This window comes from Clostridium sp. AM42-4, from assembly GCF_003480105.1.
Lineage (GTDB): Bacteria > Bacillota > Clostridia > Lachnospirales > Lachnospiraceae > Brotaphodocola.
Map to the genome: position 1 here is coordinate 1 of NZ_QUIK01000001.1, position 57,671 is coordinate 57,671.

Sequence of the window (57,671 nt, forward strand, 5' to 3'; positions counted from 1 at the left end):
CACGGCCCTATTAAAGTTAATCAAATTGCTATATTTTGCGGCTTCACCACTGCCACCTGCTGCAGCATCTCCTCATTGAGCTCTATGGAATTGCCCGGATATTCTACTACGCAGTCACACAGCGCCGTGAAATCCTCCAGGGTTCCCAGAACGTCATAGCCGAAGGATTCACCACGGTAGTGCATGGGAATGGTGACTCTCGGCTGGATCTGGTCAATAAGAGCCTTGGCCTGGGCAGCATCGATGGTATAAAAGCCGCCGACCGGGATCATGACTGCATCGAGTCCTTTTAGCTGTTCGGTCTGCTCTGGTTCAAGCTCGCATCCAAGATCTCCCAGATGCGCCACGCGGTAGCTTCCGTCATCGAAGATACGGATGCAGTTTGTGCCCCGCTTCGTGCCCTGTGCCTCGTCATGCCAGGTGTGGATCTCTGTGACCGTAAATGGCGATGGAGCGCTGTCCTGTTTCAAGGTTACAGTCTCTCTCCCATTGTGGTCACTGTGCTCGTGGCTGCAGAATACGGCATCTGCCCTTTCCCGCACCGGTGCAAGCCCCGGCACATAGTTATCCTCGTACGGGTCCAGAATGAGCGTGTAACCGTTTGATTCCAGCTTAAAGCAAGAATGTCCAATCCATGTTAATTTCATAGTGCTTTCCCTCCTGTTTATTTTATTTTATCTCAGATACTCCGCCAGCTCGTACACGCGCTCCTGAGTCAGCTCTGCCTCTTTCAGATTCTCCGCAGATATCCGGCCGGTTCCTCCTGCCCATTCCTTGCCAACAGCTTCGACCTGTTTTTGCTTCTCAGCAACCCATCTGCGCTCCTCCTGCGTAACATGCCGGACCTCAAGCCTTAGGCTTCTGCCGTTTTTTTCTTAAACATTCCCGTCAGCTTCTCCACATACGGTTTTGTCCACGGGATGTTTCCAAGCAATACCCATGCAATACAGATGACCAACAGAATGGTCTGCCAGTGGCCGAAGGTTGTCATGAGCGGGTGATCCGATGAAGATGCCAGGGAAACTGCCTGACGGAAGTTGGAATCCATCATCTGTCCCAGCACCATGGCAAGGATCAGCGGAGCGACCGGATAGTCGAACCGGCGCATCAAAAAGCCGATCAGTCCAAAGGCAAACATCAGCGCCACGTCGAACAGGCGGTTATTGCAGGCGAAGGATCCGATCACGCAGAGGCTGGTTACCACCGGGATCATAACATTTTTCGGAATCGTGATGACACGGCTGATATGCGGTGCCACTAAAAGTCCCAGAAGAAGCAATGCGAAGCAGGCAATGATGCCGGCCACCAGGATCGCGTGGAATGCCTCCGGATTTTTCCGGATGAACATCGGGCCTGGCTGCAGTCCGTGTACATAGAACACGGATAGGATAATGGCCGTTACAGCATCGCCCGGAACTGCCAGGGTCAGCATCGGGATGAGTGCACCGCCGATGCAGGCATTGTTTGAGGACTCGCTGGCCATAATACCCTCTACTGCGCCCTCTCCAAACGGAACTTCCGGATTTTTCACGATCCGCTTTGCCTCATTGTACGCAATAAACGATGCCACCGGACCGCCTGCGCCAGGCAGGGCACCTACCAGCATGCCGATCGTAGAGGTATACAGGGAAAGCTTCCAGTGCTTCAGCACCTCTTTTAAACTAACTTTTGTTTTTTCCATGGACAGGACATTCTGTTCCTGCCCCAGATTGTATACAACACTTAAAACCTCCGCAAAGCCAAAGAAACCGACCAGCGCCGGTACCGTGCTGATACCGCCTGCCAGGTTCTGGATTCCAAAGGTCAGCCGCTTGGTTCCCATCAGCGGGTCCAGACCGATCATGCTGATGATCAGGCCAAGCATAACGCTGACCAGGCCCTTTGCATAATTTTTGGTGCTGACCGAACCGACGGTCACCAGACCAAAAAGTGCCAGCAGGAAGTAATCCATCTTGGTGAATTTGATGGCAATGGCCGATACCGGCTCAGCTAAAAGTCCCAGTGCGATAAAACCGAAAACACTTCCCAGGAAGGAATAAATAGTCGCAGTGAACAATGCCTTATAGGACTGTCCTTTTTTCGACATCGGGTAACCGTCCAGTGTTGTTACGACAGAGGACGGTGCACCCGGAATGTTGATCAGGATTGCGGATACTGCTCCGGAGAACACACCGACTACGTAAACACCCATGATCATTGCCAGGGCATCGGAATGATCCCAGGTGTAGGTGATGGATACTAAAAGTGCGGTTGCCATAGATACGGAAAGACCCGGAATGGCACCGACAAACAGGCCCGCCACAGATCCCAAAAGGACCATAAGGAGGAACCGCAGATCTACGATGGATAACATTTCTAACATCTGTTTTCTCTCCTTTCTTTACTATGGCAGCATCACATGCAGGCATGTGCGGAATGCAATACTTAAAAACAGGGAGGTTCCAAGCGGGACCAGGACCAGAACCGGCACCTTGCGCACACCCATAAATGCCATCATGGCGATCAGGAATACGACCGTTGCCACCTCAAAAATGGAGATGGTGATGCTTAGGGACAGGATACCGATGGTCACACGCGGAATGGAAACCTCTGCAAGGACCAGATAATACAGGCAGCAAAGAACCAGCACAACCAGAATGCTAAGCAGCTTGCCGCGGGACTTTGTGCTGCCCGCCATTTTTGCGGCAGCAGCATTCTGATCTCCCGTGTTTTGTGCCGCACCGCCCTGTGTTCCTGCTCTCTGGCTCTCACTGTTTTGTGCCGCACCATTCTGCACTGCAGCACTTCCAGCCGCTGCCCGCTTCATGACAAGGACTCCCTGGCCCATGATCCAGACAGAAAGTCCGACCAGCGCCGCGCCAACTAAGGCCGGGAACAGGTATGGAGACTGGCTCCATGCTTTGTTAAAGGATTTTGCATAGGACATAAGAGAATACGAGAGCAGCAAAATGCCGCTCCCGCAAAATAAGATTCCCTCTGCAATTAAAGAAGGTACTTTGTTTTTCATGGATTACTCCTCAATTCTTGCAATGCCGAACTCTTCCGGGCTCTTCTCTGCAACGCCGTTGTCATACTGCATCCAGCAGATTACAGATTTCCAGTTGTCGTAAAATTCTTTAATAGAAGCATCGTCGGTGTATTTCTCAAATACCGGATCTGCCGCATTCTGCTTTACAAAATCAGTCCACTCCGGATCTGCGAATACCTTCTTGGCAGCTGCCTTTAATACGTCAACAACCTCCTGCGGAGTATCATTGTTTACAACGAAGCTTAACAGGGTGTACGGGATATTTAAGTATTTCTCGGACTCCGGAACCACCTCAGTGAATGCCGGGATATCCGGGTATGCTTCCATTCTCTCGTTGGAGAATACTGCTAACGGTTTTACGTCGCCGCTTTCGATGTAACCGCCCAGAGTAGAGATGTTCGGGTTGGTGAAGTCTACCTGTCCGCCGATCACGCCAAGTAATGCATCGTTACCGGAATCGAAGCTGGTCATTGCTACGTCGTAGCCAAGCTCTTTTAATACAAGACCCTGATTGTGGCCGCTTCCGCCAGGGCCGGAATGGGACATGGTCACTTTTCCAGGATTTGCCTTGATATCATCGAGCAGGTCTTCCAGAGTGTTGTACTTGGAATCCTTGCCAACGACCAGAACCTTCGGGTCACCGACTAACGGGGAGATAACAGTGAAATCCTCGTAATCCAGGTCGCAGATGTTCATGGTGCGGTAGGTACCCATAGTCTCTGCGCAGACTAACAGGGTGTAGCCGTCAGACGGCTGCTCTTTTACGGACTGGCAGCCGATGGAACCGGATGCGCCGCCCTGGTTGGTCACGGTGATGGACTGTCCTAAATATTTTTCAAGAAGGGCTGCAAGCTTTCTGCCCCACACATCGGTGGTTCCGCCTGCTCCGTAAGGAATGATCATGTTGATCGGTTTGGTCGGGTAATCTGCAGTTGCCACCAGATCGCTGTCTGCTGCTGTCTCGCTGCTCTCTGCTGCAGTGGTCTCTGCGGTAGTCTCTGCTGCTTTTGTTGTCTCGGATGTGGATACGGAAACGCTGCATGCTGTCATGGACAGGCACATTGCGGCAGCCGTAGCCAGTGCAATGATTTTTCTCATAGTTACTACACTCCTCTTTTTCTACGTTCTTCCCCAGAGCACGGTGCGCTTCGCCATAAGCGCTGCGGATCCGGCAGCACCGGATTCCGAAAGCCCAATGGCCATTTTACGCCATGCAGTGCTAATCCAGATTATAACACAGGAAAAGACAGGATTCAATACAAAGCTTTTGCGAGTTAAAGTTTTAAATCATAACAGTTAGTTATGGCAGTTATTCCAGTTCAGGAAATCCCAGCCAGCGAACCAGTGCCAGTGTCCGCGAAATAATCCGGGATTGTGTTCTTTCTATAAAAATGTTATGATTCTGGTATTGACTCTGAATAAAGTGAGGAATCGCAACATGATAACAAAACCTGTTTTTCTGTGCGGATATACCAGCAGTGGAAAAACAACCGTAGGAAAAGAACTTGCAAAGCAGCTTGGTGTTCCTTTCTTCGATACGGACACACTGCTTGAGGAGCAGACCGGGCAGACCCCCCAGCAGCTCTTTGCCGAAAAGGGCGAGGCCTGTTTCCGTGATCTGGAGCATGAAATCGCCCGGCAGGCTTCCTGCTATCCACCCTGTGTCATCTCCACAGGCGGCGGCATGCTGGCCTCGGAACGCAATGGAAAGCTTCTCTCCGAAGCCGGCACCATCATTTATTTAAACCGCCCCTTCGAAGACTGCTACCGCAGCCTCATGCAGACTCCTGAGCGGCCGCTCATCAAGAACAATACCAAAGAAGAACTGCGGGAACGCTACGAAAAGCGTGCCGTGTCCTACCAGACCTACGCAGACTTTACGGTTAAAAATGACCGCACACCGCAGCAGACAGCAAAACGGATCCTGGCGCTGCTGGGCACGCATGCGTGAACAGTAACCAATTCTGGGATTACGTCAGCAGCATGCAGATTTTATGCTTGCATTTTTGTCACAGGCATACTATAATACGCTTTAACGCGCCAACGTGTGAATTCATTTGTGTCGCTGAACTTAAACGTGCACAGATCATTGCTTATCCACACGCATCAGACACAACCGCATTTTTACAGCACATTATTTACAAAACGAGGAGAAAATTATGGCATTCGAATTTATAAACAAGCTGCCGACCCCGGCAGAGATCAAAGAACAGTTCCCGCTTCCGGCGGAATTCGTAGCACGCAAGGCAGAGCGCGATGAGGAAGTCAAAAAAGTCATCAGCGGCGAGAGCGACAAATTTCTGGTCATCATCGGACCGTGCTCTGCAGACAACGAGGATGCAGTGCTGGATTACACCAGCCGCCTGATCAATGTCCAGGAAAAGACCAAGGACCGCCTGCTGATCGTACCGCGTGTTTACACCAACAAGCCGCGTACCACCGGTGATGGCTACAAGGGCATGCTCCACCAGCCGGACCCGGAAAAACGCCCGAGCATGGCAGAGGGACTTCATGCGATCCGTCATCTGCATATGCGTGTCTTAAAGGAGACCGGATTCTCCACCGCAGATGAGATGCTTTACCCGGATAACGTCAGCTACTTAGACGATATCATGTCCTACATCGCAGTCGGTGCCCGTTCCGTAGAAAACCAGCAGCACCGCCTGGTATCCAGCGGCTGCCACGTTCCGGTTGGCATGAAAAACCCGACCAGCGGTGACTTATCCGTTATGATGAACTCCGTCCAGGCCGGCCAGCACAGCCACGAATTCATTATGCGTGACTGGGAGGTAAAGACCGACGGCAACCCGTACACCCACACCATCCTGCGCGGTGCAGTCAGCAAGCACGGCCAGTGCCTGCCGAACTACCATTACGAGGATCTGATGCTGCTCCACGAGCTGTATGCAAAACGCGATCTGGTCAATCCGGCCTGCATCGTAGATGCAAACCACTCCAACTCCAACAAGCAGTACATGGAGCAGATCCGTATCGTCAAGGAGATCCTGCACAGCCGCAGACATTCCGCTGACTTAAACAAGCTGGTTAAGGGTGTCATGATTGAAAGCTACATCGAGCCAGGCAACCAGAAGATCGGCGAGCACTGCTACGGAAAATCTATCACTGACCCATGTCTTGGCTGGGAGGATTCCGAGCATCTGCTGTACGAGATCGCAGAGCAGGTATAAAAAAACGGGAGAAGCTGCATCCGCAACAGCTTCTCCCGTTTTTTATTGCTTTATTTTTATTACTTCATTTTGTCACTTCTTATTACTGCTCCAATTCCTTCCAGTTCACGATATGCCCCGGCACTTCTCCTTTTGCGACCTTCTCGATATCATCCCAGATCATACCATAACCGCGGCGGAAGCTGCTTCCTGTAATGCCTCCGATATGCGGGCTGAATACGATCCGGTCCAGAATCTCCCTCGGCCAGGAAAGCATCGGGTGATCCTTCTGCACTGGCTCATGATCTAAGGTATCCAGACCAGCCATGGCAATGGTTCCGTTTTCCAGAGCTTCCAGCAATGCCTCATCGTCCACCAGCTCGCCACGGGATGTATTAATGAAATAACTGCCCTTCCGGCATTTTCCGAAGAACTCCCGGTTGCACATACCAGTCGTTTCCTGCGTAACCGGAAGATGCAGGCTCAGCATATCACAGGTCTTAAGCAGCTCGTCCATAGGAAGATAGCGGACCTGATACTCCTTCTCTTCTTCTGCCGTTAAGCGGTGGCGTTTTGTATAATAAACCTCAACACCAAAACCCTGAAGCATTCTGGCAGTTGCCTTGCCGATCGCGCCAAAGCCGATCAGGCCAGCCTTACAGTCTGCCAGCTCCATCAGGCTTCCGGCTCCCATATAAGCCATCTTTACATCCATCTGGTTTCCATCGCGCACGGCAGCATCCCCGGATACTACATTTTTGACCACGCCAAGCATCAGAAGAAGCGTCTGCTCTGCCACTGCCTTGGCATTCATCCCTGCACAGTTGCAGACATAAATCCCCCGTTTTCCTGCGGCAGCCAGGTCGATCCGGTTAAAGGCAACACCTTCCGAATGGATCAGCTTTAAGTCTGGCAGCTTTTCGATCAGCTTTTCCGAAATCTCCGTGATCGCGTCTACAATGATCATCTCTGCATCCGGTGCCAGCCCTGCATAGGCTTCATCTGTCAGGCCAAGCGGTGCATTGACAACCTCTGCGCTCTCTGTAAACGGCGTTTTCTTTGTGTAATTCTCCACATTGTTCACATTGCCGATATGTAATATCTTCATGGCGTTCTTGTTCCTCCCCGTATTATCATTTTTGCAGATTCATTTCCGAAATCCGTTTATTAATTGAAACTGGAGTATAGCTTCCCGGCCTCAAGCGTCTTTCCTTTTGCTGCCGCCATCTGGCTCACGGTCACCATCTGGAAGCCACGTTTGTGAAGCTCCGGCACAATACGCAAAACTGCATCTCCGGTCGAAGCGTAAAGCTCATGCATCAGGATGATATCTCCGTCTTTGACATGGTTCAACACGGCAGCTACCGTCTTGTCCGCATTTCTGGTCTTCCAGTCGAGTGTATCCACATTCCACTGGATCATCGGCATTCCGGCATTTGCCATTACGGTTGCGTTATGGTTTCCACCCGGGAGACGAAGCAGGGTCGGGCGGACACCACAGGCTGCCTGGATCGCATCATTTCCCTGGTTGACCTGCGCCTGGATCTGTGCTGCACCAAGTTTCTGCAGGTATTTGTGGTTCATGGTATGGTTTGCCACCTCGTGGCCCTCTGCTACCATGCGCTGCACCTCTGTCTTGTAGGAGCCAACACGGTCACCCACCATAAAGAAGGTTGCCTTTCCGCCATACTGCGCCAGACAATCCATAATGCGGTTTCCAACAGACGGCTGCGGTCCGTCATCGAAAGTCAGGGCCACCATCGGTCTGGACGGGTCTACGGTTCCTGCCTGCTGCGCTGCAGCCTGTCCCGCGTCCGCCGCCTGGGCTGCGTCCTGCGCCGCCTTCTCCTCCGGCAGTACCGGTGTCACCGGGTCACTCTTAATGCCGCCAGGTCCCTCCGGGATGCCGGTCACCTCACCTGCAGAAACCGGCGCAGAAGATGCACCATTGTCTGCTGTTGCCGGCGCTGCGGTCTGGTTTTGTCCGGATACGATGGTCGGGGACTGCTGTAAGTTGGCGCTGTCTGACTGCTGAGCTGTCTCTGCTGCAGTCGGTGCCTGGCTCGCTGCGTTTGCCTGTGTCGGTGCCTGATTTGATGCTGCCGTTTGGTTATCGTTGCCAGCCGGTGCCTCTCCCGCAACAACGCCGGATGACTGAACTGCCTCCTGTGCTGCCTCCTCCGGAGTCTGCACACTCTGATTTACGCCTGCAGTAACCACCGGCGCTGCATATGCAGGCTGCGCTGCAAGTAAAAAGCTGAGGGCCGCCCCCAGTGTGATCCATTTTTTGAGTTTCATTTTCCCATTCCTCCCCTATCTTCTTGTATCATAATTATTCAGCTGCATCACTGCTGTCTTATCTGAGTTCTATCTTAATCGAAATTCACTACTGAGGCAACCATTTCACCTGCTTTGTAATGAATTATTAAGACTTTGCAAAAAACAGGGCATTCCGCAATATCACGGAATGCCCCTGGCAAAAATGGGATTTCACTATTAGATTATTTCTGCGGATGCAAAGCACCTTCACTCTTTGCTACCACAACTGCTGCCGCTGCGTCACCGACAATATTCGGAATAACACGGGCCATATTCAGAATACGGTCGATTCCGGCTAACAGACCGATCGTCTCTAACGGAAGGTTTACCGCATTCAGAACGATTGTCATCATGACGAGACCGGATCCCGGGATTCCTGCTGTACCGACAGATGCCAGGACTGCAGTCACCATAACCATGATCTGCTGGGTTACAGTGAGTTCGATGCCGAATACCTGGGATGCGAAAATAACTGCAACTGCCTCGTAAATTGCCGTACCATTCATGTTCATGACTGCGCCGAAGGGAATGACGAAGTCTGCGATCTTATCATCGACACCAAGTGCCTTGGTACATTTTAAGTTCAGAGGAATGGTTGCTACACTGGAGCAGGTTGCGAATACGAACAGAATTGCTTCTTTCATGGTGCCAAAGAATTTCACCGGGCTGATGCCGCCGTAAAGCCCAACCATCAGACCTCCCTGCACGATGATCGTAAACAGCGCACAGGTCAGATAACATGCTCCGATGGTCTTAATATAAGGAAGAAGGACATCCATGCCGTACTTTCCGACGATGTTTGCCATCAGACCAAATACCCCATACGGAGTAAATTCCAGAACAATGTTGGTAATTTCTTTCCATGCTTCGGTCCATGCGCGGAAGAAATCCAGTACCGGAGCCCCCTTGTCTCCCAGTTTGATGAGAGAGAATCCCAGCAGAAGAGCAAAGAAAATGATCTGCAGCAGGTTCTGCTCACTTAAGGAATTGAATGGGTTGGTCGGAATGATGTTCATCAGCGTGTCTGCTATGCTCGGGATTTCCTTTGCATCATAAGCTGCCTGCGTTTCCATGACAAATCCCGCACCGATCTGCATCACGTTGCAAAGTACCAGGCCAATGGCTACCGCTACAGCAGTACCGCCAAGGAAGATTGCCAGCGTCTTTCCGCCAATCTTACCAAGTGTCTTGAAATCTTTCACATCGGCTGCTGCACAGATTAGAAGTCCCAGAACCAGCGGCGCAACTACCATAGTCAGAAGTCTTGTCAGGATGGTTCCCAGAAATGCAAGTTTCGTTGCGGATTCGCCCAAAATGACACCTGCTGCGATTCCCAATGCAAAACCAATCATGATTTTTGTAAAAAGACTTAATTTGTTCCACATCTTAATCGGATTCATCGCATTTTCTCCGCCTTCCTAGACAAACCGGCATACATGGTCTACTGCGATATCAGAAAAACCATATGCCTCTGCTTTTGTCATTTTTCCATTGCAAACCTGATTGATCTCTTCTAACAGCATTTTTCCGCTCTCCTGAATCGTAGCGGTTCCATCCATAATGCCGCTTAAGTCGACATCCATATTGTCTTCCATCATCTGATAGGTCCGTTTGTTTGCGGTCACCTTCAATACCGGAGCAATCGCATTTCCGGTTGGGGTTCCGCGTCCGGTCGTGAAGACAACGCAGGCACATCCTGCTGCTACCATGGATGTTACGGAAGAAATATCATAACCTGCCGTATCCATAACGATAGCGCCGTGCTTCGTTGGGCGTTCTGCCTGCTCAAGCACTTCTACGATCGGTCTGGTACCGCCCTTGCGGATACAGCCCAGGCTCTTCTCATCCAGAGTAGAAAGACCGCCAGCCTTATTGCCTGGTGTCGGCTGTCCGGCACGGCAATCCTGACCTGCTGCCTTCAAATGTTTTTCATAATCTTCGCATACTTTGATGATCTGGTTATGGATTTCCGGAGTTGCCGCACGCTTTGCCAGCAGATGCTCACCGCCAATCCACTCAATCGACTCACTCATGATGGTGGAAGCACCAAGATCTACCAGAAGGTCGCTCAGTTCTCCTACTGCAGGGTTGGAAGCGATTCCGGAGGTTGCATCAGAACCGCCGCACTCGATTCCCATAAGCAGTTCGGAAATGTCACACTCCTCTTTCTGGACAAGCGCTGCCTGTGCAGCCATATCTCTTGCAGCACGCACTGCTTTTTCAATGGTCTTTAAGGTGCCGCCCTCTTCCTGGATACCAAACGATACCACCGGTTTGTCGGTCATGGCCTGAATTTTTTCTCTCAATTCTTTATGCGGAACAGTCTCACAGCCCAGTCCGATGATCACAACTCCGTATACGTTCGGGTTGCAGGCAAAACCGGTCAGAACTTTCTGCGACATTGCCGTGTTTGCAGCAACATCGGAGCAGCCCGTGTTAAACACAATGTTAACGGCTCCTCTTACCTGACTAGCCACAATGCGGCTGGATTCACTTCCGCAGGCACAAGCCGGTAAAATTAATACATGATTTCGAATTCCTACACGTCCATCTGAACGACGATAACCCATAAATTTCATAACTTTCCTCCTAATTTTTATGCCTCCGGCACATACTCACTTTCATAATCACGCGGAACACTGTAAATATTTTTGTGATCTACCAGGCAGCCTTTTCCGATCGGAGACATTGCTTTTCCGATCAGCTCTCCATATTTATAAATTTCTGCCTCCTTCGCAACTTCCTCCAGTGCGATCTTATGTCCGAATGGGATATTTTCTTTCGCATCCACATTCAGGAACGCATCTCCATTTCGGTAGCAAACCGTTTCGCCAGCCGCAACATCCCGCACGCAGGTCACTACGTTGTCTTTGGGATCCAGCATAATTGCATCAATCTTCATCTCGACTCCTATTCTCCGAATTATCCGGTTTTGACACAATATGATGTTGGGTTCAAAAATTGTCTTGTGCACAAGCTTCCAACGGATTTCCAATCTTTTTGCCCCTGATACCATCATCGTTTTGTGTCAGGTTTTTATTTTTTCTGTTGTCCTTATTATAAGTTCGCGCTATAATTAAATCAAATTTATCGTTTTTATTTTATTATAAATCAATTTTATACGAGGTATCTTATGCAGCAGGAAATGAAATATATCTATACCGTATATCAGAAAGGCAGCTTCTCCAAAGCCGCTGAATCCCTTTACATGACCCAGCCCGCCCTCAGTATTTCCATCCAGAAAGTAGAAACTGAGATCGGCATGCCTTTATTTAACCGCGACAAAAAGCCTCTGGAATTAACAGAGGCTGGAAAACTTTATATTGAAAAAATCCGTCAGATCATGCACCTGGAAAACGAATTGGCCCAACAGCTTGGAGACCTGACGTCTCTTAAAACCGGCAATCTGCGTGTCGGAGGATCCCATTATTTTAATTCTTATATTCTGCCTCCGGTCATTGCAGATTTCAAAAAAAAATGGCCCGGCATCGATCTGCAGCTGACCGAAGCCGGGTCCAATGAACTTTTGGATATGCTGAAAGAAGATCTGATCGACCTGACCTTTAACTGTACACCAGATCCTCATGATAAATTACGCCGGGTTCCAGGTTTCAAAGACACGATTCTCCTGGCTGTCTCTACCCGTTTTCCAGTCAACGACCACTTAAGAAAGGCTGCGCTTACCACCAGCGATATTCTTTCCCACCGTTATCTGGAAGAAAATTGTCCGGCTGTCACGATGGAAGCATTTGCTGATACCCCATTTATTTTACTCTCTCCCGGAAACAACCTGTACAGCCGCTCCCAGATTCTTTTTCAGGAAGCAGGCGTTATACCTCCGGTTGCCATGCAGGTTTCCCAGCTGGTCACCGCTTACCACCTGGCGCAGTCCGGAATCGGAGCTACCCTCATCAGCGACTGGATGGTTATTGGAAAACACCCGGAAATGGTGTACTACAAAATTGATTCTCCGCTTGCATCCCGTGTCTTTGATATTGTAACTCCGGGAAAAAACTATCTTTCCAATGCGCAGAAGGCTTTTATTGCGCTGTTCCAGGAATATTACAAAAATTCACTATTGTAAGATCACTTTTTTCCCGCGATAATACGTATTTCCTTCTTCATCTTTCGTAAACTGGCACAAAAACTGGTCATAGGAGATCCAGCTTTCCTCTGGATAATTGGCATGGACCATATTTGACACCACACCAGCCACCAGCATCGGAATGCCCTGCTCATTTGGGAAAGAATACCAGGTGATGGGGCAATCCGACCAACTTTCCACTCTGGAAACATCCAGATGCCTGCTCTTAATCTTTTCCATGAATGCAATGCGCATACTTGGTGCCGGTGAAAACGGCAATTCCGGATCTTCCTGATGCGAAGCACATAAAAAATCCTGGTCTCCGTAAATCCACATTGTCGGAACGGTCCGGCTGCCCGGCTGATAATTCGTTTTCGTGATATCGTTTGAACGCAAAGCAGACCATGGCGCCACTGCAGTAAAAATATCTCCGGCTGCATAGCCAAGCACATCGCTCATCATCCCGCCGCTGGACTGTCCCATGGCATAGACACGACTCTGGTCGATGCCATAGCGGGTCTGGATATCTGCATAAATCTCCCGGATAAATTTCACATCGTCGATCGACTTTCCCTGATATTCCCCGCACCAAAGCAGCACATTTCTTAATCCATGCTCTTTTTGCTGGTAAATTCCAGCCTGTGGGATTACGGCAATAAACTGTCGTTCTTCTGCAAGAGCGGAAATTCCACTCAGGTCAAAGAAGGTTTCTGCGGTACCTCCGCGTCCATGAAATACAAAAACAAGCGGCCATGTTTTATCCGGTGTGCAGCTGGACGGCACATATTCATACCAGGTACGCATGATGCCGTCCACCTTCTTTTCCCATTTCACTGCCCCGCAGGCAATCGGGTCTTTGAAATAACGCAGACACTTTCTGCCCTGTCCTCTGTGACGACGTGCCAGGCCAATATACTCCCATGCCTGTTCTATGTGCTTCACGGAAAAATCTTCTGTTCCAACTGCAACCCGGACCTGCGCAATATACTCTTCATTCACCTCACTGCGGACCCTGACCGGAGTCGGAGCCCAGATTTCATCTGCCCCACCTCCGGACAATGCGATTCCGGTCACGTGATTTTGCTCTTTCCAGTATGCGATCGCAGAACAATTCTCCCGGCTGTTTCGTTCTGATATCCGCATCCAGACCGGAAGCTGCGCCCTCGTTCCCATGATTTTCAGTTCTACTTCGCCCTGGCTTTCCTCCCCATGCAATATCTGTGCATCCTGAGTAAGATTTCCATTCAGCTCGCCGAACGTCATCAGTCCGCTCCACTCACTGGCCATACGTTTTGCTGCCTGATGCGCTGCAAACGAAGCATCCCCGATTCCACAAAGATAAATATTATCCTGCATAGTAATGTAAAAGTCTCTCGCCTGGATCGTCACATAAATCGCATTCAGATAATCTGCATCACTTCCGTCCGGATTCCAATGATCCTCCGGATAAGCCACATGCAGAAACAGCTGTTTTTCCTCTGCAAAATCTTTTAAACCAGAAGTTTCCAGATATGCTTCCGGATGCACCCCGGAAGGAATTGCGGTTACCAGACATGGCTGACAGTATTCCAGATTTTCCGGAATATACGTGAGAAATCTGCGCGGTGTGCCATGAACCAGCGTATGCTCTTCAAATAAACCATGGACCAGCGTCCGATTTGGATGCATCAGATCTACCTCAAGATCTGCCATGCAGGAAGGAAATGTTTTTGCTTCCATATTTCTTTGCCTCCATATTATATTTTGTAATCGCTGTTCTGCTTAGAACGGATATACCGTCATGATCCAGAAAATATTTACCAACGATAAAAGAATCGCCGGAAACACGGACTGCTTCAACTGAGACTTCACATCGTATCCACCGATATCCATAATCATCGGAACACACGCAGTTGCCATTGGCGTCATAAATGCGGTACAGCAGGCTGATGCAATCAGAAGCACCGGTCCAACACAGCTTACCCCCATACCCTTACATGCAAGAATCGCGATTGGCTGGAACGTTGCCATAACCGTACGGTTCTGCATGATCTGGGTGAGGAAAAACGGAACCAGATAAAATACAGCACCTACGAGATACGGATTCCCCAGATTTCCTGCAACCGAAGCAATGGCTCCACCAATCAGATCTCCACCACCAGTATTCGCCAGGGCAGATCCCATGCAAAGGCTTCCTGCAATCAAAAAACCGAGATCCCACGGAACAGACGCAAATGCTTCTTTACTGGAAAGAACGCCAGTCAAAACCATGATCACAGCACCTGCAAGTACAATTTCCCAGGAAGCCAACGGTGCCAGACCCACCGCCTGTAAACCTGCATTCAACTGCGTGTTGAAGATCAATGCCAGACTTACCAAAAAGAATACCAGATATCCACATTTTTCTTTAGCAGGAGATAACGCTTCTGCTTTCTTATTCTTTGCAGCCAGATCTGCTCCACTTTCCATCTGAATCACAGGTTGTTCCGGTGAAAAACGATAGCCAAGGAATACACAATAAATAACCAGTACCACAAGGCTCATCCAGCGTCCTTTAAAAAGATCTGTGACAGCCAGCTGATACTCTGCGTAGTCATTTGCTGTAATATATCCATTTAATTCTGCAAACATCGCAAGTGATCCGCCTACCGGAATAATTCCACAAGCTGCGATGCAGGTAAGACCAACACAGAACGTAACTTTGCTTGGACTAATATGTAATTCCTCACAACTCGCTGCCACAATCGGAGCCATAATACAAAACGCTGCTGCCGCACTTCCGGTTAAAGTCGCCGCAAGGACGGATGCAAAGATAAAGCCAAACATAACTTTTGTAATGCTTCCCTTAGACAGTACGTTTACACTTCGTCCGATCATCTTAACAAACTGTGTCTTGTTAAATCCAGCGGATACTACAAACATACTGAGCACCATAATGACATTGCTGTTTCCAATATTGCCCAATGCATCCTTCGCTGAAATGCAGCCTGTCAGCAGAAACAAAAGCATACTGCACGCCGCAACTGTGCCAAGTGTCATTTTCCCCCAGACATAACCCAGGATTGTCAAAAGACAAATGACAAGGCAGATTCCTAATAATTGATTCATGACTCTTCTCCTGTTCCCCATAAATTTATCTATGGTGTTTTTACTTTTAGCTACATTATAGGAATCTGCCTGTTTAAAATCAAATTTATAGATTTTATTTTATTATAAATTCATTTTATGCACATGAAAATTTTACATATTATTACGATTACAATTCTCCCCTCAGATACGCGATCACCCCAGCCGCACTACGCTCCTTCACCGCCATGGTATACTCTGCCTCATGGATATGTTCCAGATAATGTGCATCAGAGTTACAGATCGTGCGGCACTGTGTAAGATATGGATTGCTCTTTTGCAGCTTGGAAAGCTTTTCCATGTCGTGCAGCTCGACGGTTCTAAACTGGCTCTCCGGCGGCACAAAGCCCAGGTTTGAGAGCAGGCTGTTGGCATTTTTATCGATATGGGCCGGGATCATGACGCCACCGTACTGCCCAGCCACAATATCCCAGAGTTCATCAAAGGAAAGCGTTGTACTGTTGATGAGCAAATTCGGCTCTGTACCGATGCAGATGTCTTCCTCATTCATGATCTGCTGCTTTCCAAAGATGTCTTCCCGGTTTGGAAATTTTATCAGTTTTTCATAGACAAACCGGTCAAACTCCAGCGCGGCAGAAAGCTCCGGGAAAAGGCAGACTGCATGAACTTCCTCTGCCGTGGTCAGTTCCATGCCAGGAATGACAAGAATTCCATACTGCGCAGCCAGCTTCATGACCGCCGGACAGTTTTTGCAGGAATTGTGGTCTGTCACTGCGATCACATCCAGCCCTTTGATCGCTGTCATTCCCACAATATTGCCCGGCGTCATGTCATCGTCCCCACAGGGAGAAAGGCAGGAGTGGATGTGCAGGTCATAACTCAGGGTTGCGCAATCCGAACATCGTTCCGACAGTTTTTCCTGCGCCTGCACCGCATGCGCATCCCGGTTCATGACTTCTGCTCCCCACCCTGCATCTGCTGCCAGATCCAGAGTGCCGCGTCAAACACCGGAAGCTCCGTAGCCAGCACCGTAATGTCCTGCTGCGCTGCTTTCTTTTTTGCTGTCTCATCCAGCGCAGCATCTTCCGCCAGCACAATACAGGCCGCATCTGCCAGCGTGGCCACGGCCAGTGTATTCATATTTCCCATAACCGTGACCCAGACACATCCGGCCGGAGCCTTTCCCATGGCTACACTAAGAAGATCGCAGCAAAACGGGGTCGTAATTTTCCGCTCCAGATCATCGCCTGCATGGATTACCTGAAATTTTTTACTGTCAAGAAGCTGTTTTACGTTCATAATTCCTCCTTATCACCTGTCTTTTTGCAGGCCTTTTCTGCACATTCTGTCACTCAGACTGTGTTTTCTCCTGTGTTTTCGTCCGCATTTTCGCTTTTTTCACGTTTTTGTTCCTCCAAAAGCTTCTGCATCCGCTCCTTCATCACATACACACAGTCCTCTTCCTTCGCTTCGCCTCTTGCAATATCCTCTGCAAGTGCCCGGCAGGATGGCGCCCCGCAGGCACCGCAGTCGAGTCCCGGAAGCTGTTTGCTCAAAGCCTCAATCCGGCTTAAACGGGCAAAGCTCTCCATCATGCTTTCGCCCAGGTTGTAGACCGGCTCATATTCAACATTTTCTGTCCATGGGAGCAAGCCTTCTGCTTTCTCCTCAGTCTCTGCATCCATATGACTTCTTGCAACCGGCATATACTTGCGCAGATGTTTTAGCTTTACTTCGGCAACATAAGGGTTTTCTACCGTCAGCACTCCTCCCACGCAGCCGCCGCTGCAGGCATCCAGCTCCACAAATTTTAAATCGGTAAATTTCTGGTCTTCCATATCCTCCAGCACCCGGATGACATTTTCTATTCCATCTGCCGCCAGATAACTCTCCGTAAACAGACCTCCGGCCTCTCCGCCGCTGTGTCCCCAGCTGATACCGATCTTGCCGGAAATGCTGATATTTTCCGGATCTTCCTCCACCTGCTTCATATATTTTAAAAGCTGCGGATATACATCCTTGATCGCAAACACACAGTCGATCTCGCTCTTTTTTGTCCCGATCGGAGATCTCGCATAAGTCACCTTGGACGCACACGGGGAAAGAAAACAGATTCCGATTTTTTCCCTTGGAAGTCCTGTTTTTTCCATAGCCCGCTTCACTGCAAGTCCCGCTGCCACTTCCACCGGCGGATTTAACGGCAAAAGATGCGGGATCAGATTCGGAAAACGCACCCGGATCAGCCGTACCACGCTCGAACAGGCCGTACTGATCAGAGGCAGCTGTTCTTCGTGTTCGGTTATGTAAGAGCGGGTTGCTTCGCTGACCAGCTCCGCCGCGGCACTCACCTCAAACACATCGTCAAAGCCCATAAGCAAAAGGGCATGCAGCACAATGTTGATATCGTCCAGATTATTAAACTGGCTATATAAAGAAGGGGCCGGAAGCGCCACCGTATATTGAAAACGATTCATTTCCTCAAGCGGATCATAAACCGCATGCTTTGCATGATGCGGGCATACCCGGATACAGGCTCCGCAGTCGATGCAGAACTTTTTGTTGATCCGGGCTTTTCCATCCTGCACGCGGATGGCCTGGGTGGGGCAGCGTTTGATGCAATTGATGCAGCCTTTGCACAAGTCCTCATCCAGACGTACGGAATGGTAAAACTTATCCATCCGTTCTCACCTCCAACTATCATTTTGTTGCCGTTCACATGCTGTACACCAGCAGCGGGATTTTTCCAGTCCCGCCCGGCACATGCTCACCCAAGTAATACTTCCATCGTGATCTTGGTCCCGACGCCAATCTCTGTCTCTATTTTCATATCATCGGTATATTTTTTCATATTCGGAAGTCCCATTCCTGCTCCAAAGCCAAGATTTCGTACCTCATCCGGCGCCGTGGAATAGCCCTCCTGCATGGCACGCTCAATATCCGGAATGCCAGGACCTACATCATCTAAGATCATCCGGACCTTCTGCGGCGTGATTTCTACCGTGATCTCACCGCCCTTTGCATGAATCACCATATTGATCTCGCCCTCATACATGGCAATGGCAACCTTGCGCACGGTCGCCGGGCTGATGCCAAGCTGCTTCAATTTCCCTTTTACATCACTGCTGGCCTCCCCCGCCCGGGTAAAGTCATCTGCCGAGATATGATACTGTAATACGATCGCATTTTCCATTAGACTGCACCTCCGCCTAATCCCGCCTGGTAGAGCATACCGCAGGTGGAATACATGCGATGCCCCGTTTCCATGACAATAAGTTCACGTTCTTTTGCCATGGAAAGAATCGTCTCATCTGGTTTTTTTCTGCGGACAAAGATCACACACACAATGTCTAACATCTCTGCAGTCCGGATTACCTGCGGATTGCACAGTCCTGTAATGAGGACCGAATGATCTTTGGAAAAAGCCAGCACATCGCTCATCATATCGGATGCGCAGGCGCTTGTGATCTCACGGTCCAGAAATTCTTCTCCCGTAAGGACTCTCGCCCCGAGGATTTTCTGAACATCTCTTGCTGTCATAAGCAGATTCCCCCTGTCATAGGATACCTGTAAATGATCGCAGATGGCTATAACCGGCCATATTGATTTAGCCATTTTCCGTCATTTTTTCAGGTTTTATTTCGTCACATTTTTGTCAGACTAAACATATTTCCAAGGTAAGAATATCATCTTTTCTGTTAATAATCAACAAAAAGATGAATTGCGTTTTTAAATTAACACAGAAAATTTGTAGATTTTTTTTCATCTTCATGTTAAGATATTATAAACATTTTACAATAGCAATGAGGAGGAGGGTTACCATGGCTTGTAAAAAAGAATGTGTTCCTTTCAGCGGAACCCCCGAGCAGGAAGCGGCTCTGAAAAAGGTGATTGCTGAATTGAAAGACACCAAAGGCGCACTGATGCCGATCATGCAGCAGGCGCAGGAAATTTACGGCTATCTGCCGATCGAAGTCCAGACTATGATTTCCGACGAAACCGGAATCCCGTTAGAAAAAATCTACGGCGTTTCCACATTCTATTCCCAGTTTGCCCTGCAGCCAAAGGGCAAATATCAGATTTCCGTATGCTTAGGCACAGCCTGCTACGTCAAAGGCTCCGGTGCGATCTTTTCCAAACTGGAAGAACTGCTCGGCATCACCAACGGGGAGTGCACCCCGGACGGACGTTTTTCCCTGGATTCCTGCCGCTGTGTCGGCGCCTGCGGACTGGCTCCGGTCATGATGATCAACGACGAAGTTTACGGACGGCTTACCCCGGACGATATTCCTGGCATCCTTGCCAAATACCAGTAGCCTATGATGCCGGAAATTTCTTTGAACATTCTTGATGTAGCAGAAAATTCCACCCGGGCAGGCGCATCTTTCATCCGGATCACGGTAGATATCCAGCCGGAAACGGACAGGCTGACCGTCATCATTACTGACGACGGCTGCGGCATGACAAGCGAACAGTTAGAGCGGGTCACGGACCCATTCTACACCAGCCGCACAACCAGAAAAGTGGGGCTCGGTGTTCCTTTTTTCAAGCTCGCTGCGGAAAGCACCGGCGGAAGCTTCCGGATGGAGTCTGAACCCGGGAAAGGAACCACGGTCACCGCGGTCTTTGCACTCGGTCACATCGACCGGATGCCGCTTGGCGACATGACTGCCACCATCCACACCCTGATTCTCGGGCACCCGGATACCGATTTTCTCTACCGTTACCGTTATCGTCAAAATGAATTCACGCTCGACACCCGCGAAATGCGCGAAATCCTGGGCGGCGTTCCTTTTGACGCACCTGAAATTTCCAATTATATCAGGGATTATCTGACAGAAAACAAACTCGAAACCGACGGAGGAGCTGTTTATTAAATTTGGATTACAGGTCTGTTTTCCAAAAACCCAGTCAGAACAGGAGGATTAATCGAACATGAAAAGTCTTGAAGAATTAAGAGCGATCCGCGAGAGAATGCAAAGTCAGGTCAGCATGCGTGCGGAAGACCACACCCACACCCGCGTTGTGGTCGGCATGGCTACCTGCGGCATTGCCAGCGGCGCAAGACCGGTCCTTAACACCCTTTCCACACTCGTTCAGGAAAAAGGTCTGACCGATAAAGTTTCCGTTACCCAGACCGGATGCATCGGTCTTTGCCAGTATGAGCCGATCGTAGAGGTCATGGAACCTGGCAAACCGAAGATCACCTACATTAAGATGAATGCAGACAAGGCAGCCGAGGTTGTAGAGCGCCACCTCATCGGCGGACATATCGTAGAAGAATACACATTAAATTCAGCAGATCTGAAATAAGGAGGAAAGCGGATGTATCGTTCACATGTATTGGTTTGCGGCGGAACAGGCTGTACCTCCTCCGGAAGCCAGCAGATTATGGAAACCTTAAAAGAAGAGATCAAAAAAGCCGGACTGGAAAAGGAAGTCTCCGTTGTCCAGACCGGATGCCATGGTCTCTGCGCCCTGGGTCCGATCATGATCGTCTACCCGGACGCAAGCTTCTACTCTATGGTCAAGGTAGAAGATATTCCTGAGATCGTTCAGGAACACTTATTAAAAGGACGTGTCGTTACCCGTCTTCTTTACCAGGAGACCGTTACCCCGGCCGGCGTCAAGGCTCTTATCGACACCAACTTCTACAAGAAGCAGCACCGCATCGCACTTCGCAACTGCGGTATCATCAACCCGGAAGTCATTGAAGAGTACATCGGAACCGGCGGCTACGCTGCCCTCGGTAAGGTTCTCACCGAGATGACTCCGGACGACGTCATCCAGTGCCTGTTAGATTCCGGCCTGCGCGGACGCGGCGGCGGCGGATTCCCGACCGGCCTCAAATGGAAGCTGGCAAAGCAGAACGATGCCGACCAGAAATACGTCTGCTGTAACGCCGACGAGGGTGACCCGGGCGCATTCATGGACCGCTCCGTCTTAGAGGGCGACCCGCACGCTGTCCTGGAGGCTATGGCGATTGCCGGTTATGCGATCGGCGCAAGCCAGGGCTACATCTACGTGCGTGCAGAGTACCCGATTGCCGTTGAGCGACTGAAAATTGCAATCAAACAGGCTCGCGAGATGGAGCTCTTAGGCAAAGATATCTTCGGCAGTGGCTTCGATTTCGACATTGACCTGCGTCTCGGTGCCGGAGCATTCGTCTGCGGCGAGGAAACCGCCCTCATGACCTCCATCGAAGGCAACCGCGGCGAGCCAAGACCGCGTCCTCCGTTCCCGGCACAGAAGGGCCTGTTCGGCAAACCGACCATCTTAAATAACGTAGAAACCTTTGCAAACATCCCGCAGATCATCTTAAATGGTCCGGAATGGTTCGCTTCCATGGGTACCGAAAAATCCAAGGGCACCAAGGTCTTCGCCCTGGGCGGCAAAATCCACAACACCGGTCTGGTCGAGATTCCGATGGGTACCACCCTGCGCGAAGTCATCGAGGAGATCGGCGGCGGTATTCCGAACGGCAAGAAGTTCAAGGCGGCACAGACCGGCGGTCCGTCCGGCGGATGTATCCCGGCGAAGCATTTCGATATCCCGATTGACTACGATAACCTCATTTCCATCGGTTCCATGATGGGCTCCGGCGGCCTCATCGTTATGGACGAGACCGACTGTATGGTAGACATCGCAAAATTCTTCCTGGAGTTCACCGTTGAAGAATCCTGCGGCAAATGTACACCGTGCCGTATCGGCACCAAGCGCATGCTGGAGATCCTCACCAAGATCACCAAGGGCACCGCAACCATGGAAGACTTAGACAAGCTCGAAGACCTCTGCTACTACGTCAAGGAAAACTCCGCCTGCGGTCTTGGCCAGACGGCTCCAAACCCGGTGCTTTCCACCCTCCGCTACTTCCGCGATGAGTACGAGGCACATATCAAAGAGAAACGCTGTCCTGCAGGCGTCTGCAAGGCCCTGCTCTCCTACCACATCGACGCAGACAAATGTAAGGGCTGTACCCTGTGTGCAAGAAACTGCCCGGTTGGCGCCATCATCGGCACAGTCAAGAATCCGCACATCATCGACACCGACAAGTGCGTCAAGTGCGGTGCCTGCATGGAGAAATGTAAGTTCGGCGCAATCTACAAACAGTAATGGAGGATGGATATGGAGAATATTACGATCAAAATTAACGGCATAGAAGTCAGTGCTCCAAAAGGCTCCACCATTCTGGAGGCAGCAAGACTGGCGCACATTGAAATTCCGACACTCTGCTTTTTAAAAGACATCAACGAGATCGGCGCATGCCGTATCTGCGTGGTAGAAGTAAAAGGCGCAAGAAGCCTGGTAGTTTCCTGCGTCTATCCGATCAATGAAGGCATGGAAGTATGGACCAATACCCCGAAGGTACTGGAATCCCGCAGAAAAACCCTGCAGCTTTTACTTTCCAACCACGACCGCAAGTGCTTATCCTGCGTCCGCAGCGGAAACTGCGAGCTGCAGCAGCTCTGTAAAGAACTCGGCGTGACCGACGAAGGCTATTACGATGGTGAGCGCACCCCGTCCATGATCGACGACAGTGCCGTTCACATGATCCGCGACAACAGCAAATGTATCCTGTGCCGCCGCTGCTCTGCAGTCTGCGAAAAGGTACAGGGCATTGGCGTCATCGGTGCCAACATGCGTGGCTTTGCTACCTTTATCGGCTCTGCTTTCGACATGGGCCTGGGCGAGACCTCCTGCGTCTCCTGTGGCCAGTGTATCGCAGTCTGCCCGACCGGTGCCCTGCAGGAAAAATCCCAGGTGGACGAAGTTCTGGCAGCGATCGCAGATCCGAAGAAACATGTCATCGTGCAGACCGCCCCGGCTGTCCGCGCAGCTTTAGGCGAAGAATTCGGTTATCCGATCGGCACCAACGTACAGGGCAAGATGGCAGCTGCGCTGCGCCGCATCGGCTTTGACAAGGTATTCGACACCAACTTCAGCGCTGACTTAACTATCATGGAAGAAGCGCATGAATTCTTAGACCGCGTGCAGAACGGCGGCGTGCTTCCGCTCATCACCTCCTGCTCCCCGGGCTGGATCAAATACTGCGAACACTACTTCCCGGATATGACCGAGAACCTCTCCAGCTGCAAATCCCCACAGCAAATGTTCGGTGCCATCGCCAAATCCTACTACGCAGAAAAGATGGGACTGGATCCGAAGGACATCGTGTCTGTTTCCATCATGCCGTGTACCGCAAAGAAATTCGAGATTCAGCGGCCGGATGAAGCCGCAAACGGCGTCCCGGATGTTGACTACTCCCTGACCACCAGAGAGCTTGCCCGCATGATCCGCAAAGTCGGCCTGAAATTCAACACACTTCCAGACGAAGAATACGACGCACCGCTCGGTCTTGGAACCGGTGCTGCTGTCATCTTCGGCGCAACCGGCGGTGTTATGGAGGCTGCACTGCGTACTGCAGTCGAGACCCTCACCGGCGAAGAATTAAAGAATCTGGACTTCACCGATGTCCGCGGCATGGAAGGCATCAAGGAAGCTACCTACCCGGTAGCCGGACTGGAAGTCAAAGTTGCCATCGCCTCCGGCCTCGGCAACGCAAAGAAGCTGCTTGAGAAAGTCAAATCCGGCGAAGCAACTTACCACTTCATCGAGATCATGGGCTGCCCGGGCGGATGCATCAACGGCGGCGGCCAGCCGCAGCAGCCGGGCTATGTACGCAACACCGTCGATATCCGCGGCCTGCGTGCGAAAGTCCTCTACGACTCCGACAAAAACAACCCGATCCGCAAATCCCATGAGAATCCGGCCATCAAGGAGCTGTACGCAACCTTCCTCGGCGAACCAGGAAGTGAGAAGGCACATCACCTGCTGCACACTACATACATCAAACGCAAAGTAAACGAAATCTAAACAATATCGCACAGTAAACACAAATGGGCCGGAAGGTTCCGTCCCCACCGAATGGCGGGGACGAAACCTTTCGGCCCTCGTTCGTTACTGTGTGATATTGTTTACTTAGTGTCTGTGCATTGCCACCTGGTCTACGCCCAGATTCTTCAAGTTTGCATGCACTTCGCGGTCATCTGCCTGACCGATGAGAAGGTCTCTTGCCTTCTTTGCCTCCAGCTCGGTCTTATGCTTGCTCGGACCGCCTACACAGCCGCCTACACAGGCCATACCCTCTACAAAATCTGCCGAAAGCTTGCCGACTTTCATGAGAAGCAGGGCTTTCTTACACTCTGCAGCGCCGTTACACTTCATTACATTCGGGGTGATATCCTCGTTCATTTCCTTGAAGCACTCTACCACCGCCGCGGTTACGCCGCCTGCGTTGCCGAAACGCTTGCCGAATACAGAACCTTCCTGATAGGTGTTTTCCTCCGGCTCAAGTTCTACGCCTTTCGCGCGCATCATGGCACGGATCTCACCAAAGGTCATGGCATAATCCGCGTTGTCCTTGATGTTTAAGTCCAGAGTCTCGCTCTTCTTTGCAATACACGGTCCGATGAATACGGTAACGGTCTCCGGGTCCTTCTCTTTCAGCATTCTGGAGATCGCGCACATCGGGGATACGGTGGTGGACATGTTATCTAACAGCTGCGGGAAGTGCTGCTTGATCATGTTCACGAATGCCGGGCAGCAGGAGGTGGTCATCTTCTTGCCCTCTTTATAAGCCTCTGCCCACTCAGCAGCCTCTGCTGCAGCGGTCATATCGCCGCCTAAGGCAACCTCTACCATATCTGCGAAGCCGACTTTCTTTAACGCAGTCTTCCAGCTGGCCATGGTGATCTCCGGTCCAAACTGGCCCTCTGTTGCCGGTGCTACCATAGCAACAACCTTCTTACCTGCGTTGATCATGTTAATAACATCGACCATGAAGGTCTTGGAACCTACTGCACCGAACGGGCAGCTGTGGATGCAGGCACCGCACTGAATGCACTTGTTCTCATCGATCTCGCATACGCCATACTCATCGTAGGTGATGGCGTCTACCGGGCAGGCCTTCTTGCACGGGCGCTCCAGATGTGCGATCGCGTTGTACGGGCAGGCATTTGCGCACTTGCCGCACTCCTTACACTTGTTCGGATCAATGTGGGCGCGGGTATCCCCCATGCTGATCGCTCCGAAATTACAGGAATTCTGGCAGGCCTTTCCCATACATTTTCTGCAGTTATCGGTTACCGTGTAAGATGCGATCGGACACTCCTCACAGGCTGCCCCAATGACCTGGACCACGTTTCTGGAATCTTTACCGCTGGTCGGGCATTTGCCCTCTGCCAGGCGGACACGCTGACGGATAATCTCGCGCTCTTTATAAATGCAGCAGCGGAACTGTGCCTGCGGTCCCGGGATGATGGTGTACGGAACCTGATCCTTGTGTTCCTCATCCAACTCGCCAGCCCATGCCAGCTTTGCTACCTCATACAGTACGTCGTGTTTGATGCGTAAGATTGTTGCGTCATTTGTTACCATAGTTTTCTTTTCCTCCTCATTTCCGGATGTCCGCCTTTCGGACCCTTCCTCAACTCTCTATTTTCATATCATTTAATAATAAGTTACAGTTACCTGTTTTCCCATATCTTCCACAACCGTCTTCAGCTGCTCTACCAGATTCTGGCGGATGCCTAAATCGAACGGCAATCCCGGATTCTGGTAAGCACTGTTGATGGCTTTTCCGACATACAGATGCAGCTCCGTACAGTCCTCGATCAGCATCTTGGCTACCATGGACGCGCCGTTTGGCTTGTCCAGTTCCAGGAAGAACTGCTCGGATACCGTCTCATTCTTGACATATCTTCTTAACAGCTGTACCACACGGTTCAGCGTCAGAACACCTTCCGTCACCAGTTCGATGCCATCCATATACGCGATCGGCGGAATGTCGGGATCTACGTATTCCATGGACACATCCAGACGTTTCTTTAAAACCCTGGAGACAATGGTGGCGCTGGTTCCGCCGCAGACGATCCGCCTGGTGGAATCGTCACCGGACATAAAGCTCTTCACCATCTCTTCATCCATGGAAGGATCCTGGGCCGGTCCAGTCATCAGATGTACCGGCTTCGCGTTGATGATGCGCATGCACGCCACCGTGGTGTCATCGCCCGGCCGGTACTGGTAAAGCTCATCGCACGCCTGGCAGATGGATGCCGCCAGACGCATGGCCGATATTGTCAGCGCGTACTGTTTTACTGCATATTTGGCAATATCTTCCCAAAGCCAGCCGAAGTTTAAAAGCTGGCCCACACCTGCATGGACGGTTCCATCGCTCATGAGGATCAGCGCATCTCCGCGCTGGACCTTAAAACGGAATTCATTAATCTTTTTGCCCTGGACTTCCCGGATATTCTGCGGGATCGGCACCAGCTGGCCATTCCGGATAAAGATGCAGCTCGGATTGTCAAACTCGACCAGATACGCATCTCCGCTGTGAAAGACCTGCAAAATGCTGAATGTGGAATATGCGACCTGCCGCACCTTACAGATGGGCAGCGTCTCCACGATCGTCTCCACGCACTCTTCCAGGGTTGCCCCGTTTAAAAACATGGTTCCCAGGATCTTGGAGGTCAGCGTGGCAAGGATATTCGCCTTTACGCCGCTTCCCATGCCGTCTGCCAGGATCATGATGTTAGAATCGTCTGTTTTTAACAGCTCGACCTTGTCCCCGCAGAGGACCTCCGAAAACTTATTCAGGCTTTTATAAGCAACATCTACGGTAATTGCCATTCTACTTACCTCCGTTGTCGCTTCCATCCTCCAGAAGGGATCTGCAAAGCTTCGTCAGCGTCGTCTTGGTCTCTGCCGTTGTCTCGCCGAGAAGGCCCGCGATCTCCTGGGCTACCATCATCTGCTTGTGGATGACCTTCTGCGCCAGATCGATGGTGTCTAGCTTGCGCTCATACTCCAGTCTGGCCTGCTCTTCCTCTTTCGTAATATCGATAAAGGTAGCAAGCACCACATTCTGCTCCGGTATGTATACAATATTCTGAAGCGTATCCAGCTTAAACTCTGGATAATGCACCTTTTTGCCGTGGATATTCTGGTGCGTATCGAACACCCACTGGAAATCCGACGGATCGATGAACTCGTAAAGGTACATCTGCAGTGCTTCCGCACGGGTCTTTCCAAAATATTTTTCGCCCACAGCAGAATACTCCAGAAGCTTCATATCTGCATCGACGATCAGGACCACATTCGGGGATGTCTCCATGACCAGATTCGCAAAGGACTTAGACTTCTCGTACATGAACGGGATGCACATGTCAAGCTCTGCCTTCTTCTGGTACACTGCAATGGCCTTTTCGCGGCAGGTCGGATACCCGCAGGCACCGCAGTTTAACTCATCGTCCGGACGCATCTTGCCAGTCTTTGCAAGAATATCGCGGATTTCTTCTTCGGAAGGAACCGGATCCTTTGGCGTGCGGTCCAGAAATACCTTGTGCAGGGATACTTCTTCCAGCAGCGGCTTTGTTTCCGCTTCCGGTACCGGGTCACGGGAAATCCGCTCTTCCATGTCGAGCTTCACCTTAAACCGTGAGATCGACTTATCATTTACAGTCGGCCCCTTGATGCAGCCCCCTGAGCACATGTTCATCTCAATGAAGCAGCCGGTGATCTCGCCGCGGACCATACTCTGGCACAGATCGATACAGTTGCTCTCCCCATGCACATAAAACTTGCGGTATTTGTCCTGCTTTTCCTCTGTGACCATAACCGAATTGATCACTCCACTGGTCACCGGATAGAGCCGGTTTACCCGCGGGTCCAGCCGCTCAAACGGCGTGTCCTCACAGTCTTCAATGACAATGTCTTCCTCATTCAGCCAGCGGCTGATGTCGTTGAAATTTAAAACGGCATCGACGCAGTCCGCATGGCGCGGATCTAACGCTTCCTGTTTTTTGGCAATGCAGGGACCTAAAAACACCACTTTCGTGTCGCTTCCCAGCTTCTGTTTGATCATGCGTCCATGCGCGATCATGGGAGAAACCACCGGGGCCAGATACGGAATCAGCTGCGGGTAATATTTCTCGATCAGCGCATTTACGCTTGGGCAGCAGGTACTGATGATATTTTCCATCGTCCCCTCAGAAAGCAGCCTTGCGTACTCCGCTGTCACCAGCGCAGCGCCCTCTGCGGTCTCACGCACATCGGTAAAGCCTAAACGCATGAGCGCGCAGCGCACCTGACCGATAGTATGGTATTTCAAAAGGCCCATGTAAGATGGCGCAATGGAAACAACGACCTTCTCCCCCGCCTCGATCATATCTTTTACCCTTCCAAGATCACTGACCAGTGTCTTGGCAGACTGGGGGCAGATCTGCAGACAGCGCCCGCATAAAATACAGTTGTCCGGCATGATCTCCGCACGGCCGTCCTTTACCATGATGGCTTTGACTTCGCAGTTTCGCACACACTTGTAACAGTGACGGCATTTTGTAGCTTTAAAGTCAATGATCGCCATGCTTACAGCCTCCCTAAAATTTCCTTTGCAAAGAAGTCATCGGTTGTTTCCGGCTTTAAGGAGAATAATTCCCCGTCTACCGTCACGCAGACACCATTTACACAGTTTCCGCTGCAGAATGCTCCGTTTAAATCTACCTTATCCGAAACACCATGCTCTTTTACCAGCTCCTGAAGACGCTGGATGATCTCTCTGGATCCCTTTAAGTGACATGCACTTCCAATACAGATCGTAACTCTCATAACTCAATCCTCCAAACTTGTTCGTACTGACCCATGGATTCTGGTTCACAAATCCATTAAAACATATGACTTACACGAATGCGCATAACACTCCTGTTTTCTGTGCATACTATAGGTTTATTTTCTCATATTGATACATTTTTATCAATTAGCAAATTGCATAAAATGGGAAAAATACGTGTTTTTTCTTTCATACACGGCATGGATTTCCCTTTTTCTTTTTTCCCCTGCCCGTTTCACACTTTTCAGCAGCAAAAAACCGCTTCCAAAAAAAGATAAAATTTTTTTCAAATTTTTTCAAAAAAGTGCTTGCATTATTTTTCAAAAGGTGCTATATTATTGGAGTCGCTTCGAGGCGTGGCTCAGTTTGGTAGAGCGCTGCGTTCGGGACGCAGAGGTCGCAAGTTCGAATCTTGTCGCCTCGACTCACTTCAGGTTTTACCTGAAGGAATGGCCTCATGGTCAAGCGGTTAAGACGACGCCCTCTCACGGCGTAAACTCGGGTTCGATTCCCGATGAGGTCATAGAATCAAGAATCAAAGCGAGAAAACACCAGAGCAAATGTTCTGGTGTTTTTTGTTTACTGCTCTCACTTCAAAACAAATATTCTCATACACTTCATGTATACAGCAATAAAATTTTTTCACTGAAACTTCCACTTGTGAAGATTATGAAGAGCACACAAAAAAGACGAGAGAACCTTCCATATAGGTAAAAGTTTTCTCGTCTTTTTTGTAGCTGGGCCAGCGGGATTCGAACCCTCGAGTGCAGGAGTCAAAGTCCTGTGCCTTACCGCTTGGCGATGGCCCAATCATTTATACGAATATAAACGCCTGTCTATTATATCTGATTCCAGCCAAAAAAGCAATAGCTTTGCATTCCAAATTCGGAAAATCCCCTCCCGAAACCTTCGATTCAGTTGACGTGCCCCACGGAAAGAATTATAATAGAAGAATCAGCGGCTGAGCCGCACAAAGAATAAAGGAGTCCATATCATTTATGAAACAGATCATTCTGACCGGCGACCGTCCTACCGGCCGCCTTCATGTTGGCCACTATGTTGGCTCATTAAAAGAGCGTGTCAGACTGCAGAACTCCGGCAAATTTGATGAAATCTACATCATGATCGCCGATGCGCAGGCTTTGACCGACAACGCAGAACACCCGGAGAAAGTCCGCGACAACATCATCCAGGTTGCGCTTGACTACCTGGCTTGCGGTCTGGATCCGGAGAAATCCACTATTTTCATCCAGTCCATGGTTCCACAGCTGACCGAGCTGAGCTTCTATTACATGAACCTGGTTACCGTTTCCCGCCTTCAGAGAAACCCAACCGTAAAATCCGAAATCAAAATGCGTAATTTCGAGGCAAGCATCCCGGTCGGCTTCTTCACCTACCCGATCAGCCAGGCTGCAGACATCACCGCATTCAAGGCAACCTCCGTACCGGCTGGCGAAGACCAGATGCCGATGATCGAGCAGTGCCGCGAGATCGTGCACAAATTCAACTCTGTATACGGTGAGACTCTGGTTGAGCCGCAGATCATCCTTCCGCAGAACCAGGCATGCCTGCGTCTGCCAGGTATCGATGGCAAGGCAAAAATGAGTAAATCCCTCGGAAACTGCATCTACTTATCCGATGAGCCAGAGGATATCCGCAAAAAGATCATGTCCATGTTCACCGACCCGAACCACCTTCGTGTGGAAGATCCGGGACAGGTTGAGGGCAACCCGGTATTTATCTACCTCGATGCATTCTGCCGTCCGGAGCATTTCGCAGAGTTCCTGCCGGATTACAACAACCTGGACGAGCTGAAAGACCACTACCGCCGCGGCGGCCTTGGCGATGTCAAGGTCAAGAAGTTCTTAAACAATGTGATCCAGGCTGAGCTGGCTCCGATCCGTGAGCGCAGAAAAGACTGGGAGCAGCGTCTTCCGGATGTTTACGACATTCTGGCAGAGGGCAGCAAGCGTGCAGAGGCAACTGCTGCAAAGACTCTGGCCGATGTACGCCACTCCATGAAGATCGATTACTTCGAGAATGGAACATTGAGCAAATAATCCGTGAAATAAGACTGGCAGGGTTCTGCAGCACAAAATGCCACAAGACCCTGCCAGATACACAAAAGGCCCTGAAGAACAGGGCTTTTTTGTTGCACAAATACGCAAAAAGCTCTGTTTTCCAGAGCTTTTTTGTTATGCGGGCAACAGGACTTGAACCTGCACGTCGGTGACACCAGAACCTAAATCTGGCGCGTCTGCCAATTCCGCCATGCCCGCGGATATGAAATTGTCTGCCTCAAACTGCTGCAGTCTTCCTGATATAATCAACTCTTTCAGGACTTCTTCACCGCACTTTGAGCAAATATCAGATTGTAAAAAATCCTTACGCATTGCTTGCATAAGGACTTAACAATCAGGGTGGATAGAGGGATTCGAACCCTCGGCCTCCAGAGCCACAATCTGGCGCGCTAACCAGCTGCGCTATACCCACCATTATGAAATTCATCTTTCACTTTCGTGAAAGAAACGAGCCTGAAGGGATTCGAACCCCCGACCCACGGCTTAGAAGGCCGTTGCTCTATCCAGCTGAGCTACAGACTCACTTTTGAAAAGACTAGCTTTTCAAGAGCGGGTGATGGGAATCGAACCCACGTATCCAGCTTGGAAGGCTGGTGTTCTACCATTGAACTACACCCGCGTATTCATTTTCAATCGGGGTGACAGGATTCGAACCTGCGACCCCCTGGTCCCAAACCAGGTGCTCTAGCCAAGCTGAGCCACACCCCGGATCACTGAAAACCTGTTTGTTCTCCCGCGCTCTTTCGAGAGCCATCGAACAACGCGAGAGTAATTATATAATACAGGTCTTATTTTGTCAACACTTTTTCAAAACTTTTTTTACATTTTTTTCTTACGCTAATCTCCCAGAAACATCAGATGATATTTCGCGGTTCCATCGTCTTCCAGATCCATGACAATATAAGAAGGCATTCTGCCCTCCTGGCGCGGATAAGACAGGCTTCCAGGGTTTAAGAGCGTGATCCCTTCCCGCTCTTCCAGATACGGACGGTGCGTGTGGCCGAACATGGCGATGTCGCAGCCCCGGTCGGATGCTTCCTCCCACAGCCGGTCCACATCCAGCGATACATTATAGTAATGACCGTGGGTCAGAAAAGCGCGGTGTGGTCCCAGATCCAGCTCAATCTCGCGGTCCAGCTTAGAAAAGAAGTCATTGTTGCCCTGAACCATCACAAGCTCACACCCCTCATTCAGCCAGTCTGCAATGACATATTCGCTTCCCTCCGCATCGCCTAAATGAATGAGCATGTCGAGCGGCTTCTCCTTCTCGATCACATCGTACAAATTTCCGTCTTTTCTGTGAGTATCACTCACGATCAGTATCTTCATCAGGATTCCTCCTCAAAGTAATGCGCTAACTCCCGTTTCATTGCCTCCAACGCTTTCCCGCGGTGGCTGATTGCATTTTTCTGCTCCATGGTAAGTTCCGCAGAGGTCATGCCAAATTCCGGCAGGTACAGGATCGGATCGTAACCAAAGCCGCCGCATCCGGCCGGCTTTTCAGCGATCTGTCCTTCCATCGCCGCCTCTGTGTGAAGCACGCGTCCGTTCGGAAGCACCGCTGCAATGTTGCAGACAAAGCGGGCACTGCGCTCCTCTCCCTTCGCATCTGCAAGACGGTCAATGATATTCTGGTTTTTGATCTCATAGGAGGTATCCTCTCCCATATAGCGGGCGGAGTAGATGCCTGGCTCGCCGCCGATGTAATCTACCACGAGTCCGGAGTCATCGGCCAGCACAATATCGCCGGTGCAGTTCCAGACTGCACGGGCTTTGATCTCAGCGTTTTCCGCAAAGGAAATTCCATTTTCCACAATTTCCGGATTTGCTCCGGCTTCCTTCATGGATACCACTTCGCAGCCAAGATCTGCCATGATCTGGCGGATTTCTTTCATCTTTCCGGCATTGCCGGTCGCAAATACGATTCTGTGTTTTTTCATGATATTCTCCTTATTCCTCCAGTCATTCCCATTCACGCATCGGGAAATGTTCCAGCTCAATGTATGCTTTCAGAAATTTCTCCAACACTGCGCATGCTTTCCGATTACTCCCATGCCGTGTATGCTTTCAGACAAAGATTGCAGTCCTGCTGCTCCTCCGCAGATTCCCACAGATCCCCGTCCGCGCTGATATAGCCCTCACCATCGGTAAGATCAACCCGGCACCGTCCATCCTGCGAATCATACTCGATCGCCATAGGGTGGACTGCGCCCGGTGTTTTGAGCTCAACCAGCACGGCAAAACGTTCTCCCGGCTCAAGCTCCACCGGCTCTGCAAGCGGGATCGTGTAATATCCCGCATAAGAAACACTTCCGTTTGTCGTTCCAAGCTTCTGCCGTTTCAAAGCTCTCCAGTCTGCATCAGACGGATGCTCCGGCACATTCTTTAGAATGCTGATCTCATACTCGGTATTCTGGCCAACTGCATAAAATCCGGCCGCCTGAACCTTCTGTGTTTTTCCAGCCGTCTGTTTTTTCTGTCCGTTCCCGGATTTTGAGTCTTTCTGAGCGTTCCCGGACTCCTGACTTTCCTGTTCGCTCGCAGTCGCCTGGTACACATTTGCCGCCCAGATCGTCTCACCTCCGTAGCCGATCTGTCCCAGCCAGCCGCAGAGATCACTCTGATAAATCTCATCATAATTATCTGCCGGTTCTACGCCGGAATAAACCAGATTGGTTGCTCCCAGATTAGTATCATAATAGGAAACATAGAAAAACCCGTCTTTTCCAAACTCCGTTCCCCAGCTGTTTTCGCAGAGAAATGCACCGTTTTCCGGCGGCAGGGTTGTAAAATTTTCAGCCGGATAATCATCGTCCCAGCCCACGATCACCACGTCATGGTTGGGCTGCTGCGTCCCGGAATAATAATAAGCCCCGTTTTCTTTCTTATAATAACGGCTGTCCTGTGTCTGGCCCTGAAGCGTTGTGTAAAGGGCACTCTGCACGCCTCCGGTCCGGTACACCGCCTCTTTGATGGCATCACGGTCATATTCCGGCAGAATCTGGATTTCCTGCACATGACAGACTGCCTTTAAGCCCTCCGGCGAAATGCCGTCCCCGTAAGGATCCTCCTCCTCCAGAACAGGTCCGCGCCAGGAAAGCAGGTATGCCATGGACATAATATAATCTCCGCCGCTCTTCTGGTCCAGAAGGAAATACGGATCGTGGGACATATGGTCCTCAGAAAAATCGTATGATTCGCCCGGCAACAGGCTGCTTTCAAGTGCCAAAAGCGATGCAAATGCCCAGCAGGTGCCCAGGTCACCCTGATTTTTTACCGGGGCCGTGCGGCCGTCAGTACGCGCATCGTAACGGGAAGGGAGATCGCCTTTTTCCACCTTATGCCCGTTTTCCAATGCACTCTGATCCGATAATTCTTTCTCCGTTTTATCTTCCGCTTTTTTCTCTGCCTTTGGTTCGATTCCCTGTTTGCTTGCCTTTGATTCGCTTTCCTGTTTACTTGTCTTTGATCCGCCTTCCTGCTTATCCGGCTTTCCCCGATTCTTCCACTGCGCCTGCCTCGACTCAAAAACACTTCCCGGTTCAGGCTTTGGCAATGCCTGGCATCCGCTTATGGAAGCAATGAATAAGAATGCGGCAAGCATCCCGCAGGTTTTTCTAAAACATTGTTTCAACTTGGTCTTTCTCCACACTACTTGCGAAATTCTCCATCCGGCTTTCTTCTCGGCGGTTTCGGTCCAAGGAACTGATAAAAATAAGTCTTCATCATACCATTGTAGATCTTACGGTTTTTATCTGCCTTGCGGCCCATATATTTTTCTACATCTTCATAAGAAGTGATGATAAATGCAGACCAGCTGTCCAATGCCTTAAAGCGGTCACCGATCTGGGTATAGAGAGCCGGAAGATTTTTCTTATCTTCAATTCGCTCGCCATACGGCGGGTTTGTGATCAGGAAACCATATTTTTTCGGATGGCTCAGCTCTGCAACCGGACGCTGCTGGAAATGGATCATGTGCGCCACACCGGCAAGCTCTGCATTAGCTCTGGCTGCCTTGATGACCTCCGGATCCAGATCGTAGCCCTGGATGTCCACAGTCACGGTATCGTCCACCATCTCATGGGCCTCATCCATCGCCTCATACCAGCACTTGCGCGGGATGATCTGCTTCCAGTTTTCAGACAGAAAAGAGCGGTTCATACCCGGTGCCATGTTCGCTGCCATCATGGCTGCCTCAATCGGGAAGGTTCCGCTTCCGCAGAACGGATCGACCAGAATACGGTCTTTGTTCCACGGAGTCAGCATAATGAGAGCTGCCGCCAGTGTCTCCTCGATCGGAGCTTTACTGGTCATCTTGCGGTAGCCGCGCTTATGCAGGGACTCTCCGGTGGTGTCCAGCGCCACTGTCACAATATCTTTATACAGAGATACCCTCACCGGATAATCTGCCCCGGTCTCCGGAATCACAGAAACCTCGTACGCCTGCTTCATGCGGTCTACCATGGCCTTTTTCATAATAGACTGGATATCCGACGGGCTAAAGAGCTTACTCTTGATGGAATTGGCCTTCTTGACCCAGAAACGGCCATCCTGCGGGATGTACTCCTCCCACGGTAGCGCCTTGGTCTCCTGGAACAGCTCCTCAAAGGTTGTTGCCTTGAAGCTTCCCACCTTTAACAGGATGCGCTCTGTCGTGCGCAGAAAAATGTTTGCCCGGCAAATAGCCTCCGCATCTCCCCAAAAGGTTACTTTTCCATCTTCCACCTGGGAAATCTCGTAGCCAAGATCCAGGATTTCTTTTTTCAATACTGCTTCCAGCCCAAAATGGCAAGGTGCAATCAGTTCATATACTTTTGTCGCCATACCGTTCCTTTCCTAATTAACCCAGTTTTGCCTCTTTGACTACATTTCCGTCAAAGTCGAAGATCTTAAAATCCTGGTCTTCCAGAATTGCATAAGTTGCCGGATTTCCACCCTTCGGAATGGAGGTGGAACCCGGATTTAAGATGTAATGTCCGTTCACCTTTTCTGCTTTCAGAAGATGAGTATGTCCATGTACCAGAATATCACCGGCTTTAAGCGGCGGCATCTGGTCCTGGTTGAACAGGTGTCCGTGGGTAGCAAAGAAGGTCAGGCCATTCAGCACCAGAATAGCATAATCTGCCATAACCGGGAACTCTAAAACCATCTGGTCCACCTCAGCCTCGCAGTTTCCGCGCACGGCAATGATCTCGTTCTTGTACTCATTTAACATAGCAATGACCTGCTTTGGCGCATACTCCTCTGGGAGATCATTGCGTGGTCCATGATATAAAAGGTCTCCAAGCAGGATCAGGCGCTCTGCGCCAGACTCGCGGTAAACCTCCAGAAGCTTTCTGCAGTAATGCGCAGAACCGTGAATATCAGATGCAAACATGTATTTCATTGATTTTTTCCTCATCTTTCCTTGACATTAATACTGTTATTTTATTACCCACCCATAAACTTGTCAACGAATTACCCTATGTTTCGTATTTCTTGCATGTTACTGTTCACGCATGCGTGCCCGGCAATGGAAAATTTCCTCACTCCCACTCCAGGTATTTTCCGCGGTAGGCCTGGATCCCGCCGTATACATCAACCGCCTCGTATCCGAGCGAAGCCAGCCACCTTGCTGCCCGCATGCTGTTCGGTCCGTGATAGCAGTATAAAACGATTAGGCGGTCCGTCGGAAGTTCCCGGACACGCTGTTTCAGTTCATTTGCCGGAATGTTTACCGCTCCCCGGATATGCGCTTTGCAATATGCATCCGGATTCCTCATATCCACCAAAAACAGTGGTATTTCCCGGTCCAGATATTCATCCAGCTGTGCCCCGCTGATCAGATCCCACATACCGCCTATCCCCCGCCTGTCCCTGATTCTTACTGTATCTTATGCAAGGGAACGGAGTTTGGACAATCCGCAGCTGTACCGCCGACATTTTGGTACTATTGTTTACGCAGGCGTGTCCAGCAACGGGATTCTGACGCATCCCAGCGGAACTTTTTTGCTTCACAAGACTCAATTTCTGACAGAACAAGCAAAAGGAAGCCCCTTTCGAGACTTCCTTCCTATTTTTTCTGAAATGACTGCAACGCATACCCGGTCATCTGTTTCAGGCGCTCGTCCAGCAAAAATACTTGTTCCGGCGGACACAGGCACCATTCATACAAAACTCCCCGGAAAACAACAAACAGATATCCATTGATCTCTTTGGCAGAAGCATATGTCTGCAGCTCACCTGCATCGATGGCCTTCTGGATCAGTTCCTGCATCCCCATATAAAGCCGGTCTCTATCATCGCTGTGCTTTCGCATCTGGAAGATGCGGTAGCAGGTAAATTCCCATCCGTCCGCCAACACTGCGGCAGATAACGTCTGTGCAAAAAACGTCCGGATCTTATCACAGTACGGTCCCTGTTCCTGTGTCCACTGATGCAGAAGCCTTCCCATTTCTATATCGTGATCCTGATACAGCTGGTCGATCATGTCATCTTTTCCAGTAAAATAATGATAAAAGGTTCCAGTTGTACAGCCAGCCGCGGACGCAATCTCCCGGACACCGACATCGGATATCTTTTTTTCAGAAAATAGTTTTCCCGCTGCCTCTAACAGCTTTTCCCTGGATCGCCTGGCTTTTTCCTGCTGTCTGTCCTTGCTCATCTGCATGTCTCCTGCTCAAACTAGATAAGATCGTAACCATATCACGACTGAATGCTTACGTAAAAAACATTATAATCCATTTTTCTATATTTGAAAAGAAACGAAATTTCTATTTTGCCATGCATATCCTGCCTAAAGAACAATCTGTACGGAATCAGTGAGGCAAACAAAGCAGTGGCATTAGCCAATCAGAGTAAAACCGGATAAGGTCACCATACCAGCAAACATTGCAGCCGGGATCACACCTACCCAGATATTGCCGAATTTACGGTACAGATAGGTTACAACTCCGGTTGTGCCGCCCATCATATAGCAGTAACCAAAGGCAAAATCCAGTGCTCCGCAGCTGGTATTTTTTCCGGTTCCATATACATCGATCTGCGGAATCAGGGTCTGGCCGGTTCCAAGCATCATACTTCCGCCGTACTGGATCAGAAGGAGTAAGAACAATGCAAGCGCCGTCATCACCGTATTCACTGCAACGGCGATCCACATATCCTTCTTTTCATTTCCGGTGGAAGGCAGCACTCTCTGACTCATATTTCCGGTGAACATCACAAAGAAAATGATCAGAACATACGGAATTGCGCGGAAGATCCGCATCGGACACATTTTTAAATAAGTAGAAAGGTTCCACACCTGATAGTTGATGCCAAGGAAGCCCTCTAACAGTCCCAGCCATACAAACACAAAGGTTACGCAAATCAAGCCCATAAGGAATCCCTTTGCCGGTTTGGTCCAGTCAATCCTGCTTTCTGCTGCACCACCCAGAGCAAACTCGGACAGATGCATCGGATTTCCTTCTTTTTTCCGCTTGGAAGCAGTCAGAAGCATCCGCACGATACCGATCGCTGCCAATACCAGAAGCCAGCCCATGATACCATTTAAGTTTGCAGATGTCAGAACCTTAGACCAGACAGTTCCGGCTCCGGTCCATACCATCACATAAGCAGACACCGGAACAAAAATGATCATCGGGATGATCACTGCAAAGAGAACATCCAGAATCCATGCCTTGGCCCCACTTCTCGGCGCTTTTACCGGCACCGGATTCGCTGCTGATGCAAAGAAGGGATTCTGCATCAGCAGGTTCACCAGAGCCGCCAGTAAAAACATCATGGTCACGCAGGCAATTCCAGAAAAGATCTGCTGCGGAAGCCATGCCGTATCATCTGCCGGACGGCTGACCGGTTCTTCATTGACCGTAGATTCGAAGGATAAAATTGCCTGGATCGTCTCACCACTGATATTTCCAGTCTGATGCAGGGTTCCGCTGATCTCAGAATAGCGGAACAGCTTGCCATTCCGGTCATAGTCTTTTCCGGAAACAACCTCCGGAAGACCAGCTGCTTTTGTCACATACTCTGTACAAGCCTGCGGATCCCCAATAAAGAAATAGTCGTACTGGTCTGCGTCGGACTTGATCAGACAGAAATTCGTGTCCACATCATCGATACCGCCTGCCATCTGGATCATAAACGGACCAAATACCTCACAGATGCTCTTGATCTGATCCGGCATTGCTTTATAAGTCTGAAGAACTGTCTGGGTTCCCGCAGAATAACCGATCAGATTGATCGCATCCTTCTCTACATAAGGCAGGCTGTTTGCGTACTCTGCAACACTTTTTGCCTGGATGCTGCGGTCTACAGACGGGTCGGATTCACCGCCACCCTGCAAATCCGGTGATAAAACTACATAACCGCGGCGTGCCAGCTCCATGCTCCAGGTATCGTTGGAATGGGCATGGTTGGAACGTCCATGGTAAATGACTGCTACCGGAGCCGGTGTCTCATTGGTTGCGTTTTTCGGTATGTAGATAAGGGAACTTACCGTAGTTCCATCCTGACTGGTGAGGTTCAGCCGTTTGACCGCTACATTGCCCCAGCTGGTCTGAAAGCCCCAGACCAGAACTGAGCACACGACCAGAATTGCCATACAGGCAGCAAAAAACGAGACTGCCTTATTCTTTTTTCTTTCCATTTTCTTCTCCTTGTCTGCTTTGGTAAAATCGTTGAACAGAAATCCTTGGCCCGGTTTCTGCCCTTAAAAATATAACGCGTTATGTTTTTATAAAATATAACATGTTATATTTTTAACGTCAATTCAAGATGCACATTTTTTCTCCTAATTTCCTACTTTCAGCATTCTTGACAATTTTTTATCGGAAATCTATGCACATTTCCCATGCAATAATGTTGGAATAAAGAAAGAATGCAATTTCCTACAAAATAAAAAGACCGTCTTCCTAATAAAGAAGGCGGCCTCTTTTGCTAAGTCGTTGTCCGGTTGTAACTTGATATCCTTAATTTCTTGCAGAGTTGTCCATATTGTTTCTGCTGCTGTTCTGTGCCCGGTTCTTGGTACTGTTCTGCATATTATCCTGACCGGAATTACGGCTGCTGTTCTGAGTCTTATTCTGGCTGTAATTACGGCTGCCGTTCTGGGTCTTATTCTGACTGGAATTACGGCTGCCGTTCTGGGTCTTATTCTGACTGGAATTGCGGCTGGTATTCTGGCCGCTGTTCCGCTCAGAATCCATAGAATTGGAAGTGTGGCAGTCTCTGCTGTTGTCCATATCACTGTAATGATCTCTCATTGTGCATACCTCCTGTTTGGCTTTAACAAATTTGTTACGGGATTAGTATGCGAATTTGAAAGGAGAATATACCGATGCGCAGCTGTCGGTTTTTTCCAGTTTTTAAATACCTGCAACAGCTGTTTTTCCGAATTTTCTTTTCACATCAACGTGCTGACCAGACAGGAATGCACACAAAGCGAAAAGCCAGACAGGGGAGCTATCTGGCTTTTCTTAGGGAGTATAAATAATTAATAAGGTTGAAGAAGCTGATTAAGGGGATCAGCATTCTTCAACCTCATTATAATGGAAAACAATGGAAAAAGCAACGTCCGATTGTTTTTTGAATACACGTTTTTAAGTTCCCAAGTTCCAGATTCCATGCGTGAAGAACCCACGACTGAAACCACGAGAATGTGGCGGCTGGTTTCTTCAATATCTGCTAGAACATGCTTACAATCTTGACTGGATTACGGTAATTCCACTTGGAAATTTTGATGCCGGTTGCATAGGTGGAGGCATGAACGATTTTTCCATCGCCGATATACATAGCTACATGGTTGATGCCTGAACCACCGGAATAGAATAACAGGTCACCCGGCTGCATCTGGCTGGAGTTTACTGCATGTCCCTGGGTTGCCTGGGAACCAGAGGAACGGTTCATGCTGATGCCTGCACCATGCTGCATGACATAACGGACAAACCCAGAACAGTCAACACCGGTACGCGGATCGTTGCCGCCTGCGCGGTACGGACCGCCCACAAACTGAAGTGCGTAATTCACAAGATTCTGGCGGGCACTGGCTGTCTGGGCTGCTGCCTCGGCTGCAGCTGCCTCTGCTGCTGCCAGCTCTTCTTCCAGCTTCTTTGCTGCCTGGATTTCCGGAGCCGGTCCATTGTCCTCGTCAGCCACCTCTTCTGCTGCCACTTCAAGTACAGTAGAAACCGGAGCCTCCTGGATCACTTCCGGCTCTGCGTGTGCAACCATAGGTTTCTGCCACATTAAACCGCCTGATACTGCCAGCACTGCTGCTATGTATAATACTGTTTTCTTCATGAACCGCTCTCCAATCGTGAATGATTTATTTCTAAATATTACGTAATTGTTAACTATGTTACAAACTGATTATACACGTGTGACGCTTTTCCGTCAAGCAATCTGGGCAGAATTTACTATTTCTTAATAATTTCCTTCATATTTCTGTGATAAATGTAAAAAACATGCATTCTCGCAGAGCATTTTTGTTTCTTGGAACGCAATTTCCTATGAAATCAAAAAAACCAGACCGTTCCGTACAAAAAACGTGAACTGTCTGGTTCTTAATTTGCAACTTTCGTGCTGCAGAAGATACTAAAATGAACAGCAGCGCTAAAGCTGCCGGGCACACTTGCATGAACAGCAGTGTTTTATCGGCGCGGCCCCTGCACAAGCCACATGATCAAAATTACAATTCCGATTACCGGAAGCAGCGGTATTACCAAAGTCAGAAGTCCTCCTATGATCGTAAGCACTAGCGTAAAAAACGCAATCACGATTACAACTGCCAGAAGCTTCCAATACCATTTATTCAGGTTATAGTAATGAATATTCCCGTTGCTGCCATAGGTTCCGTATGCGGTCTGCTGTTGTTCGTCCTGTCTGCTTCTTTCACTATTTCCCGTAAATCCGCCAAACGGATGATACTCCTCGTATTCTCCCTCTGCCGCCCCAGGCGTGGTGTCCATGATCGTGCGGGCAATCAGCCGCGGGTCACCAAGCTCTTCCATAATGTCCGATTCTGTGCGGCCATTTTGGCGCTCAGAACGGATATAATCATCATAATAACGGAGCTGGTCGCGCACTACCTGCGGTGGTACATTGCCGGAAAGCGCATTCTCCAGTCCCCGGAGAAATTCTTCTTTGCTCACGATGCTCCTCCTATCAAGCCCTCGTATTGCTGCTCAGGCACGTATTGCTTCTGCAGCAGCCACATTGCTTTTTTCCTAGAAGTATAGTACCATAAATACAACAAATTGAAAAGTTGTTACTTTGTTAGTTTTTATTTACAAGGAGTGAAAAAATTATGGAAGAGCTTTATGTGTTTGGAACCGGCAATGCAAATGCCACTCATTATTACAATACCTGCTTTGCCCTGCGCGATGAAGACCAGTATTTCATGGTCGATGCCGGTGGCGGAAACGGCATTCTCCGTATTTTGGAAGATATGAAGATCGATTATCCGCAGATTCACCATCTCTTTGTTACCCATGAGCATACTGATCATATTCTTGGCGTCATCTGGCTAGTACGTTTCATTGCAACCCGCATGAAAAACGGCAAATATGAGGGTGATTTTAACATCTACTGTCACGACGGTCTGGTATCCACCATCGATACCTTTTGCAAGCTAACCTTGCAGGACAAATTCTACCGTCTGATTGGTGACCGCATCCACTTGATTCCGGTTCACGATAGCGAAACCCTGCACATTCTGGATTACGATGTCACCTTTTTCGATATCCACTCCACCAAAGCACGCCAGTTTGGCTTTACTACCGTCTTAAAAAACGGCAAGAAACTGACCTGTGCCGGAGACGAGCCATATAATGCCGCCTGCGAACCATACGTCAAAGGCAGCGACTGGCTGCTTCACGAAGCGTTCTGTCTCTACGATGAGCGCGATCGTTTCAAACCTTACGAGAAGCACCACAGCACCGTCAAGGATGCCGCTGAGCTTGCAGAAAGCCTTCATATCCCGAATCTGGTGCTCTGGCATACCGAAGATAAATCCGTCGGAAAACGGAAAGAGCTTTATATGGCCGAGGGAAAGGCTTATTACCACGGCAATCTCTATATTCCGGAGGACCGCGATATCCTGACGCTTTCTTAATGCTAAAGAAGCCGGATAGTTACAAGCTTTCTCAATACATATCGACCGTCTCCCTCTCATAAAATGAAATGGCAAAGAACTTTACCAGTCTGCCGTATTTCTTTTTATGGGAGGTTTTCAGCCATGAACGATCCAAAACAGACAGACAAAAAGGACATGCGCCATTCCCAGTGCAGTGTCCTTTTTCTGTTATACACACAATGCTTTCGCTTTACACAATTTCTGATTTATGCAGAAATCCTGACATTGGCCCTGCTTTTTTTCTCTTACGCGTTTCCGCTTCCTCTGGCACAGCTATTTCAATCAGGCAGCCCTGCTGCTGCCCATGTAAGTACACATTCTGATAGCGCAACCTCCCATAACGAAAAAAAAGAGTTTATCCACTGGGTCGACTTTACTGTAACCAATGAGGCGCTCCGCCAGGCACTCCGTCTGGATGTCGACAGCTACACGACCGATCATCACTTAAACTGGATTGAGCTTCTTGCCTATCTTGCCGCACGCTATGGCGGGGATTTTTCGCGCTACAAGGCATCCGACATGGACACACTTGCCGAAAAGCTCAAAAGCGGAGCAACCATGGCATCTCTGACCGATGGGATGAAATACTATGCATATTATTTAGAGGCTTATACTGCAGTTTTGGGCGGGATGGTGGGTGTTTATGAGATACAGGAACCTGTCGCCCAGAACATCAATGATGATTCTGCTTCTGGTTCTGCTTCTGGTTCTGCTTCTGATGCTGGCCCTGGTACGGCTCCCGGTGCTGATCCGGATGCTGCCCATAACTCTGCTTTGGGCAGCCGCACCCCAGCTTACCGCTGGGTCCGCAAATACGGCCTCAAAGCCTTTTCTCCCATTGCCAAAAACTTTCCTTATCAGGATTTCGATGATTTTGGTGCTGCACGCAGTTATGGTTTCAAACGCCAGCATTTGGGTCATGATATGATGGGGCAGGTTGGGACTCCCATCATTGCCGTGGAATCTGGCTACGTGGAAGCCATCGGCTGGAACCAGTATGGCGGCTGGCGGCTCGGTATCCGCAGCTTTGATAAAAAACGCTATTATTACTATGCGCACCTGCGAAAGAACTATCCCTATCACAAATCCTTAAAAGCGGGAAGCATCGTCCAGGCCGGAGATGTGATCGGCTATCTGGGCCGCACCGGCTACAGCCGCACGGAAAACACCAACAACATTGAAGAACCGCATCTGCACTTTGGCATGCAGCTGATCTTTGATGAATCCCAGAAGGATGGAAATCATGAAATCTGGATCAACTGCTATGAGATTGTAAAGTTTCTGCAGCTGAACCGGTCTGAAACCGTAAAGAATCCGGAAACCAGGGAATATTCTCGGGTGCTGGACATGAAAGACCCCGCCGTTTCCGGCGGGGTCTGATACCTTAATCGTCACGCATATGCCACCTCTGACATAGCTTCAATCCTATGTGTGAAATGATTACGGCATACTGTTTTATTAGTTTCTCTTGATTCTTCCATCGTAATCCAGAATATAGCCATCCGGAGTCGTGGTGTTTTTCAGCATGGCACCGGAATTATCACAATAATACTGTTCACCATTCCAGTCGATCCAGCCGGTTCTCATGTATCCATTCTCATCGAATACATACCACTTGCCATCAATCTCTTCCCATGCATTCTTGCTGTAGGTGCCATCGCTGTGCTGATACCACCAGCCATTGTTATCGCTCTTCCACTCACCGGAAACTGGGAGACCGCCAGCCTCACCTGCGCGGATTGCCTTAACCTGGTCCGCATTGTAGGAAACCACGTTGGATTCTACCCACTTGCCTTTGTTGGAAGCATTTTCTCCATTTACCGGACGAACCTTTACCTGATAGCTGGCTGCCCTGGTCACCTCATTTTTCAGGTTATAGTTTGTTTCTGTGGTTGTACGGGCAGTCACACCGACTGCATTGCCATCGCGGTAAACCATTACCTCATAGCTTCCTGCACCAGAAATCGGGTTCCAGGTTGCAAAACCATTGTTGGTCAGATTTACCGTCTCTTCCTCTGAAAAATCTGCTACATACTCAGACAGGGAAGGAAGCTTTACAACCACCTTTAATGTTTCCGATGAATCTGCTTTCGATGCTTTTACCAGAGTTGCGCCATCCAGTTTAATATCGCTCAGTTTTGTAACCGAAAAATAATATCCGTCTTCCGCACGCAGATAAATCGTAATTTCCGGAACATCCGTTGCTACCCACTCAAAACCACTGTTATTTACTTCATAAGTATCATAGGAATACTTACTGCTGTCCTTAACATCGACATCGATATCTTCCGAACCAATCCGGGTTTCCGGCGTGATCGATGCCTCTACTTTTATATTTACCGATTTGATTTTCTTTCTGCTGGCCGCCATAACCGGCATCGCCATCAGTCCGGCGAACAATGCTGCCATCGTAAGCATTCCGATCCATCTCTTTTTACTCATCATATTCCCCACTCGCTTTCTATCTTTATTTGCAACTGTTTTGATACCCTCACCGTTATCATTGGTTCCTTGCTGTTTTTTAGCATTTTCTATCAAGTTGGATTAGCTGTTTTTCTTCCAGCTACAAATGGATTATTACAGTTTCACTCTATTACATCCTATTTCCAATGTCAAGCTATCTGGCAAATTCGTAAGTTTTCTCATAAAAACGTAAGAAAAAAGACCGGCATTTTCTCAATACCGGTCTTTCATTTCGTTTCTCTTGTGTTACCCGTTTCAATTGTTGTTCTCTACCCGATCAGGCTCATTAAGTATCCTACAAATGCGCCGCCCGGCGTTCCAATAATATTGCCGAGGAGAGCCATCAGAATACCGATCGGGACCAGTGCGTTACTATATGCACCTGCAAGTACCGGTGCTGTCGCAGTTCCTCCGATATTCGCCAGCGAAGCAACGCCACAGGTAAAGATATCCAGCCGGATCAGCTTTGCGAGGATTACCATAACCGTTACATGGATCAGCAGGATCAGGAATCCGGCTGCCAGCCATACCGGTGCATTTCCCATAGCAGAGATATCTGCTCTGGAAGCGATCATCGCAACGACAATGTAAAGAATGATATTGGAAACCTCTTCCGTTCCCTTAATCTTTCCAAACGGAGTCATCGCTGCGATCAGGCCGGCAGCTGTTACGAGAAGGACCGTCCAGGTTGCCTTATCAAAAACAGGCAGAACGGAAGCAACCATAACACCGGCATCCTTGGACAGAGAGGATACAAAAAAGGATACACCGATCAAAAGAAGCATGCTTTTCCATGCAAGAGGTCTCTTGTCCTCCCTTGCCTCTTTTTCCAGAGATGCTCCTACTTCATCGATCAGACGTACATCTGCCTTTGTCCAGGAGTTGAATTCCTTAGAGAAATTGATCACCCACAGAAGGAACATAACATAGATCACTGCACAAACCGAGTCCATTACCAGGGCATATGCCAGACTTTCTTCACTTACATCCAGAATTGCCTGAACCGCCAGCATATTACTGCCGCCGCCTAACCAGCTTCCGCACAGTGCTGCAAGTGCTTTCCAGCTGTCCGGGCCCAGTAATTTATGGAAAATACCATAGCTTACTACAAATCCAACACCGATTGAAATACTTGCTGAGAAGAAACCGATCAGCATTTTCGGTCCTAATTTAATAATCTTTTTCAGATCACAACGCAACAGCATTAAAAACAGCATCGCGTAGAGTAATGGATTTTTAATTGCTACATAAACGGCTGACGTATCCTGCAAATCCCATACTTTCATAGTGCATAAAAGCATCATGCCTAAATAGATCAGAACGATCGGCGGTGCAAATTTAAAAAAAGTCTGTGCGCCTTTTCCCCGCAGGTACACAGGAAGATTGACCAAAATTGCTGCCAGCAGCATTAAAGTGGCCAGATAGATAAATCCATCATGAATCATTTGAAATGCTCCATTCCGCCACCAGATATCGGTGGGCTTTATTTTTTTCAGAACAAGTCAAAACAGGCAGTTGAATTTTCCTCCTTCCCCATTTCAATACCTTTTCACGAACCGCAGGACAATGTGAGAATGGCGTGGCAGTATGCCGCCTTCTCCATAAAATTGTCGCAAAAGCTGAAAAAAAATGTACCTTAGCGCGTTCTTGTATGACAGGACGCAATTTCCCATCATACAAAAACGGTCCAGAATCATGTTCTGGACCCTTAAGTGACTTCTCGAATCGTGTAATGTCCTTTCACATTGCCGTTTCTTATTTTGACTTTTCTTCTATGTAGTATAAAGGGTGACAGCAAAAAAGTCAATTTTCAGACATAAATATCATTCAACGCTATAGAGCTTTTATATCACAATAGCGTGCAGAGCATGCTATCGTATATAATGAAAAAAGACCGGCATTTTCTCAATACCGGTCTTTCATTTCTGCTGCTATACTGTACTGCTGTCCGCATAAAAACGATTATTTTGCGTAATCTGTCACACGGGATTCGCGGATCACATTAACCTTGATCTGACCCGGATATTCCAGCTCATCCTCGATGCGCTTGGAAATCTCACGTGCCATCAGAACCATGTCATCGTCACTTACCTGCTCCGGGATAACCATGATACGCACCTCACGGCCAGCCTGGATTGCAAAGGATTTGTCTACTCCCTTAAAGGAGTTGGTAATCTCTTCAAGCTGTTTTAATCTGTTGGTGTATGTCTCCACAGTTTCTCTTCTTGCACCAGGTCTTGCTGCGGAAATGGTGTCTGCAGCCTGTACCAGACACGGAATCAGGCCCTGCGGTTCAACATCGCCATGATGGGACTCTACTGCGTTAATAACGGTAGCAGACTCTTTGTATTTTCTGCAAAGATCTGCACCAAGCTGTACATGGGAGCCCTCCACTTCATGGTCAATGGATTTTCCAATGTCATGTAACAAACCAGCACGTTTTGCCAGACGGACATCTGCTCCGACCTCAGCGGCCAGAAGACCTGCCAGCTGTGCAACCTCAATGGAATGCTTTAACGCATTCTGACCGTAGCTGGTTCTGAATTTCATCTTACCAAGCAGTTTGATCAGTTCCGGATGGATTCCGTGAATGCCAACCTCAAGGGCTGCAGCCTCACCATCCTCGCGCATGTTTGCTTCTACCTCACGCTGCGCTTTTTCTACCATTTCTTCGATTCTCGCCGGATGGATACGTCCATCCACGATCAGTCGCTCCAGGGCAATTCTTGCCACTTCACGCCGCACCGGATCAAATCCGGACAATACGACTGCCTCTGGGGTATCGTCGATGATCAGTTCAACGCCGGTCATGGTCTCAAGGGTACGGATATTACGTCCCTCACGTCCAATGATGCGGCCCTTCATCTCATCGTTCGGAAGCTGTACCACAGACACGGTAGTTTCAGCCACATGATCTGCAGCACATCGCTGGATTGCAGTAACCACGTACTCCTTTGCCTTTTTGTCAGCCTCTTCTTTTGCTTTGTTCTCCATCTCTTTGATCATCTTGGCAGTGTCATGCTTGACCTCTGCCTCAACGGATCTGAGCAGATACTCTTTTGCCTGTTCGGAGGTTAAACCGGAAATCCGCTCCAGTTCCTGTATCCCTTTTTCGTACAGGGCCTCGACCTCACTGTTACGCTTGTTTAAGGCTTCCTCACGGGATGCAAGTCCGGCTTCCCGCCGTTCCATGTTCTCTGCTTTTTTGTCTAAGTTCTCTTCTTTGCTCAGCACACGTCGTTCATAGCGCTGAAGTTCAGCTCTTCTTTCCTTTGTCTCTTTATCCAGCTCATTCTTAGTCTTTAAGGACTCTTCCTTCGCCTCCAGGAGAGCTTCTCGCTTCTTTGTCTCTGCCGTCTTTAACGCTTCATCTATTATTTCCCTGGCTTTTTCTTCCGCGGTTCCGATCTTGCTTTCGTAAGCATTCTTCCGATGCGCGGTCGCAACAGCCCAGCTAATAGGCGCCACAACACACAGTGTAACTACAACTGCTATTATCGTTGACACAGGAGCACCTCCTTATTTAGTTTTCATTGTACACCAATACAACACTACAATTTTAAACTGTTTTGTGCATTATGTCAATAACTCTCTGGAAGTTCTTCACGTCCGTTGCGTTCCTTATCCTGCGTCTTCAGACATACGGTCCGTGACCCTGCGGATGGCTTCACTACTGAATCCACGCCGTCCCAAAGTACCCATGAGCCTCCGGTAATCTGCCGGTTCCATGCGCTTTCCCGGCTCATAACCCTTCTTTAAAAGAAGCTTTTCGATCTGGCTTTCCTCGTCCACCGCCTCCTCCTGGAAAGAGAGGTCAATGACCTCCCGCGAAACTCCCTTGCGCTCTAAATCTGCCCGGATCTGGCGGCGGCTTTTCCGGGACGCGCAAGAGCGGATATACCGCCCTGCATAAGCCTCATCGTCTAAATAACGGTACTCCTTTAAAAAGAGCACCGTCTCCTCGATCTCTTCCGGGCCATATTCCCGTTCTTTTAACTTCTGGCGCAGTTCCCTCTCGGTGCGGTCACGAAACTCCAGGAGTGCGAGTGCGCACTCCCGGGCTGTTTTTTCTGAACGTGCAAACCTTCCTGACTGGCTGCTTTTCTTTGCCTTGGCAGTCTTCCAGAACTGCCCGTGAAGCTTCTGGCCTTCTTCCGCCTGGACGATGTCTGCATCTGCCTTATCTGTTTTTTTGTTTTGCGGCATGTCCCTGCCCTGTACGGTCCAGACTTTCATGGAATTACTCCTCGTCTGTCAGCTCAGCACCGGTATTTTCTGCGTCCTGTGCTTCTTCCTCTGCTGCATTTGCAGCCAGTGCTGCTACAGTCTCGTCCGCCGGAAGGCCATGCTTCTCGCGGACCTTGCTCTCCACCTCGGCACAGACTGCCGGATGTGTGCGCAAATAGGTCTTGGCATTCTCACGGCCCTGGCCGATCTTGGCTCCAGCATAAGCATACCATGCACCACTCTTCTCGATGATGTCGTCCTTGGCTGCAAGGTCCAGAATATCGCCTTCTTTGGAAATGCCCTGACCAAACATGATGTCAAACTCTGCCTCTTTGAATGGCGGAGCGATCTTGTTCTTAACCACCTTCACACGGACATGGTTACCGATGACCTCGCCGCCCTGCTTGATGGACTCTACACGGCGCACATCCATACGGACAGAAGAATAGAACTTCAGTGCACGGCCACCGGTCGTAGTCTCCGGGTTTCCAAACATAACACCGACCTTCTCACGAAGCTGGTTGATGAAGATAACGCAGCAGTTGGATTTGCTGATGATACCGGTCAGTTTTCTTAAGGCCTGGGACATAAGACGTGCCTGAAGGCCTACGTGAGAATCACCCATCTCGCCGTCGATCTCGGCCTTTGGTACCAGGGCTGCAACAGAGTCCACGATGACAATGTCTACTGCACCGGAGCGGACCATGGTCTCGGTAATCTCCAGCGCCTGCTCGCCGTTGTCCGGCTGGGAAATGTAAAGGTTGTCGATGTCCACACCGATGTTCTTCGCGTATACCGGGTCTAAGGCATGCTCAGCGTCGATGAAACCGGCAATACCGCCGCGCTTCTGCACCTCAGCTACCATATGGAGCGCTACGGTTGTTTTACCACTGGACTCCGGTCCGTAGATCTCGATGACACGGCCCTTCGGCACACCGCCAAGGCCCAGTGCGATATCCAGGCTGATGGAACCGGTCGGGACGGTCTCGATGTTCATGTTTGCACCGGAATCTCCCAGCTTCATGATAGAACCTTTTCCGTAAGACTTCTCAATCTGTGTAATGGCAGCATCCAATGCTTTTAATTTATCGTCTTTATTCATGTTATAATCCTCCAACTGTAGAACCACCGTACCCACTGGCCCAGCGCCAGCAGCGAACAGATGTTCTTTCCAATGTTATAATCATAGTATAAACTGCTTCAAATGTCAACAAATTATTGTTCTTCGGGGTGGGAATTTTTGAATTAAAATTTTTTAGAAATAGGGGCAGAACTGCCCATTTGGACTGCACTTTCACTATAGCATGCCGCAAAGTACATGTCAAATAAAAGAACACGAGAAATAAAAAGAAAAAAGCCTGTGCCGTGATGGTTGCACAGGTTTTTCTTACATATCCGTTTCAAAAAAGTTTTAAGGAGTTCAGATGTTTATCTTTTTTCTGACTTTAGTATAACATATGCCTTACGAAAATGTTTGTATAATGTTTAAATAGATTATGAAGATATTCTTAAATCGGCCAAATCCGCAGACAGGACTTTATCGTGCGGATTTTCCAGTTCAGAAAATTCCTGCCTGCATCCTGTATCTGCAGCCGCACAACTGCCTTCTCTCCAGAATATCCTAACAGTAAAAAGAATGCCGGGGTTCCCCATGAGTACAGCCTCCCCATTTTCCCCTGCACACAGCCCGGACGGCCTTACCGGGCGCGGTATCGGCGTAGCAGTTCTGGATACCGGGTGTTTTCCGCATGAAGACCTTAAGCCGCGCATCGCTGCGTTTTTTGATATGGTACGCCGTCGCAGAGTTCCCTATGATGACAACGGACACGGCACCCATGTCTGCGGCATCATCGGCGGGAACGGAAAAGAAAGCGCCGGGCGTTTTTGCGGAATCGCCCCGGGCTGCCACCTGGTCCCTGTAAAGGTACTGGACAAACGGGGCGGCGGCTATGTTTCCGACGTGCTTGCCGGGCTCCATACCATCATGCAGCAGCGGGAACGCTACAATATCCGGATCATCAATGTTTCGGTCGGCTCCTTTTCTGGCCGGAGCATGAACGAAAACTCTGCCCTGGTCCGCGGTGTGGAAGAAGCCTGGGACTCCGGCTTTACCGTGGTCGTTGCCGCCGGTAATATGGGGCCAAAAAGCGGCACCATCACTACCCCCGGCATCAGCCGCAAGGTCATCACGGTTGGCTGTTCTGACGATCACCAGGAAGTCAACGTTATGGGAAACCGCATGTCTGATTATTCCGGGAGAGGACCTACCCGCGCCTGCATCTGCAAGCCGGACATTGTCGCACCAGGGGCTGCCATCAAAAGCTGCAGCCCCGGCGGCGGTTATGCCGTTAAAAGCGGCACCAGCATGGCTACCCCTTATGTTTCCGGTGCTATTGCCCTCCTCTTAGAGCAGTACCCGGAAATGTCCAACCGGGATGTAAAGCTCTTTCTCCGGGAGCGGGCAGTCGACCTGGGACTCCCCAGAAACCAGCAAGGCTGGGGACTTCTTGATATCCCCAGCCTTCTTCGCTAATTTCTGACGGGAAACAGGCCGACATCACTAATGCGCTGTCCTCCCTGTCCCGGCAGTCTCTATGAAATTCCTGTGTTTTTCTTCATCAGATCAATCTGACTCTGCACACGCCTTCGATGGCATTGAGCTTCTCCACCATAGTCTCATCCGGCACATGCTCCAGATCCATCAGCGTATATGCGAACTTATCGCGGCTCTTGTTGGTCATGTCGGAAATGTTGATCTTTCCGGCAGCCAGCACTCCGGTGATCTGGCCGATCATGTTCGGAATGTTTAAATGCAGCACAGCCAGACGGCAGGCTGTCTTCTTCACACCCATATCACACGCCGGATAGTTCACGGAATTGCGGATGTTGCCGTTCTCCAGATAATCCATGATCTCCTGAACAGCCATCTTCGCACAGTTGTCCTCGGACTCCCCAGTCGAAGCGCCAAGATGCGGGATCACAATGGTATTCTCCAAATTTACAGACTTTGGATTCGCAAAATCGGTCACATATTTTTTGACTTTGCCTGACTTCAATGCCTCTGCCAGATCATCCTCATTTACCAGGATGTCACGGGCAAAGTTTAAGATCACGACACCATCTTTCATCTGGTCAAGGGCATCTTTATTGATCATGCCTTTTGTGGAATCCACAGCCGGGACATGCAGGGTGATGTAATCGCACTCCTGGCAGATGGTGTCTAAGCTGGTGGTGTGCTTAACATCACGGGAAAGACGCCATGCCGCATTGACGGAAATGTATGGGTCATAGCCGTAAACTTCCATGCCCAGGGCGATCGCTGTATTTGCAACCTCGGCACCGATCGCGCCAAGACCGACCACGCCCAGCTTTTTGCCCTTGATCTCACAGCCTGCAAAAGCTTTTTTCGCTTTCTCAGCCGATTTGGCAATGTTTGCATCCTCTTTGTTGGCTTTGCACCACTCGATGCCGCCCACAATGTCACGAGATGCCAAAAACAGTCCTGCCAATACCAGCTCTTTTACGCCGTTCGCATTGGCACCCGGGGTATTAAACACCACAATGCCCTCCTGTGCACAGGCCTCTAACGGAATGTTATTCACACCTGCGCCTGCACGTGCAATAGCAAGCAGGGAGTCAGAAAACTGCATTTCATGAAGGGATGCGCTGCGGACCAGAATACCCTCTGCCTCATTTACCTCATCGGTCAGCTGATACTCCTGCGTAAACTGGTCTGTGCCATATTTGGAAATGGCGTTGATGCAATGGATCTTTCTCATGCCTGATGCGCCTCCTCAAACTTTTTCATGAACTCTACCAGCTTCTCTACACCTTCCATCGGCATGGCATTGTAGATGCTGGCACGCATGCCGCCTACGGTTCTGTGTCCCTTTAAGTTTACAAATCCTGCTGCCGTTGCTTCTTTTACAAATTCTGCATCCAGATCTTTGTCGCCGGTAACGAACGGAACATTCATTAAGGAGCGGTCTTCCTTGGCAACCGTTCCATGGAACAGCTTGCTCTGATCCAGGAAATCGTAGAGGATCTTTGCCTTTTTCTCGTTATACTCTTTCATTGCCTCCAGGCCGCCGCGCTTCTTTAACCACTTAAATACCTTGCCGCAAATGTAGATGCCGTAGCATGGCGGGGTATTGTAAAGGGATTTCGCGTCTGCCTGCACCTTGTACTGGCAGATGGTCGGGGTTCCGGCAAGGACATCCTCCGTGATCAGGTCCTCGCGGATGATCACGATCACAACACCGGCCGGTCCGACATTTTTCTGGGCTCCGCCGTAAAGCAGGCCGTACTTGGTTACATCTACCGGCTCGGAAAGGAAGCAGGAAGAGATATCAGCCACCAGCGTTTTTCCCTTTGTGTTCGGCAGAGTTTTGTATTTGGTGCCATAGATCGTGTTATTCTCGCAGATGTAAACATAGTCCGCATCATCGTCGATCGGCAAGTCAGAGCAGTCCGGAATGTAGCTGAAGGTCTTGTCTTCACTTGATGCAACAGCCACTGCCTTTCCGTATTTCTGCGCTTCTTTGAATGCCTTCTTCGCCCACTGACCGGTGATGATATAATCGGCTACGCCGTTTTTCATCAGGTTCTGCGGAATGGCGGAGAACTGCAGATGGGCGCCTCCCTGCAAGAACAGCACTTTGTAGTTATCCGGAATGTTCATCAGATCCCGAAGGTCCTGCTCCGCTTCTTCGATGATGGTCTCAAAGGCTTTAGATCGATGGCTCATCTCCATCACTGACATTCCGGTGCCTCTGTAATCAAGCATTTCTTCTGCGGCTTCCTTCAGGACTTCCTCCGGTAATACGGCCGGTCCTGCTGAGAAATTGTAGACTCTTCCCATTGTTTCTTCCTCCTTCTTTTCATATTCCATTTATTTTTTCCGATACCATTTGACCAGATTCAAAACTCCTCCTGCAGGCAAGCCTGCTCCGGATTTCTGACCTTTATCTCCTTGGTATCAATATATAATAACGATCCGGAACAGAGGTATGCAAAAAACACCTGTCCCGAATCGTTACGGACAAAATATAAAGATAACCTTTTCTCTGTTCTCTAAGTCATCCTGTTATTCAATTATATAACTGTTTGATACGTTTCCAGTTATTTGATCTTCAGATCGGTATCATCGAATGCATCCTGGATCGGGGCACCCGGGGATACCATCGGGTAAACCTTATCATCGCAGTTGATCTGGCACTCGATCAGTACCGGTGCATTCAATGCAATGGCCTCTTCCAGGACCGGCTTCAAATCTTCCTGTCTGGTCACGCGGTAGGCTTTTGCTCCCATGGCTTCAGCCAGCTTCACAAAATCAACTGCGTCATTTAATACGGTATGTGAATAGCGCTTTCCGTAGAACAGGTTCTGCCACTGGCGCACCATTCCAAGTACATGGTTGTTTACCACAACCTGGATGACCGGGATATTGTAGCGGGTCGCTGTAGCGATCTCATTCATGTTCATGCGGAAGCAGCCGTCTCCGGCAATGTTGAACACCGGGGTATCCGGATGTCCCATATCGCCGCAGGCCATCTTCGCTCCGATGGAAGCACCGAGGCCGTAGCCCATGGTGCCAAGACCGCCGGAAGTGAGAAAGGTTCTCGGCTTTCTGTATTTGTAGTACTGGGCAGCCCACATCTGGTGCTGGCCAACCTCGGTACAGATGATAGCATCGCCTTTGGTCAGCTCATCAATCGTCTCCATGATAAACGGGCCGGTAAGCTGGGTCTTATCGTAGCGGAGCGGGTACATGTCTTTCATCCGCTCTACGTGCTGGATCCACTCCTCATGGTTCATCGGGTCCAGACGGGCATTCAGCTTGCGCAGGACAACCTTTAAATCGCCGATGATGCTTGCGCTGGTGTGGATGTTTTTATTGATCTCAGCCGGATCGACATCGATCTGAAGGATTTTTGCGTTCTTTGCGAACTTCGAAGCATTTCCGGTCACACGGTCACTGAAGCGGGCACCTGCCACGATCAGCAGATCGCACTCGCTGATGCCGAAGTTGGAAGTCTTGGTTCCATGCATACCTACCATGCCGGTGTAAAGCTCATCGGTTCCGTCAAATGCGCCTTTGCCCATCAGGGAATCGGCAACCGGTGCCTGGATCTTGTGCGCCAGCACCTTTAACTCGTCGGATGCACCGGAAAGCACGGCACCGCCGCCTACGAAAATAAACGGCTTCGTGCTGTTGCGGATCATCTCCAGTGCAGTCTCGATGTCTTCCTCACGGATAGTATCGGTCTGACGCTCAATCGGTGCCGGGTCCTGCGGCGTATACTCATACTCTGCCGCAGTTACATCTTTTGTAATATCGATGAGGACCGGGCCGGGTCTTCCGCTCTGCGCAATGGTAAATGCGCGGCGGACGGTATCTGCCAGCTTTGTAATATCTTTTACAATGAAATTGTATTTGGTGATCGGCATGGTCACACCGGTGATGTCGATCTCCTGGAAGCTGTCGCGGCCAAGCAGGCTCACGCCTACGTTACAGGTGATCGCTATCATCGGGATGGAATCCATAAATGCGGTCGCGATACCGGTTACCAGGTTGGTCGCACCCGGACCGGAAGTGGCCAGGCATACACCGACCTTTCCGGTGGCTCTCGCATAACCGTCTGCCGCATGGGATGCGCCCTGCTCGTGGGAGGTCAGGATGTGGGTAATCTCATCCTGATGCTTGTAAAGCGCATCGTAGATATTTAAAATGGCTCCTCCCGGATAACCGAACACGGTCTTTACACCCTGTTCTTTTAAACATTCGATTAGGATTTCTGATCCATTAAGTACTCTGGTCTCCGCCATGTGAAAACACTCCTTATCTATCTCTGGTACGGGTTACATGAATTAGTTTCCTTTTAAGATAGCGCCCTTGTCTGCGCTGGTTACCAATGCTGCGTAACGCTTTAAGTAACCGGTCACCTCTTTGGTCTTCGGAGTCCAGTTTGCACGGCGTCTTGCCAGTTCTTCATCGGAAACCTTCATGTTGATGGTGTTGGCATTGATATCGATGGAAATAATATCGCCCTCTTCTACCAATCCGATCGGGCCGCCTGCTGCTGCCTCCGGGCTTACATGTCCGATGGAAGCGCCACGGGAAGCTCCACTAAAACGTCCGTCGGTGATCAGGGCTACGGTAGAGCCAAGGCCCATACCAACGATAGCGGAGGTCGGGTTTAACATCTCTCTCATGCCCGGGCCGCCCTTCGGTCCCTCATAACGAATGACTACAACATCGCCTGCTACGATCTTGCCGCCCTTGATGGCTGCGATCGCCTCATCCTCGCTGTCGAAGACGCGGGCCGGTCCCTCATGCACCAGCATCTCCGGTGCAACTGCGGAACGTTTTACCACGCAGGAATCCGGTGCCAGGTTACCGCGGAGCACTGCGATACCGCCGGTCTTGGAATATGGGTTGTCAACCGGACGGATGAT

Annotated in this window: 52 protein-coding genes and 8 tRNA genes (1 of these 60 running past the window's edge); 14 read left to right on the forward strand and 46 right to left on the reverse strand. The window is 49.7% G+C overall.

Going from position 1 to position 57,671, the window contains the following annotated elements; translation table 11 throughout:
- Window positions 1-20: 20 nt before the first annotated feature.
- The 4 genes from DW922_RS00005 to DW922_RS00020 form a co-directional block, all read right to left on the reverse strand.
- Entirely contained in the window at window positions 21-647 is a 627-nt protein-coding gene (locus tag DW922_RS00005) for an MBL fold metallo-hydrolase (protein WP_118725404.1), read from the reverse strand.
- Between the two features lie 206 nt (window positions 648-853).
- On the reverse strand, window positions 854-2,362 hold the full coding sequence (locus DW922_RS00010; RefSeq protein ID WP_118725405.1) for a tripartite tricarboxylate transporter permease: 1,509 nt from the start codon (window positions 2,360-2,362) through the stop codon (window positions 854-856).
- 21 nt (window positions 2,363-2,383) lie between these two features.
- Window positions 2,384-3,007: a tripartite tricarboxylate transporter TctB family protein gene (locus tag DW922_RS00015; protein WP_118725406.1), complete on the reverse strand. Its 624-nt coding sequence runs from the start codon at window positions 3,005-3,007 to the stop codon at window positions 2,384-2,386.
- Between the two features lie 3 nt (window positions 3,008-3,010).
- On the reverse strand, window positions 3,011-4,126 hold the full coding sequence (locus tag DW922_RS00020) for a tripartite tricarboxylate transporter substrate binding protein (RefSeq protein ID WP_118725407.1): 1,116 nt from the start codon (window positions 4,124-4,126) through the stop codon (window positions 3,011-3,013).
- A 340-nt stretch (window positions 4,127-4,466) separates the two neighbouring features.
- Between DW922_RS00020 and DW922_RS00025 the strand changes: the two genes are divergently transcribed.
- Both DW922_RS00025 and DW922_RS00030 read left to right on the forward strand, forming a co-directional pair.
- On the forward strand, window positions 4,467-4,979 hold the full coding sequence (locus DW922_RS00025) for a shikimate kinase (RefSeq protein ID WP_195714962.1): 513 nt from the start codon (window positions 4,467-4,469) through the stop codon (window positions 4,977-4,979).
- A gap of 208 nt (window positions 4,980-5,187) precedes the next feature.
- Window positions 5,188-6,216, forward strand: coding sequence for a 3-deoxy-7-phosphoheptulonate synthase (locus DW922_RS00030; RefSeq protein WP_118725409.1), 1,029 nt, complete (start codon window positions 5,188-5,190; stop codon window positions 6,214-6,216).
- Between the two features lie 82 nt (window positions 6,217-6,298).
- On the opposite strand, the gene DW922_RS00035 is transcribed toward DW922_RS00030, so the two are convergent.
- The 5 genes from DW922_RS00035 to DW922_RS00055 all read right to left on the reverse strand — a co-directional run bounded on the left by DW922_RS00035 (window position 6,299) and on the right by DW922_RS00055 (window position 11,416).
- The gene (locus DW922_RS00035; protein ID WP_118725410.1) at window positions 6,299-7,303 is read right to left on the reverse strand and encodes an NAD(P)-dependent oxidoreductase; all 1,005 of its coding nucleotides are present in this window, start codon (window positions 7,301-7,303) and stop codon (window positions 6,299-6,301) included.
- A gap of 59 nt (window positions 7,304-7,362) precedes the next feature.
- On the reverse strand, window positions 7,363-8,493 hold the full coding sequence (locus DW922_RS17530) for a polysaccharide deacetylase family protein (RefSeq protein WP_195714963.1): 1,131 nt from the start codon (window positions 8,491-8,493) through the stop codon (window positions 7,363-7,365).
- 203 nt (window positions 8,494-8,696) lie between these two features.
- Window positions 8,697-9,914 (reverse strand): dicarboxylate/amino acid:cation symporter, encoded by a 1,218-nt coding sequence (locus DW922_RS00045; protein ID WP_118725411.1) that lies wholly within the window; start codon window positions 9,912-9,914, stop codon window positions 8,697-8,699.
- A gap of 18 nt (window positions 9,915-9,932) precedes the next feature.
- Window positions 9,933-11,093, reverse strand: a complete 1,161-nt coding sequence (locus DW922_RS00050; RefSeq protein WP_118706679.1) for a UxaA family hydrolase — start codon at window positions 11,091-11,093, stop codon at window positions 9,933-9,935.
- A gap of 17 nt (window positions 11,094-11,110) precedes the next feature.
- Window positions 11,111-11,416, reverse strand: a complete 306-nt coding sequence (locus tag DW922_RS00055) for a UxaA family hydrolase (RefSeq protein ID WP_118718230.1) — start codon at window positions 11,414-11,416, stop codon at window positions 11,111-11,113.
- A gap of 231 nt (window positions 11,417-11,647) precedes the next feature.
- On the opposite strand from DW922_RS00055, the gene DW922_RS00060 reads away from it, so the two are divergent.
- The gene (locus DW922_RS00060) at window positions 11,648-12,598 is read left to right on the forward strand and encodes a LysR family transcriptional regulator (protein WP_118718231.1); all 951 of its coding nucleotides are present in this window, start codon (window positions 11,648-11,650) and stop codon (window positions 12,596-12,598) included.
- Here DW922_RS00060 and DW922_RS00065 read toward each other — a convergent pair.
- The 7 genes from DW922_RS00065 to DW922_RS00095 form a co-directional block, all read right to left on the reverse strand.
- Complete coding sequence (locus tag DW922_RS00065; protein WP_118725412.1) at window positions 12,590-14,317, reverse strand: PHB depolymerase family esterase; 1,728 nt, start codon at window positions 14,315-14,317, stop codon at window positions 12,590-12,592. The two genes, DW922_RS00060 and DW922_RS00065, sit on opposite strands and share 9 nt — an antisense overlap.
- A gap of 42 nt (window positions 14,318-14,359) precedes the next feature.
- Entirely contained in the window at window positions 14,360-15,685 is a 1,326-nt protein-coding gene (locus tag DW922_RS00070) for an SLC13 family permease (RefSeq protein ID WP_118725413.1), read from the reverse strand.
- A 148-nt stretch (window positions 15,686-15,833) separates the two neighbouring features.
- A complete protein-coding gene (locus tag DW922_RS00075; protein ID WP_118725414.1) occupies window positions 15,834-16,616 on the reverse strand; it encodes a PHP domain-containing protein in 783 nt (260 codons plus the stop codon).
- Entirely contained in the window at window positions 16,613-16,963 is a 351-nt protein-coding gene (locus tag DW922_RS00080) for a hypothetical protein (protein ID WP_118725415.1), read from the reverse strand. Before DW922_RS00080 ends, DW922_RS00075 begins: the two co-directional genes overlap by 4 nt.
- 53 nt (window positions 16,964-17,016) lie before the next feature.
- Window positions 17,017-18,342 carry a [Fe-Fe] hydrogenase large subunit C-terminal domain-containing protein gene (locus DW922_RS00085; protein ID WP_118725416.1) on the reverse strand — a complete coding sequence of 442 codons (1,326 nt, stop codon included), beginning with the start codon at window positions 18,340-18,342 and terminating at the stop codon, window positions 17,017-17,019.
- An 86-nt stretch (window positions 18,343-18,428) separates the two neighbouring features.
- Window positions 18,429-18,854 (reverse strand): ATP-binding protein, encoded by a 426-nt coding sequence (locus DW922_RS00090; RefSeq protein ID WP_118541632.1) that lies wholly within the window; start codon window positions 18,852-18,854, stop codon window positions 18,429-18,431.
- On the reverse strand, window positions 18,854-19,201 hold the full coding sequence (locus DW922_RS00095) for a DRTGG domain-containing protein (protein WP_118725417.1): 348 nt from the start codon (window positions 19,199-19,201) through the stop codon (window positions 18,854-18,856). The genes DW922_RS00090 and DW922_RS00095 overlap by 1 nt, the downstream gene beginning before the upstream one ends.
- 281 nt (window positions 19,202-19,482) lie before the next feature.
- On the opposite strand from DW922_RS00095, the gene nuoE reads away from it, so the two are divergent.
- Genes nuoE through DW922_RS00120 form a run of 5 tightly spaced genes read left to right on the forward strand, consistent with a single transcriptional unit; the run spans window position 19,483 to window position 24,535 of the window.
- Window positions 19,483-19,977 (forward strand): NADH-quinone oxidoreductase subunit NuoE, encoded by a 495-nt coding sequence (nuoE, locus tag DW922_RS00100; RefSeq protein ID WP_118718238.1) that lies wholly within the window; start codon window positions 19,483-19,485, stop codon window positions 19,975-19,977.
- 3 nt (window positions 19,978-19,980) lie between these two features.
- Entirely contained in the window at window positions 19,981-20,538 is a 558-nt protein-coding gene (locus DW922_RS00105) for a sensor histidine kinase (protein WP_118706659.1), read from the forward strand.
- Window positions 20,539-20,596: 58 nt separating this feature from the next.
- On the forward strand, window positions 20,597-20,974 hold the full coding sequence (locus DW922_RS00110; RefSeq protein ID WP_118541624.1) for a (2Fe-2S) ferredoxin domain-containing protein: 378 nt from the start codon (window positions 20,597-20,599) through the stop codon (window positions 20,972-20,974).
- A 12-nt stretch (window positions 20,975-20,986) separates the two neighbouring features.
- Complete coding sequence (gene nuoF, locus DW922_RS00115; RefSeq protein WP_118725418.1) at window positions 20,987-22,774, forward strand: NADH-quinone oxidoreductase subunit NuoF; 1,788 nt, start codon at window positions 20,987-20,989, stop codon at window positions 22,772-22,774.
- A gap of 12 nt (window positions 22,775-22,786) precedes the next feature.
- A complete protein-coding gene (locus DW922_RS00120) occupies window positions 22,787-24,535 on the forward strand; it encodes an NADH-dependent [FeFe] hydrogenase, group A6 (protein WP_118725419.1) in 1,749 nt (582 codons plus the stop codon).
- A gap of 105 nt (window positions 24,536-24,640) precedes the next feature.
- Here DW922_RS00120 and DW922_RS00125 read toward each other — a convergent pair whose 3' ends face one another.
- From DW922_RS00125 to DW922_RS00140, 4 genes are all read right to left on the reverse strand, one after another.
- Entirely contained in the window at window positions 24,641-26,098 is a 1,458-nt protein-coding gene (locus DW922_RS00125) for a 4Fe-4S dicluster domain-containing protein (protein ID WP_118725420.1), read from the reverse strand.
- A 72-nt stretch (window positions 26,099-26,170) separates the two neighbouring features.
- Window positions 26,171-27,352, reverse strand: coding sequence for a SpoIIE family protein phosphatase (locus tag DW922_RS00130; RefSeq protein ID WP_118718241.1), 1,182 nt, complete (start codon window positions 27,350-27,352; stop codon window positions 26,171-26,173).
- 1 nt (window position 27,353) lies between these two features.
- Window positions 27,354-29,087, reverse strand: a complete 1,734-nt coding sequence (locus tag DW922_RS00135) for a [Fe-Fe] hydrogenase large subunit C-terminal domain-containing protein (RefSeq protein WP_118725421.1) — start codon at window positions 29,085-29,087, stop codon at window positions 27,354-27,356.
- A gap of 2 nt (window positions 29,088-29,089) precedes the next feature.
- Window positions 29,090-29,329 carry an NAD(P)H-dependent oxidoreductase subunit E gene (locus tag DW922_RS00140; protein ID WP_118541471.1) on the reverse strand — a complete coding sequence of 80 codons (240 nt, stop codon included), beginning with the start codon at window positions 29,327-29,329 and terminating at the stop codon, window positions 29,090-29,092.
- Window positions 29,330-29,680: 351 nt separating this feature from the next.
- Here DW922_RS00140 and DW922_RS00145 point away from each other — a divergent pair.
- Both DW922_RS00145 and DW922_RS00150 read left to right on the forward strand, forming a co-directional pair.
- A tRNA-Pro gene (locus DW922_RS00145) sits at window positions 29,681-29,754 on the forward strand.
- A 27-nt stretch (window positions 29,755-29,781) separates the two neighbouring features.
- Window positions 29,782-29,853: transfer RNA gene (locus DW922_RS00150), tRNA-Glu, on the forward strand.
- A gap of 214 nt (window positions 29,854-30,067) precedes the next feature.
- Here DW922_RS00150 and DW922_RS00155 read toward each other — a convergent pair.
- A tRNA-Gln gene (locus tag DW922_RS00155) sits at window positions 30,068-30,139 on the reverse strand.
- Between the two features lie 189 nt (window positions 30,140-30,328).
- On the opposite strand from DW922_RS00155, the gene trpS reads away from it, so the two are divergent.
- Entirely contained in the window at window positions 30,329-31,390 is a 1,062-nt protein-coding gene (gene trpS, locus DW922_RS00160) for a tryptophan--tRNA ligase (protein WP_118541467.1), read from the forward strand.
- 138 nt (window positions 31,391-31,528) lie between these two features.
- Here the strand turns inward: trpS and DW922_RS00165 are convergent.
- The 16 genes from DW922_RS00165 to DW922_RS00240 all read right to left on the reverse strand — a co-directional run bounded on the left by DW922_RS00165 (window position 31,529) and on the right by DW922_RS00240 (window position 42,540).
- Window positions 31,529-31,609 (reverse strand) — tRNA-Leu (locus DW922_RS00165).
- A gap of 140 nt (window positions 31,610-31,749) precedes the next feature.
- A tRNA-His gene (locus DW922_RS00170) sits at window positions 31,750-31,823 on the reverse strand.
- Between the two features lie 36 nt (window positions 31,824-31,859).
- Window positions 31,860-31,933, reverse strand: a tRNA-Arg gene (locus DW922_RS00175).
- Between the two features lie 26 nt (window positions 31,934-31,959).
- Window positions 31,960-32,030: transfer RNA gene (locus tag DW922_RS00180), tRNA-Gly, on the reverse strand.
- A gap of 14 nt (window positions 32,031-32,044) precedes the next feature.
- A tRNA-Pro gene (locus tag DW922_RS00185) sits at window positions 32,045-32,119 on the reverse strand.
- A gap of 129 nt (window positions 32,120-32,248) precedes the next feature.
- Window positions 32,249-32,740, reverse strand: a complete 492-nt coding sequence (locus DW922_RS00190; protein ID WP_118541465.1) for a metallophosphoesterase — start codon at window positions 32,738-32,740, stop codon at window positions 32,249-32,251.
- A complete protein-coding gene (rdgB, locus tag DW922_RS00195; RefSeq protein WP_118725422.1) occupies window positions 32,740-33,351 on the reverse strand; it encodes an RdgB/HAM1 family non-canonical purine NTP pyrophosphatase in 612 nt (203 codons plus the stop codon). Before rdgB ends, DW922_RS00190 begins: the two co-directional genes overlap by 1 nt.
- A 104-nt stretch (window positions 33,352-33,455) precedes the next feature.
- Window positions 33,456-35,045: a lectin like domain-containing protein gene (locus tag DW922_RS00200; RefSeq protein ID WP_243031946.1), complete on the reverse strand. Its 1,590-nt coding sequence runs from the start codon at window positions 35,043-35,045 to the stop codon at window positions 33,456-33,458.
- A gap of 17 nt (window positions 35,046-35,062) precedes the next feature.
- Window positions 35,063-36,235 carry a class I SAM-dependent RNA methyltransferase gene (locus DW922_RS00205; protein WP_118725424.1) on the reverse strand — a complete coding sequence of 391 codons (1,173 nt, stop codon included), beginning with the start codon at window positions 36,233-36,235 and terminating at the stop codon, window positions 35,063-35,065.
- A gap of 16 nt (window positions 36,236-36,251) precedes the next feature.
- A complete protein-coding gene (gene yfcE, locus DW922_RS00210) occupies window positions 36,252-36,797 on the reverse strand; it encodes a phosphodiesterase (protein WP_118718243.1) in 546 nt (181 codons plus the stop codon).
- A gap of 139 nt (window positions 36,798-36,936) precedes the next feature.
- Window positions 36,937-37,245 carry a rhodanese-like domain-containing protein gene (locus DW922_RS00215; RefSeq protein ID WP_118718244.1) on the reverse strand — a complete coding sequence of 103 codons (309 nt, stop codon included), beginning with the start codon at window positions 37,243-37,245 and terminating at the stop codon, window positions 36,937-36,939.
- A 218-nt stretch (window positions 37,246-37,463) separates the two neighbouring features.
- Window positions 37,464-38,054, reverse strand: a complete 591-nt coding sequence (locus DW922_RS00220) for a TetR/AcrR family transcriptional regulator (protein WP_195714964.1) — start codon at window positions 38,052-38,054, stop codon at window positions 37,464-37,466.
- A gap of 180 nt (window positions 38,055-38,234) precedes the next feature.
- Window positions 38,235-40,037 (reverse strand): alpha/beta hydrolase, encoded by a 1,803-nt coding sequence (locus DW922_RS00225; protein ID WP_118725426.1) that lies wholly within the window; start codon window positions 40,035-40,037, stop codon window positions 38,235-38,237.
- Between the two features lie 322 nt (window positions 40,038-40,359).
- Complete coding sequence (locus DW922_RS00230; protein WP_118725427.1) at window positions 40,360-40,653, reverse strand: hypothetical protein; 294 nt, start codon at window positions 40,651-40,653, stop codon at window positions 40,360-40,362.
- A gap of 421 nt (window positions 40,654-41,074) precedes the next feature.
- Window positions 41,075-41,689, reverse strand: a complete 615-nt coding sequence (locus DW922_RS00235; RefSeq protein WP_118725428.1) for a C40 family peptidase — start codon at window positions 41,687-41,689, stop codon at window positions 41,075-41,077.
- A 350-nt stretch (window positions 41,690-42,039) separates the two neighbouring features.
- Window positions 42,040-42,540, reverse strand: coding sequence for a DUF1700 domain-containing protein (locus DW922_RS00240; protein ID WP_182436762.1), 501 nt, complete (start codon window positions 42,538-42,540; stop codon window positions 42,040-42,042).
- A 155-nt stretch (window positions 42,541-42,695) separates the two neighbouring features.
- Here DW922_RS00240 and DW922_RS00245 point away from each other — a divergent pair, with 155 nt between their 5' ends.
- Together DW922_RS00245 and DW922_RS00250 are read left to right on the forward strand one after the other, a co-directional pair.
- Window positions 42,696-43,502, forward strand: a complete 807-nt coding sequence (locus DW922_RS00245) for an MBL fold metallo-hydrolase (protein WP_118718250.1) — start codon at window positions 42,696-42,698, stop codon at window positions 43,500-43,502.
- Window positions 43,503-43,625: 123 nt separating this feature from the next.
- Window positions 43,626-44,903, forward strand: a complete 1,278-nt coding sequence (locus DW922_RS00250) for a M23 family metallopeptidase (RefSeq protein WP_347560236.1) — start codon at window positions 43,626-43,628, stop codon at window positions 44,901-44,903.
- A gap of 78 nt (window positions 44,904-44,981) precedes the next feature.
- Here the strand turns inward: DW922_RS00250 and DW922_RS00255 are convergent, their stop codons facing one another.
- The 5 genes from DW922_RS00255 to recA form a co-directional block, all read right to left on the reverse strand.
- A complete protein-coding gene (locus DW922_RS00255; RefSeq protein ID WP_147353347.1) occupies window positions 44,982-45,968 on the reverse strand; it encodes a hypothetical protein in 987 nt (328 codons plus the stop codon).
- Window positions 45,969-46,255: 287 nt separating this feature from the next.
- Window positions 46,256-47,431, reverse strand: a complete 1,176-nt coding sequence (locus DW922_RS00260) for a DUF819 family protein (RefSeq protein ID WP_118725429.1) — start codon at window positions 47,429-47,431, stop codon at window positions 46,256-46,258.
- A gap of 517 nt (window positions 47,432-47,948) precedes the next feature.
- Window positions 47,949-49,493: a ribonuclease Y gene (gene rny, locus DW922_RS00265; RefSeq protein WP_118725430.1), complete on the reverse strand. Its 1,545-nt coding sequence runs from the start codon at window positions 49,491-49,493 to the stop codon at window positions 47,949-47,951.
- Window positions 49,494-49,607: 114 nt separating this feature from the next.
- The gene (locus DW922_RS00270; RefSeq protein WP_118725431.1) at window positions 49,608-50,222 is read right to left on the reverse strand and encodes a regulatory protein RecX; all 615 of its coding nucleotides are present in this window, start codon (window positions 50,220-50,222) and stop codon (window positions 49,608-49,610) included.
- A gap of 4 nt (window positions 50,223-50,226) precedes the next feature.
- On the reverse strand, window positions 50,227-51,315 hold the full coding sequence (gene recA, locus DW922_RS00275; RefSeq protein WP_118718253.1) for a recombinase RecA: 1,089 nt from the start codon (window positions 51,313-51,315) through the stop codon (window positions 50,227-50,229).
- A 549-nt stretch (window positions 51,316-51,864) separates the two neighbouring features.
- Between recA and DW922_RS00280 the strand changes: the two genes are divergently transcribed.
- Window positions 51,865-52,746: a S8 family peptidase gene (locus DW922_RS00280; RefSeq protein ID WP_118725432.1), complete on the forward strand. Its 882-nt coding sequence runs from the start codon at window positions 51,865-51,867 to the stop codon at window positions 52,744-52,746.
- An 85-nt stretch (window positions 52,747-52,831) separates the two neighbouring features.
- Here DW922_RS00280 and DW922_RS00285 read toward each other — a convergent pair whose 3' ends face one another.
- The 4 genes from DW922_RS00285 to ilvD all read right to left on the reverse strand — a co-directional run.
- Window positions 52,832-53,992 carry a phosphoglycerate dehydrogenase gene (locus tag DW922_RS00285; protein WP_118725433.1) on the reverse strand — a complete coding sequence of 387 codons (1,161 nt, stop codon included), beginning with the start codon at window positions 53,990-53,992 and terminating at the stop codon, window positions 52,832-52,834.
- Window positions 53,989-55,074, reverse strand: coding sequence for a 3-phosphoserine/phosphohydroxythreonine transaminase (gene serC / locus DW922_RS00290; RefSeq protein WP_118725574.1), 1,086 nt, complete (start codon window positions 55,072-55,074; stop codon window positions 53,989-53,991). The genes DW922_RS00285 and serC overlap by 4 nt, the downstream gene beginning before the upstream one ends.
- A 260-nt stretch (window positions 55,075-55,334) precedes the next feature.
- On the reverse strand, window positions 55,335-57,041 hold the full coding sequence (gene ilvB, locus DW922_RS00295; protein WP_118725434.1) for a biosynthetic-type acetolactate synthase large subunit: 1,707 nt from the start codon (window positions 57,039-57,041) through the stop codon (window positions 55,335-55,337).
- A gap of 42 nt (window positions 57,042-57,083) precedes the next feature.
- Window positions 57,084-57,671, reverse strand: partial view of a dihydroxy-acid dehydratase gene (gene ilvD, locus DW922_RS00300; RefSeq protein ID WP_118725435.1) — the final stretch only. Its footprint extends 1,074 nt past the window's final position; only the last 588 of its 1,662 coding nucleotides appear in the window; its start codon lies off the right edge, out of view — the gene reads right to left on this strand; its stop codon occupies window positions 57,084-57,086.

Excerpts from the sequence above, each read along its gene's own strand:
- DW922_RS00005 (WP_118725404.1), bottom strand. The coding sequence starts at position 647 with ATGAAATTAACATGGATTGGACATTCTTGCTTTAAGCTGGAATCAAAC.
- DW922_RS00010 (WP_118725405.1), bottom strand. The coding sequence starts at position 2,362 with ATGTTAGAAATGTTATCCATCGTAGATCTGCGGTTCCTCCTTATGGTC.
- DW922_RS00015 (WP_118725406.1), bottom strand. The coding sequence starts at position 3,007 with ATGAAAAACAAAGTACCTTCTTTAATTGCAGAGGGAATCTTATTTTGC.
- DW922_RS00020 (WP_118725407.1), bottom strand. The coding sequence starts at position 4,126 with ATGAGAAAAATCATTGCACTGGCTACGGCTGCCGCAATGTGCCTGTCC.
- DW922_RS00025 (WP_195714962.1), top strand. The coding sequence starts at position 4,467 with ATGATAACAAAACCTGTTTTTCTGTGCGGATATACCAGCAGTGGAAAA.
- DW922_RS00030 (WP_118725409.1), top strand. The coding sequence starts at position 5,188 with ATGGCATTCGAATTTATAAACAAGCTGCCGACCCCGGCAGAGATCAAA.
- DW922_RS00035 (WP_118725410.1), bottom strand. The coding sequence starts at position 7,303 with ATGAAGATATTACATATCGGCAATGTGAACAATGTGGAGAATTACACA.
- DW922_RS17530 (WP_195714963.1), bottom strand. The coding sequence starts at position 8,493 with ATGAAACTCAAAAAATGGATCACACTGGGGGCGGCCCTCAGCTTTTTA.
- DW922_RS00045 (WP_118725411.1), bottom strand. The coding sequence starts at position 9,914 with ATGAATCCGATTAAGATGTGGAACAAATTAAGTCTTTTTACAAAAATC.
- DW922_RS00050 (WP_118706679.1), bottom strand. The coding sequence starts at position 11,093 with ATGAAATTTATGGGTTATCGTCGTTCAGATGGACGTGTAGGAATTCGA.
- DW922_RS00055 (WP_118718230.1), bottom strand. The coding sequence starts at position 11,416 with ATGAAGATTGATGCAATTATGCTGGATCCCAAAGACAACGTAGTGACC.
- DW922_RS00060 (WP_118718231.1), top strand. The coding sequence starts at position 11,648 with ATGCAGCAGGAAATGAAATATATCTATACCGTATATCAGAAAGGCAGC.
- DW922_RS00065 (WP_118725412.1), bottom strand. The coding sequence starts at position 14,317 with ATGGAAGCAAAAACATTTCCTTCCTGCATGGCAGATCTTGAGGTAGAT.
- DW922_RS00070 (WP_118725413.1), bottom strand. The coding sequence starts at position 15,685 with ATGAATCAATTATTAGGAATCTGCCTTGTCATTTGTCTTTTGACAATC.
- DW922_RS00075 (WP_118725414.1), bottom strand. The coding sequence starts at position 16,616 with ATGAACCGGGATGCGCATGCGGTGCAGGCGCAGGAAAAACTGTCGGAA.
- DW922_RS00080 (WP_118725415.1), bottom strand. The coding sequence starts at position 16,963 with ATGAACGTAAAACAGCTTCTTGACAGTAAAAAATTTCAGGTAATCCAT.
- DW922_RS00085 (WP_118725416.1), bottom strand. The coding sequence starts at position 18,342 with ATGGATAAGTTTTACCATTCCGTACGTCTGGATGAGGACTTGTGCAAA.
- DW922_RS00090 (WP_118541632.1), bottom strand. The coding sequence starts at position 18,854 with ATGGAAAATGCGATCGTATTACAGTATCATATCTCGGCAGATGACTTT.
- DW922_RS00095 (WP_118725417.1), bottom strand. The coding sequence starts at position 19,201 with ATGACAGCAAGAGATGTTCAGAAAATCCTCGGGGCGAGAGTCCTTACG.
- nuoE (WP_118718238.1), top strand. The coding sequence starts at position 19,483 with ATGGCTTGTAAAAAAGAATGTGTTCCTTTCAGCGGAACCCCCGAGCAG.
- DW922_RS00105 (WP_118706659.1), top strand. The coding sequence starts at position 19,981 with ATGATGCCGGAAATTTCTTTGAACATTCTTGATGTAGCAGAAAATTCC.
- DW922_RS00110 (WP_118541624.1), top strand. The coding sequence starts at position 20,597 with ATGAAAAGTCTTGAAGAATTAAGAGCGATCCGCGAGAGAATGCAAAGT.
- nuoF (WP_118725418.1), top strand. The coding sequence starts at position 20,987 with ATGTATCGTTCACATGTATTGGTTTGCGGCGGAACAGGCTGTACCTCC.
- DW922_RS00120 (WP_118725419.1), top strand. The coding sequence starts at position 22,787 with ATGGAGAATATTACGATCAAAATTAACGGCATAGAAGTCAGTGCTCCA.
- DW922_RS00125 (WP_118725420.1), bottom strand. The coding sequence starts at position 26,098 with ATGGTAACAAATGACGCAACAATCTTACGCATCAAACACGACGTACTG.
- DW922_RS00130 (WP_118718241.1), bottom strand. The coding sequence starts at position 27,352 with ATGGCAATTACCGTAGATGTTGCTTATAAAAGCCTGAATAAGTTTTCG.
- DW922_RS00135 (WP_118725421.1), bottom strand. The coding sequence starts at position 29,087 with ATGGCGATCATTGACTTTAAAGCTACAAAATGCCGTCACTGTTACAAG.
- DW922_RS00140 (WP_118541471.1), bottom strand. The coding sequence starts at position 29,329 with ATGAGAGTTACGATCTGTATTGGAAGTGCATGTCACTTAAAGGGATCC.
- trpS (WP_118541467.1), top strand. The coding sequence starts at position 30,329 with ATGAAACAGATCATTCTGACCGGCGACCGTCCTACCGGCCGCCTTCAT.
- DW922_RS00190 (WP_118541465.1), bottom strand. The coding sequence starts at position 32,740 with ATGAAGATACTGATCGTGAGTGATACTCACAGAAAAGACGGAAATTTG.
- rdgB (WP_118725422.1), bottom strand. The coding sequence starts at position 33,351 with ATGAAAAAACACAGAATCGTATTTGCGACCGGCAATGCCGGAAAGATG.
- DW922_RS00205 (WP_118725424.1), bottom strand. The coding sequence starts at position 36,235 with ATGGCGACAAAAGTATATGAACTGATTGCACCTTGCCATTTTGGGCTG.
- yfcE (WP_118718243.1), bottom strand. The coding sequence starts at position 36,797 with ATGAAATACATGTTTGCATCTGATATTCACGGTTCTGCGCATTACTGC.
- DW922_RS00215 (WP_118718244.1), bottom strand. The coding sequence starts at position 37,245 with ATGTGGGATCTGATCAGCGGGGCACAGCTGGATGAATATCTGGACCGG.
- DW922_RS00220 (WP_195714964.1), bottom strand. The coding sequence starts at position 38,054 with ATGAGCAAGGACAGACAGCAGGAAAAAGCCAGGCGATCCAGGGAAAAG.
- DW922_RS00225 (WP_118725426.1), bottom strand. The coding sequence starts at position 40,037 with ATGGAAAGAAAAAAGAATAAGGCAGTCTCGTTTTTTGCTGCCTGTATG.
- DW922_RS00230 (WP_118725427.1), bottom strand. The coding sequence starts at position 40,653 with ATGAGAGATCATTACAGTGATATGGACAACAGCAGAGACTGCCACACT.
- DW922_RS00235 (WP_118725428.1), bottom strand. The coding sequence starts at position 41,689 with ATGAAGAAAACAGTATTATACATAGCAGCAGTGCTGGCAGTATCAGGC.
- DW922_RS00245 (WP_118718250.1), top strand. The coding sequence starts at position 42,696 with ATGGAAGAGCTTTATGTGTTTGGAACCGGCAATGCAAATGCCACTCAT.
- DW922_RS00250 (WP_347560236.1), top strand. The coding sequence starts at position 43,626 with ATGAACGATCCAAAACAGACAGACAAAAAGGACATGCGCCATTCCCAG.
- DW922_RS00255 (WP_147353347.1), bottom strand. The coding sequence starts at position 45,968 with ATGATGAGTAAAAAGAGATGGATCGGAATGCTTACGATGGCAGCATTG.
- DW922_RS00260 (WP_118725429.1), bottom strand. The coding sequence starts at position 47,431 with ATGATTCATGATGGATTTATCTATCTGGCCACTTTAATGCTGCTGGCA.
- DW922_RS00270 (WP_118725431.1), bottom strand. The coding sequence starts at position 50,222 with ATGAAAGTCTGGACCGTACAGGGCAGGGACATGCCGCAAAACAAAAAA.
- recA (WP_118718253.1), bottom strand. The coding sequence starts at position 51,315 with ATGAATAAAGACGATAAATTAAAAGCATTGGATGCTGCCATTACACAG.
- DW922_RS00280 (WP_118725432.1), top strand. The coding sequence starts at position 51,865 with ATGAGTACAGCCTCCCCATTTTCCCCTGCACACAGCCCGGACGGCCTT.
- DW922_RS00285 (WP_118725433.1), bottom strand. The coding sequence starts at position 53,992 with ATGAGAAAGATCCATTGCATCAACGCCATTTCCAAATATGGCACAGAC.
- serC (WP_118725574.1), bottom strand. The coding sequence starts at position 55,074 with ATGGGAAGAGTCTACAATTTCTCAGCAGGACCGGCCGTATTACCGGAG.
- ilvB (WP_118725434.1), bottom strand. The coding sequence starts at position 57,041 with ATGGCGGAGACCAGAGTACTTAATGGATCAGAAATCCTAATCGAATGT.